51 protein-coding genes (2 of these 51 cut by a window edge) are annotated in these 57,671 nt (G+C 50.0%); 32 read left to right on the top strand and 19 right to left on the bottom strand.

Features of this window, described 5'->3' with window-relative positions; genetic code table 11:
• Together EKM73_RS05410 and EKM73_RS05405 are read right to left on the bottom strand one after the other, a co-directional pair.
• Window positions 1–209, bottom strand: partial view of an ABC transporter permease gene (locus EKM73_RS05410; RefSeq protein WP_125700960.1) — the beginning only. The gene continues 418 nt to the left of window position 1, outside the view; 209 of the gene's 627 nt are visible here — the first part of the coding sequence; it begins with the start codon at window positions 207–209; its stop codon lies off the left edge, out of view.
• Complete coding sequence (locus EKM73_RS05405) at window positions 206–1,411, bottom strand: betaine/proline/choline family ABC transporter ATP-binding protein (protein ID WP_125700959.1); 1,206 nt, start codon at window positions 1,409–1,411, stop codon at window positions 206–208. The genes EKM73_RS05410 and EKM73_RS05405 overlap by 4 nt, the downstream gene beginning before the upstream one ends.
• Before the next feature lie 448 nt (window positions 1,412–1,859).
• On the opposite strand from EKM73_RS05405, the gene EKM73_RS05400 reads away from it, so the two are divergent.
• Window positions 1,860–2,330, top strand: coding sequence for a Rossmann-fold NAD(P)-binding domain-containing protein (locus tag EKM73_RS05400; protein ID WP_125700958.1), 471 nt, complete (start codon window positions 1,860–1,862; stop codon window positions 2,328–2,330).
• A gap of 249 nt (window positions 2,331–2,579) precedes the next feature.
• Here the strand turns inward: EKM73_RS05400 and EKM73_RS05395 are convergent, their stop codons facing one another.
• The 8 genes from EKM73_RS05395 to purH form a co-directional block, all read right to left on the bottom strand.
• On the bottom strand, window positions 2,580–3,815 hold the full coding sequence (locus tag EKM73_RS05395) for an MFS transporter (protein ID WP_125700957.1): 1,236 nt from the start codon (window positions 3,813–3,815) through the stop codon (window positions 2,580–2,582).
• A 200-nt stretch (window positions 3,816–4,015) separates the two neighbouring features.
• Window positions 4,016–5,251: an MFS transporter gene (locus tag EKM73_RS05390; RefSeq protein ID WP_125700956.1), complete on the bottom strand. Its 1,236-nt coding sequence runs from the start codon at window positions 5,249–5,251 to the stop codon at window positions 4,016–4,018.
• Between the two features lie 367 nt (window positions 5,252–5,618).
• A complete protein-coding gene (locus EKM73_RS05385; RefSeq protein ID WP_125700955.1) occupies window positions 5,619–6,575 on the bottom strand; it encodes a Dyp-type peroxidase in 957 nt (318 codons plus the stop codon).
• A 200-nt stretch (window positions 6,576–6,775) separates the two neighbouring features.
• Window positions 6,776–7,945 (bottom strand): MalY/PatB family protein, encoded by a 1,170-nt coding sequence (locus EKM73_RS05380; protein WP_125700954.1) that lies wholly within the window; start codon window positions 7,943–7,945, stop codon window positions 6,776–6,778.
• A complete protein-coding gene (locus tag EKM73_RS05375) occupies window positions 7,945–8,799 on the bottom strand; it encodes a DUF3737 family protein (RefSeq protein WP_125700953.1) in 855 nt (284 codons plus the stop codon). Before EKM73_RS05375 ends, EKM73_RS05380 begins: the two co-directional genes overlap by 1 nt.
• 110 nt (window positions 8,800–8,909) lie before the next feature.
• Window positions 8,910–10,979, bottom strand: a complete 2,070-nt coding sequence (locus EKM73_RS05370; RefSeq protein WP_125700952.1) for a hypothetical protein — start codon at window positions 10,977–10,979, stop codon at window positions 8,910–8,912.
• A gap of 16 nt (window positions 10,980–10,995) precedes the next feature.
• Window positions 10,996–12,012 (bottom strand): glycosyltransferase family 2 protein, encoded by a 1,017-nt coding sequence (locus tag EKM73_RS05365; protein WP_125700951.1) that lies wholly within the window; start codon window positions 12,010–12,012, stop codon window positions 10,996–10,998.
• 207 nt (window positions 12,013–12,219) lie between these two features.
• On the bottom strand, window positions 12,220–13,752 hold the full coding sequence (gene purH / locus EKM73_RS05360) for a bifunctional phosphoribosylaminoimidazolecarboxamide formyltransferase/IMP cyclohydrolase (RefSeq protein ID WP_125700950.1): 1,533 nt from the start codon (window positions 13,750–13,752) through the stop codon (window positions 12,220–12,222).
• A 599-nt stretch (window positions 13,753–14,351) separates the two neighbouring features.
• Between purH and EKM73_RS05355 the strand changes: the two genes are divergently transcribed.
• From EKM73_RS05355 to EKM73_RS05335, 5 genes are all read left to right on the top strand, one after another.
• Window positions 14,352–15,701, top strand: coding sequence for a GH25 family lysozyme (locus tag EKM73_RS05355; RefSeq protein ID WP_125700949.1), 1,350 nt, complete (start codon window positions 14,352–14,354; stop codon window positions 15,699–15,701).
• Window positions 15,702–15,724: 23 nt separating this feature from the next.
• Complete coding sequence (locus tag EKM73_RS05350; RefSeq protein WP_125700948.1) at window positions 15,725–16,372, top strand: hypothetical protein; 648 nt, start codon at window positions 15,725–15,727, stop codon at window positions 16,370–16,372.
• A 657-nt stretch (window positions 16,373–17,029) separates the two neighbouring features.
• Window positions 17,030–18,205, top strand: coding sequence for an AI-2E family transporter (locus EKM73_RS05345; protein WP_125700947.1), 1,176 nt, complete (start codon window positions 17,030–17,032; stop codon window positions 18,203–18,205).
• A 180-nt stretch (window positions 18,206–18,385) separates the two neighbouring features.
• Window positions 18,386–19,855 carry an ABC transporter permease gene (locus EKM73_RS05340; RefSeq protein WP_125700946.1) on the top strand — a complete coding sequence of 490 codons (1,470 nt, stop codon included), beginning with the start codon at window positions 18,386–18,388 and terminating at the stop codon, window positions 19,853–19,855.
• Window positions 19,856–19,867: 12 nt separating this feature from the next.
• Window positions 19,868–20,527, top strand: coding sequence for an ABC transporter ATP-binding protein (locus EKM73_RS05335; protein ID WP_125700945.1), 660 nt, complete (start codon window positions 19,868–19,870; stop codon window positions 20,525–20,527).
• Window positions 20,528–20,729: 202 nt separating this feature from the next.
• Here the strand turns inward: EKM73_RS05335 and EKM73_RS05330 are convergent, their stop codons facing one another.
• Together EKM73_RS05330 and EKM73_RS05325 are read right to left on the bottom strand one after the other, a co-directional pair.
• Window positions 20,730–21,224, bottom strand: coding sequence for a GNAT family N-acetyltransferase (locus EKM73_RS05330; RefSeq protein ID WP_125700944.1), 495 nt, complete (start codon window positions 21,222–21,224; stop codon window positions 20,730–20,732).
• Window positions 21,225–21,239: 15 nt separating this feature from the next.
• A complete protein-coding gene (locus EKM73_RS05325) occupies window positions 21,240–21,692 on the bottom strand; it encodes a MarR family winged helix-turn-helix transcriptional regulator (protein WP_125700943.1) in 453 nt (150 codons plus the stop codon).
• A 146-nt stretch (window positions 21,693–21,838) separates the two neighbouring features.
• On the opposite strand from EKM73_RS05325, the gene EKM73_RS05320 reads away from it, so the two are divergent.
• From EKM73_RS05320 to EKM73_RS05280, 9 genes are all read left to right on the top strand, one after another.
• Complete coding sequence (locus tag EKM73_RS05320; protein ID WP_125700942.1) at window positions 21,839–23,233, top strand: FAD-binding oxidoreductase; 1,395 nt, start codon at window positions 21,839–21,841, stop codon at window positions 23,231–23,233.
• Between the two features lie 167 nt (window positions 23,234–23,400).
• The gene (locus EKM73_RS05315; protein ID WP_225421304.1) at window positions 23,401–25,113 is read left to right on the top strand and encodes a glycoside hydrolase family 13 protein; all 1,713 of its coding nucleotides are present in this window, start codon (window positions 23,401–23,403) and stop codon (window positions 25,111–25,113) included.
• A gap of 327 nt (window positions 25,114–25,440) precedes the next feature.
• Entirely contained in the window at window positions 25,441–25,863 is a 423-nt protein-coding gene (locus tag EKM73_RS05310) for a MarR family winged helix-turn-helix transcriptional regulator (RefSeq protein ID WP_225421302.1), read from the top strand.
• Between the two features lie 326 nt (window positions 25,864–26,189).
• On the top strand, window positions 26,190–26,942 hold the full coding sequence (gene pnuC, locus EKM73_RS05305) for a nicotinamide riboside transporter PnuC (protein ID WP_164508869.1): 753 nt from the start codon (window positions 26,190–26,192) through the stop codon (window positions 26,940–26,942).
• Window positions 26,943–27,117: 175 nt separating this feature from the next.
• Window positions 27,118–28,038, top strand: a complete 921-nt coding sequence (locus tag EKM73_RS05300; RefSeq protein ID WP_125700939.1) for a magnesium transporter CorA family protein — start codon at window positions 27,118–27,120, stop codon at window positions 28,036–28,038.
• A gap of 473 nt (window positions 28,039–28,511) precedes the next feature.
• Window positions 28,512–30,272, top strand: a complete 1,761-nt coding sequence (gene spxB, locus EKM73_RS05295; protein ID WP_125700938.1) for a pyruvate oxidase — start codon at window positions 28,512–28,514, stop codon at window positions 30,270–30,272.
• A gap of 154 nt (window positions 30,273–30,426) precedes the next feature.
• A complete protein-coding gene (locus EKM73_RS05290; RefSeq protein WP_164508868.1) occupies window positions 30,427–30,870 on the top strand; it encodes a MarR family winged helix-turn-helix transcriptional regulator in 444 nt (147 codons plus the stop codon).
• Window positions 30,871–32,271, top strand: coding sequence for a DHA2 family efflux MFS transporter permease subunit (locus EKM73_RS05285; protein ID WP_125700936.1), 1,401 nt, complete (start codon window positions 30,871–30,873; stop codon window positions 32,269–32,271).
• A gap of 113 nt (window positions 32,272–32,384) precedes the next feature.
• Entirely contained in the window at window positions 32,385–32,804 is a 420-nt protein-coding gene (locus EKM73_RS05280) for a hypothetical protein (protein ID WP_125700935.1), read from the top strand.
• Between the two features lie 297 nt (window positions 32,805–33,101).
• On the opposite strand, the gene EKM73_RS05275 is transcribed toward EKM73_RS05280, so the two are convergent.
• From EKM73_RS05275 to EKM73_RS05265, 3 genes are all read right to left on the bottom strand, one after another.
• Window positions 33,102–33,353 carry a hypothetical protein gene (locus tag EKM73_RS05275; RefSeq protein ID WP_125700934.1) on the bottom strand — a complete coding sequence of 84 codons (252 nt, stop codon included), beginning with the start codon at window positions 33,351–33,353 and terminating at the stop codon, window positions 33,102–33,104.
• A 438-nt stretch (window positions 33,354–33,791) separates the two neighbouring features.
• Window positions 33,792–35,147, bottom strand: coding sequence for a sensor histidine kinase (locus tag EKM73_RS05270; RefSeq protein WP_125700933.1), 1,356 nt, complete (start codon window positions 35,145–35,147; stop codon window positions 33,792–33,794).
• Window positions 35,137–35,838: a response regulator transcription factor gene (locus tag EKM73_RS05265; protein ID WP_125700932.1), complete on the bottom strand. Its 702-nt coding sequence runs from the start codon at window positions 35,836–35,838 to the stop codon at window positions 35,137–35,139. Before EKM73_RS05265 ends, EKM73_RS05270 begins: the two co-directional genes overlap by 11 nt.
• A 181-nt stretch (window positions 35,839–36,019) precedes the next feature.
• On the opposite strand from EKM73_RS05265, the gene EKM73_RS05260 reads away from it, so the two are divergent.
• Entirely contained in the window at window positions 36,020–36,313 is a 294-nt protein-coding gene (locus EKM73_RS05260; RefSeq protein WP_125700931.1) for a hypothetical protein, read from the top strand.
• 261 nt (window positions 36,314–36,574) lie between these two features.
• On the opposite strand, the gene EKM73_RS05255 is transcribed toward EKM73_RS05260, so the two are convergent.
• Window positions 36,575–37,225, bottom strand: coding sequence for an SDR family oxidoreductase (locus EKM73_RS05255; RefSeq protein WP_125700930.1), 651 nt, complete (start codon window positions 37,223–37,225; stop codon window positions 36,575–36,577).
• A 373-nt stretch (window positions 37,226–37,598) separates the two neighbouring features.
• Between EKM73_RS05255 and EKM73_RS05250 the strand changes: the two genes are divergently transcribed.
• From EKM73_RS05250 to EKM73_RS05230, 5 genes are all read left to right on the top strand, one after another.
• Window positions 37,599–38,801 carry an NAD(P)/FAD-dependent oxidoreductase gene (locus EKM73_RS05250; protein WP_125700929.1) on the top strand — a complete coding sequence of 401 codons (1,203 nt, stop codon included), beginning with the start codon at window positions 37,599–37,601 and terminating at the stop codon, window positions 38,799–38,801.
• Window positions 38,802–38,887: 86 nt separating this feature from the next.
• Window positions 38,888–39,412, top strand: a complete 525-nt coding sequence (locus EKM73_RS05245) for a methylated-DNA--[protein]-cysteine S-methyltransferase (RefSeq protein WP_225421300.1) — start codon at window positions 38,888–38,890, stop codon at window positions 39,410–39,412.
• Between the two features lie 298 nt (window positions 39,413–39,710).
• Complete coding sequence (locus tag EKM73_RS05240) at window positions 39,711–40,277, top strand: TetR/AcrR family transcriptional regulator (RefSeq protein WP_125700927.1); 567 nt, start codon at window positions 39,711–39,713, stop codon at window positions 40,275–40,277.
• Window positions 40,278–40,569: 292 nt separating this feature from the next.
• Window positions 40,570–41,985, top strand: coding sequence for an NAD-dependent succinate-semialdehyde dehydrogenase (locus EKM73_RS05235; protein WP_125700926.1), 1,416 nt, complete (start codon window positions 40,570–40,572; stop codon window positions 41,983–41,985).
• A gap of 277 nt (window positions 41,986–42,262) precedes the next feature.
• Window positions 42,263–43,012, top strand: coding sequence for a glucose 1-dehydrogenase (locus EKM73_RS05230; protein ID WP_125700925.1), 750 nt, complete (start codon window positions 42,263–42,265; stop codon window positions 43,010–43,012).
• Between the two features lie 74 nt (window positions 43,013–43,086).
• Here EKM73_RS05230 and EKM73_RS05225 read toward each other — a convergent pair whose 3' ends face one another.
• Together EKM73_RS05225 and EKM73_RS05220 are read right to left on the bottom strand one after the other, a co-directional pair.
• Complete coding sequence (locus EKM73_RS05225; protein ID WP_225421299.1) at window positions 43,087–43,629, bottom strand: GNAT family N-acetyltransferase; 543 nt, start codon at window positions 43,627–43,629, stop codon at window positions 43,087–43,089.
• 140 nt (window positions 43,630–43,769) lie between these two features.
• Complete coding sequence (locus tag EKM73_RS05220) at window positions 43,770–45,149, bottom strand: Nramp family divalent metal transporter (RefSeq protein ID WP_125700924.1); 1,380 nt, start codon at window positions 45,147–45,149, stop codon at window positions 43,770–43,772.
• Between the two features lie 619 nt (window positions 45,150–45,768).
• On the opposite strand from EKM73_RS05220, the gene EKM73_RS05215 reads away from it, so the two are divergent.
• The 9 genes from EKM73_RS05215 to EKM73_RS05175 all read left to right on the top strand — a co-directional run bounded on the left by EKM73_RS05215 (window position 45,769) and on the right by EKM73_RS05175 (window position 54,328).
• Window positions 45,769–46,623, top strand: a complete 855-nt coding sequence (locus EKM73_RS05215) for a DegV family protein (RefSeq protein WP_125700923.1) — start codon at window positions 45,769–45,771, stop codon at window positions 46,621–46,623.
• 977 nt (window positions 46,624–47,600) lie between these two features.
• A complete protein-coding gene (locus EKM73_RS05210; RefSeq protein ID WP_125700922.1) occupies window positions 47,601–48,242 on the top strand; it encodes a VTT domain-containing protein in 642 nt (213 codons plus the stop codon).
• A 455-nt stretch (window positions 48,243–48,697) separates the two neighbouring features.
• The gene (locus tag EKM73_RS05205; RefSeq protein WP_125700921.1) at window positions 48,698–49,918 is read left to right on the top strand and encodes an RNA-guided endonuclease InsQ/TnpB family protein; all 1,221 of its coding nucleotides are present in this window, start codon (window positions 48,698–48,700) and stop codon (window positions 49,916–49,918) included.
• Window positions 49,919–50,430: 512 nt separating this feature from the next.
• Window positions 50,431–51,831, top strand: a complete 1,401-nt coding sequence (locus EKM73_RS05200) for an FAD-dependent oxidoreductase (RefSeq protein WP_125700920.1) — start codon at window positions 50,431–50,433, stop codon at window positions 51,829–51,831.
• A 171-nt stretch (window positions 51,832–52,002) separates the two neighbouring features.
• A complete protein-coding gene (gene trxA, locus EKM73_RS05195) occupies window positions 52,003–52,329 on the top strand; it encodes a thioredoxin (protein ID WP_020088913.1) in 327 nt (108 codons plus the stop codon).
• Complete coding sequence (locus tag EKM73_RS05190) at window positions 52,329–52,592, top strand: metal-sensitive transcriptional regulator (protein WP_125700919.1); 264 nt, start codon at window positions 52,329–52,331, stop codon at window positions 52,590–52,592. Before trxA ends, EKM73_RS05190 begins: the two co-directional genes overlap by 1 nt.
• A gap of 72 nt (window positions 52,593–52,664) precedes the next feature.
• Window positions 52,665–53,060, top strand: coding sequence for a fluoride efflux transporter FluC (locus tag EKM73_RS05185; RefSeq protein WP_125700918.1), 396 nt, complete (start codon window positions 52,665–52,667; stop codon window positions 53,058–53,060).
• A complete protein-coding gene (locus tag EKM73_RS05180) occupies window positions 53,057–53,416 on the top strand; it encodes a fluoride efflux transporter FluC (RefSeq protein ID WP_225421298.1) in 360 nt (119 codons plus the stop codon). The genes EKM73_RS05185 and EKM73_RS05180 overlap by 4 nt, the downstream gene beginning before the upstream one ends.
• A gap of 78 nt (window positions 53,417–53,494) precedes the next feature.
• A complete protein-coding gene (locus EKM73_RS05175; RefSeq protein WP_125700917.1) occupies window positions 53,495–54,328 on the top strand; it encodes a DUF1129 domain-containing protein in 834 nt (277 codons plus the stop codon).
• Between the two features lie 124 nt (window positions 54,329–54,452).
• Here the strand turns inward: EKM73_RS05175 and EKM73_RS05170 are convergent, their stop codons facing one another.
• Window positions 54,453–55,451 carry an LCP family glycopolymer transferase gene (locus EKM73_RS05170; RefSeq protein WP_125700916.1) on the bottom strand — a complete coding sequence of 333 codons (999 nt, stop codon included), beginning with the start codon at window positions 55,449–55,451 and terminating at the stop codon, window positions 54,453–54,455.
• A 541-nt stretch (window positions 55,452–55,992) separates the two neighbouring features.
• Here EKM73_RS05170 and EKM73_RS05160 point away from each other — a divergent pair.
• On the top strand, window positions 55,993–56,466 hold the full coding sequence (locus EKM73_RS05160) for an S-ribosylhomocysteine lyase (protein ID WP_020088907.1): 474 nt from the start codon (window positions 55,993–55,995) through the stop codon (window positions 56,464–56,466).
• 150 nt (window positions 56,467–56,616) lie between these two features.
• Window positions 56,617–57,671: the 5' portion of a hypothetical protein gene (locus tag EKM73_RS05155; protein WP_125700915.1), read on the top strand. The gene runs 46 nt beyond the window's last position; only the first 1,055 of its 1,101 coding nucleotides appear in the window; the start codon lies at window positions 56,617–56,619; the stop codon falls past the right edge of the window.

Raw genomic sequence — 57,671 nt, 5'->3', positions numbered from 1 at the left:
ATCATGGCTAGCAGCGCCATGGCGGGGATGGTTTGTAAGACCCCGGCCAGTGTGATGACCGCGTTGGCCCCGTGTTTCATGCGGGTCAGTAAGATCCCAAGTGGCACGGCAACGATGATCCCCAAGATGAGGGCGGCCGCAGAAATGTAAAGGTGTTGACCGGTCTTATCGATCAGTTGCATGCCATAAACCTGTAAGAAGTGAATCATTGTGATGATTCGCCTCCTTCGTGAGTAGCGGCAGCGTGGATGTCAGCGTTGATTGGTGATGCTGGCTGTTCATCGCTAGCTGGGGCCCCGCGCAAGGCATCATAAACGATGTCGACTAACGCGGTTCTAGTCACGATGCCGACTAAGTGTTTCTTGGCATCGACAACGGGAACGTTTTTAACCCCCTGTTTTAGAATCCGGTCAACGGTGTCTCCGATGAGGGCATTGGCCTGAACGTAGAAGACTTCCTTGTTGGTAAAGCGGCTAACGGGCGTGGTGGCATCGGTAATCCGGTTGATGTCGTCCAAGTCAACGTAGCCTTGGAGCACGCCGTCCGTATCGGTAACCAGTAGCGTATCAACCCGCCGTTCATGCATCAGGTCGATGGCGTCATCCAGCGTCTTCTCAGGCGTGATGGCGGCAGGGTTCTTCAACATAATTTGACTAACGGAAAGAATGTTCGGTTGCGCTCTGATCAGTCGTTCCTCACCGATTAAGTTGGTGACGAATTCGTCGGCTGGGTGCCGCAGGATATTTTCGGGGGTGTCGACCTGGACTTGTTTCCCGTGGCTCATGATGACCACGCGCGTCGACAGGTGGAGGGCTTCATCCATATCATGAGTCACGAAGATGAAGGTCTTCCCGAGGTCTTCTTGTAAATGTTTAACCAAGTCTTGCAGAGACTCCCGTGTAATGGGGTCCAAGGCCCCAAACGGTTCATCCATCAAGATGATTTCTTGGTCGGCGGCCAGGGCCCGAACGACCCCGATCCGTTGTTGCTGCCCACCGGAGAGTTCGCCAGGGTAGCGGTTTAACATTTCTGCTGGCAGTTGTGCCAGATCAATCATTTTTTTCGCTTGTTCGGCCCGTTTTTCTTTGGACCAGCCGAGTAATTTCGGGACGATTTCAATGTTTTCTTGAATCGTCATGTGCGGCATCAGGCCAATGTTTTGAATCACATAGCCGATGGAACGCCGTAGCTTGACTGGATCCATCTTCGAAATATCCTTGCCATCAATCTTGATGGTCCCCGAAGTCTGGTGCAACATGCGATTGATCATCCGCATGGTCGTGGTCTTCCCAGAACCAGACGTTCCGATGAACGAAATAAATTCACCACGGTCGACTTCAAGGTTGAAGTCGTCGACGGCAATTTTTCCGTTGGGATATTCCTTACGTAGATGTTCCATTGAAAGTAGCATAGATTAACCTCCTGTGTAATGATGTCACACTTCCGGTAAAAGAGCCGGAAACATAGAAATAACGATCGGTGCGTCCAGTGGTACGTGCAAAGCGAAGCAACCCCGGGACCGGTCGTATTTGAAACGATAGGCTCTTGTGAATATAGCCATTGTACACGAAACCTTAACGTTTTCCAAAAGATAACAATTTTTAGTGTTGATAATCGGCAGGTGTGAAACAGCTTACGTTAGCTCTATAGCGCATAAATGCCGCTGCTTCGGCTTTTTTTGCCACTACCCGCTCCAAGCATAACATACTTAGTACGCTTTTTTATAAGAGACGACTTATTGAACCGGTGGAAACGGGCCTAAAATCCGGCTAATTTTTTTGTGAAAAAGGCTTGCCTTAGACCTACTCTAACCCCTTATAATCTTACTTATCAGTTAAATTGGAAAGGGAGTTACGAACTTGAAACGAATCTTGATTGCTGGGCCCCTAGACACTACCAGTCAGGCGTTTGTCCGCCAACTCAGCAAAAATGCAATGCTTGACTTAACCGTTTATACCCCTAGTGACGTGGCCCTACCAGCAGGGATTACCGGCTTCACGGGAGAAAATCTGGATGAAGGTGGCTTGAGTGCCGCCATGCTCGATCAGGACATGGTCGTGGCGTTAGCGCCCACCATTCATTTGACGGAAATCGTCCAAACCGTAATCACGGCGGCCCAAGCGGTGGCAGTGCCTCGCGTATTGGTCAGCCGGACCGATGACATCGAAGATCTACCGGGCGAACTCCGCGCGGCCCAACGAACCTTAATGGCATCCGGTATCGTAGCCGACTTGCTCGAAGGCTTGGGTAGCGTGAGCGCCATGTTAGGTGTGGCGCCAGTTCCCGCCGAAGCAGTGCCACTTTTGGATGAACAACGCTTCGCTGGCTAGGTACTATCCATCCACCTGCGACGGCCAGAGATTCCGGCTGCTGTGGGGTCGCCTGCGGCCTGAAAAGCGGTCCTTCGGCTCGGTTTGAATCCTGACAAAAAGCGTCAGTCTCCAAACCGAGCCGAAAGCCCGCTCTTGGGCTGTAGGCGATCCCCACAACGGCAGAATCCTTGGCAGCCGCAGGCGACAATTTAAACGAATATCATAAACACAAAGAACTCCGTTCACCATAAAGTGGACGGGGTTTTACTATTCCATAGAAGCTTGCGATGAGTGGTGTCGAATCTCCGGCGCGAACCACCATAGCAGCGCCAGGTTAACCAGCATCAGTAAGGCGGTCGAGAAGAAGACGGCGTTGTAATTAAAGATCCCGGCGAGCCAGCCACCGAGGAGCGCCCCCAGCATGTTGCCGATCGATTGAAACGACTGATTCCAGCTGAAGACGGTCGAGGTTAGTGTGACGGGGGTATTTTTCGTCAAGAGAACCTGAATCTCGGGGAAGAGGGCCCCATCTGAAATGCCGATCATAAAGCGCAAAATTCCCAGCATCCAGACGCTGGTCACGAAGCCTTGCGGGAAATACATGAGCGTGGCAAAGATGTAGCCGAACAATAGAACTTTCCCGGACCCGTGGTGATCACCGTAACGGCCGAGTCGTGGGGCGGCAATGATATTTGAAATTCCGGGGAGCGCGGCAATAATGCCAGCGACCACGGTGATTGGACCCACGTTGTGCATGAGTTCCTTGACGTAGAGGCTGATGATCGGTGAGATTGAGGTATTGCCGAACTGAACGAACATGGTCGAGCAGAGTAACACGATGATTAATTTGAGGTTAGGCACCATAGCCAAGCGGCTGTGACGTTGCGCTTGCTTGGGTTGACGTGGTACTGGTTTGAAGTCTTCCTTGACCAATACCCAGCTCAAGACGAAGGTCACGAGGAGCAGGCTGGCCGTTACGAAGAAGGTCATGCGAATGGAAAAAATCTGTGCCAGGACGCCACCAATGATGGGGCCTAACAAATTGCCACTGGTCCCGCCAGTCGTGAGAGTGCTGAGCGCGGCCCCAGAGTATTTTCGTGGCGTCTGAGCGGCAATCAACGCTTGGGCGTTGGGGATGTAGCCGGCAAAGATGCCTTGCAGGGAACGCAGGGCGACCAGCTGCCAGACGTTGGTGGCCAAGCCCATGAGGCCCATGGCCACGGCGATCCCCAGAGAGGTTCGCAGCAACATGAGCTTGCGGCCTTTGCGGTCAGCGACCATGCCCCAGAGGGGAGCAGCGATGGCCCCAACGAAGAAGTCGGCGGCGTAAACCAGGCCACTGTACATGGTGACTTGGGCTTTGGTGTAGTTGCCCAGGCTACTAACGTATAACGATAAAAATGGCATAATTTCACTGAAAGCCATGCCAACGATGAACGAACAGAACCACAGAATGTGAAGGTTCCGCCGCCAAAGTTCATGGTCCGTATCAGTTTCACCCACAATGGGTCAGCTCCTTAACGCAAAATGTTGCGAACATGTCATTAACATACCGCGCAAACTGCGAATGGTCAATGGATGTGGGTAACTTTTTTGCGCGCGCACGGAATCGGGTGCTTATAGTAGACTGAAACAAATAAAAACGGCCAGAATCGAATTCTGGTCGTTTTGTGTGTCAGTATTTAAATATTGCTAGATTAGTTTTAATCGTTGGCCACTTGAATCTGGGGCTTCCGAATTTCCGGAACCAGCCACCAGACGAGCGCGAGGTTGATCAGCATGAGTGCCGCAGTGGAAATGAAGACAGCATTGTAGTTGAAGACCCCGGCGATCCAGCCGCCGAGTAGCGACCCCATCATGTTCCCAATCGACTGGAAGGATTGGTTCCAACTGAAGACGGTCGAGGTCAGCTCGACTGGTGAGTTCTTGGTCAGCAGTGTCTGAATTTCGGGGAAGAGGGCCCCATCGGAAATCCCGATCATGAACCGTAAAATTCCGAGCATCCACACGCTGGTGACAAAGCCTTGTGGGACGTACATGACTGTCGCGAAGATGTAGCCAAACAACAGGACTTTCCCGGACCCGTGTTGATCTCCGTAGCGTCCTAGCCGAGGGGCGGCGATAATGTTGGAAATCCCCGGTAGCGCGGCGATGATGCCGGCGACCACGGTAATCGGCCCGACGTTGTGCATGAGTTCCTTAACGTACAGACTAATAATAGGAGAAATCGAAATGTTCCCGAACTGTACGATCAACGTTGAGGACAGTAAAACCAGAATCAGCTTGGGATTAGGGAAGGCCGCCAGCGGATTGTGCAGCCGCTTTTGGTTGGGATCGCGAACGACCGGCTTGAACTGTTCTTCCACGAAGATCCAACTCATGAAGAAAGTCAGCAAGAGCAGGGCCCCGGTGATAAAGAAGGTCAGTCGAATCGAGAAGATCTGCGCCAAGACCCCACCAATGACGGGTCCCAGCAACATCCCACTGGTGACCCCGGTCATTAAGGTACTGAGGGAGGCCCCGGAATGTTTCCGCGGTGTCTGTGAAGCCACGAGGGCCTGGGCGTTGGAAATGAAACCGGCGAAGACCCCTTGCAGGGCACGCAGGGCGACTAACTGCCAAACGCTGGTGGCAAAGCCCATTAGGCTCATGGCCACCGCCATCCCGAGGGATGACCGAAGCAGCATCAATTTCCGCCCCTTGCGATCGGCGACCATGCCCCAGAGTGGAGAGGCAATCGCGCTGACAAAGAAGTCGGCGGCGTAGACGAGCCCACTATACATGGTGACCTGTGATTTGGTGTAATTCCCCAAACTGCTAATATATAACGATAAAAATGGCATGATCTCACTAAAAGCCATACCGGCAACGAACGTACAGAACCAGAGAACATGGAGATTACGACGCCATGGCCCCTGCGCTCTTTCAGCCTCGTCCAAGATGAGTCAACTCCTCAGTGTTTAGATTGATTGGTGAGATTACCCCAGGTAACGCAAACCAATCGACATTAAAATCTTGATGGCAACCCCACTAACATACCCTCTTAAAGCCGAAAGGTCAACGAAGATTGCTTATTTGTATGCGCTCGCAATGGTTTAGTAGCATGCGGTAGCCGGAATTTGAAATTATTTAGTGGCGTTTGAAATTGCGTGAGAAATTGACAGTGACTTGGTTTGACCGATGCAACTACGAAAAAATCTCCCGAGCCGGGAAGGGCCGCGAGAGATTTTTTTGCGATTATTAGCCTATTGGTGAAAAGTGGAATGGAGGTGGAACTTTCGAGAGTTATGGGCGACAATTTTCGTCTCATTCAACTGGGAACAAGTCACCTTCTGCGATGCGTTCCAGCAGTGGCCGTGAGGGAATGAAGAAGGCGTTACCCGTAATGGGCGTGCTGAAGTCGAGGAGCCGGTCACTCTGCGTGAACATATTTTCCAGCATTCGCTGGGTCACCGTGAAGTGGCGGGCATAGCCGATGAAGTAGGTGCCGGCGATACCTTCACCCGGCTTGGCATAGGGCACATTCATGCGGACAATCTTGTGCTCGATGCCATCCGTATTGTCTTGCGAGGCCAAGTTGTGGGCGTTGGTCAGCTTGTCGTCATCGTCGAGCTCCCGGTCGGAAAATTTATGCCGACCGATGGCTTTCTCCTGGTCCTCGGTGTGTAGCGCGTTCCAAGCATCCATGTTGTGCGTGTATTTCTGGGCAAAGGCGTAGGAACCGTTGGCAAACTCGGGGTCCTCGTCACCAATCAGGGCATATTCGGCAGCATCGGCTCCAGCCGGATTTTCCGTGCCATCGATGAAGCCGATAATTGCCCGGCCTTCAAAGTAGCGGAAGCCGTGAGTCTCGTCGACCACCGTCGTCCAGTCACGTAGAAATTCTCGGGCTTGGTCCATGACTTCGAAGACGACGGCCATCTCCTTAGCCCGGACGTGCATGAACAAATCGCCTGCGGTTGCCGGTGCTGTGTAGCGCGGCCCGTTGATCGGTGTGAAATCGACCAGTTCTTTAGGTTGACTCGCCGTGGGAAAGAGCAGGCGCCAAGCCGTGGCCCCGAGGCCAAAGGCGACTTTGAGCTGGGCATCCGGGTAACGAATGGCCATGCTACGCTCGATGGCTGCGAGTCGGTCGACGAATTCGGCCAGGGCATCGCGGTCTTTGGCGATATCCTCGCGGTCAATTAAGTAGGTCGTGAATTGAATGTTTTCACCGGCATCACGGTAGACATCTTGGGCGGCGCTGGGATTGATGGTTGTCATGGTTACGTCCTCCTCGTTGTGGTTGACATTGTTATTACAACCAGTATAGCAAGGATGACGGGAAAACCAGCAGGCGGGGTCTTGTGAAGCTTGGGGAAAGTTGCCTGGGATAAAAAACGCGCCTAGGAAAAATCCTAGACGCGCGGGCTGTATCGCCATGCTAAAGAGTGATGGACAACGCGAGACATCACCCATTTAGCTTAGTTAAATTTTTTAAAATCAGTTATCCCAGCGACTAACCGGTCCAAGCCGTCTTGGAGCCGTTCAGCTGGGCAGGCGACGTTGATGCGCACGAAGTCGTGACCATCGCCGCCGTAGACGGAACCAGCCGTGATGAAGAGACCGGTATTCTTACGGATGAAGTCACACAGGGCTGTCGAATCCGCGGTGACTTCGGAACAGTCAATCCACACGAGGTAGGTGGCGTGACCGGTGATGACGTGCAACTGTGGTAACTTTTTAGCAATCAGTTTTGTTAAGGCTTGCTTGTTCGCTGTAATTTGGGCGTTGAGTTCGTGCACCCATTCCGCGCCAGTGGTGTAGGCCGCAATACTCCCATCGATGGCAAAGGCGTTGGGTTCAGCCAGCTCGTCGGTGTTAATCCCCCGATCGACGATGTTCCGTAGATTTTCATTGGGGATGATTAGCGTGGCGGCGTGGAGGGCGGCCACATTGAAGGTCTTGCTGGGTGAAACGGCAGTGATGCTGTTATTCGCACAAACGTCGCCAGCGGCGGCAAATGGCGTGTAGCCGTAGCCTGTTTCGGTAATATCCCCGTGAATTTCATCGGCGAAGACGACCACATGATTGGCGTCGGCTAATTCCCCGATACGTTTTAACTCGTCGGCCGTCCAAATCTTGCCGACTGGGTTGTGCGGATTGCAAAGAATCATCATTGTAGTGACTGGTTCAGCCATCTTAGCGGCGAGGTCGTCCCAATCGATGTCGTACTGACCATCGTGATACTGCAGGTCACTTGAGAGAACGTGGCGGCCATTATTGACGATTGAATTATAGAAGATATTGTAGACCGGAGCCTGGACCAACACATTGTCGCCAACGTGACTGACGCGGCGCACAGCCGATGAAATGGCAGGAACCACGCCGGTCACGAAACGCATCCAATCGGTGTTGGGTGCCCAGTCGTGTTCGGTCGCGTACCAGTGCTGAACGGCTTCAAAGTAAGCGTCGGGTACTTCTTCGTAACCGAAGATGCCGGTGTCCGCCTTGCGTTTGATAGCGTCAACGATTCCGGGTGCGGTGCGGAAATCCATGTCCGCCACCCACATTGGCAGTTCGTTTGCGGCCACGTCCCATTTGACGGAATTCGTATGCCGCCGGTCAATCATTTCTGAAAAATTATAACTCATTATGCAGAAGCCTCCTGAGTAGTTGAAATAATGGTCTGCGTCGGGTCAATGGCGGGGTCATCAAAGATAACCTGACCGATGGCCGGTGCTGTAATTTTACCATTAATCGGGTTCTTCACGCTATCGATAGCCGTGTTGATTGTGGCATCGATGTCGGAACAGTACTCAAAGGAAAGATCCGTGTTGATCAATGAACAGTTACGTAAGGTCAAGTGGTCCACGTAACAGAGGCCCTGATCACTTTCCAGCCAACAGTTGACGAAGGTAATGTTCTTGGTGTTCCAAGCTAAATACTCGCCGATGATGGTGGAGTCGTAAACGGTCACGTTGTCGCAGTTCCAAAAGGCATCGTGAGTGATGAAGGTTGAGTTGTGGACTTCCACATTTTTACTGCCATCGAAGGCGTAATTACCGTTGATGGTCAGATTGTTAGCGACGACGTTTTCACTGTTCATGCCGAAGTAGTCGCCGGTTGCGGTCACGTTGTCGAGCGTGACGTCTTGGCACCACCAGAGCGTCTCGCCGGCGTTGGCAAAAGTCACGTCATCCAAGTGGATGTCTTGGGCGTGGCGGAAGGTCTTAGTGGCCCGAACGACACTGTGTTTCATGGTCAGATCCTTGGTGTACCAGATACCTGCGTGGGCATCTGGCTGCCAAGTCGTGTGGTCCAAGCTAGCGTGGTTGGTGTACCACAGTGGGTACTTCCATTTGAAAATAGTGTGGTCGATGGTCACGTTGTTGGCGTGCTTCAGGGGAGATTCGCCGTCGACGAAGGTACTGTTTGTAATATGGAGATCGTGTCCCTGAAACAGGGCCCGTTCACCAGTTAATGTTTGTTGGTTGATTTCTTTCAAGTTTTTGGCTCCTTTTAAAATACGTCTGCTGGAATTAAGTCGGGAATTTTACCCATGTTTCCATTCTAGTACCTTAGAGCCACTCGAAGGCAAGTTATTTGGTCATTTTTTTAAATATGGCGCCGATACCAGTAGAAACGGTCGATAATTACCAGGCCACCGAGCCACAGCGTCCCGATGATCAGCCAGAGCTTGCTGGGAGTCAGAATGGGACTTACGCTACGCTGGTCGATGAAGAAACGCAGGTATTGGTGGGGATGCGTGGTGAGTGGCTGGTCCAGCAGTGGATAGGATGCTGGGGCCGTGCCTACCTTTTGTGGCGTGAGACTTGTCGCCTTGAGGGTCAGGGTGTAACGACCAGCTGGTAAGGGGTGCGGTAGGTTCTGTGCCAGGCTGACCCGTGTACCACGTGTCTGCCAGACGAGATTACCGGTAGCCGTTCGAAGCGTGATGACACCAGTGAAGGGATCACCGTTATTGATTAACACGTGATTAAAAGGCAATGGGGCCGTGAAGGGCTGCGTCAGCTGTTGATTTTGTTGGAGCCGGACCTTGTGATTCTGGTAGTAGCGGCCCTCGTTTTGACTGACCACGCTGACGGGATGATTCCTGGGTTTGGTGACCAGGTCGTAGTTCTGCCAGGCACCGAGTCCCAGGGCTGCGGTGAATCCAATGGCTAAGCCGAGCGGTAACCAACGTGATCGTTGCGACCAGCGCAGGAGATTCAGTGGTTGCCGATAGCCCGCGGCGGTGCCGGCGATAAGCAGGGGTAGTAGTGGTAGGGCATACCGTTCCTCCGACTCCCAAAAAATTACGTGGAAGCAGGCCAGACCGATAATGAAGAGACCGCCTAGAAGGTAGCCCGTGCTGAATTTTCGCCGGCGAATCTGTTGAATCCCCCATCCACAGTTGACGATGAGCAGGGCTAGGTAGTTCATCTGACACCAGTTGGCAAGGAGCCAGTCGATGGTGTTGCGGTGCTGACGATACCAGTTGGGTGCACGATCATAGGCCGGGGAGATTTGGAAACTATCGAAGGTTCCCGTCGCCAGAAATAACTTGGCCTTGCGATAGAGGTGATGGATGATGCCGCTGGGCCCAAGCTGCTGCAGGTAAGCCTTAAAGTTAGTCTTCGCCTGAGTTTGCTTAGCAGTAGCTGTGGGTTGTCTCATGATCAGACCAACATCGTGGCGATTGTATTGCCCGTAATACGCTGGATTCCAGCTCATGGCGATCCAACTGGTGGCCGGTAGTGCTTGGTCAGGGTTGGCCTGATAGCCAGCGGCCTGCTGTGCGGTTCGATTGCCGACTGTACCACCAGCCAATAGTGCGAGTAACAGGAGCGTAACCCAACTGCGCGTTAGGAAGGAATGGGTCGTGGCGTTTGGCAACAGCCAGATAATCAAGATAGTTGCGATAATGAGGACAATAAAATTAGCTTTTAATAGGTAGGTTAGGGTCAGGATGATTCCTAGTCCCAGAGCCCGAGGCACGCTCTGACGCCAACTGGTGGTCCGTAGCAGGCCACGCACAAGGGCGATGGTGAGTAGTCCCATGGGTAGAACGTAAGTGTCGCTGTACGTGTTGAGGGCATAGGCATAGAGGGGAATTGTCCCCAGAACAATGCCTAAGAAGAGGTGGCCACGGGCCGGATTCTTCTTGGTTAGGACGTACCAGACCGCCAACAGGCCACAGTCGAGCCAGACAAACTGGACGAGGTTCAACCATATGCCGGAGTCGATACCCAGCCAGCAGCCGATTTTCAGGAGGCCACTCAGCAGTAGGGTGAAGCTCACATTGTTGGGATAGGTGTAGAAGTAGTTGGTCCAATGGGTACTACCCGCCAGCAACGAAACGGCCTGTTGATGAACGAAGTATAGGTCGGCTCGGGGGGCAGAAATCCAACTGATGGCGACCCAAAGTTGAATGGCCAACAACAGCGTCCAGAGGCCGAAATTGAGGTAGCGATGCTGCGTCTTGCTGAGTCGATGGAACCAGCGGAAGGCTAATCCCACGCCCCCTAAATAGATCCCGGCGCCTAGGATAATAATCAGCGGAGAGAGCCAGTCGTGGTCGATCCGAAAGGTCACAGGCACCAGGCCAGCCAGGACGCCAGTCAATAGGAACATTAAACTGATGAGACCGCTGAGACCAGTGGTAAGATGCCGTCGGATTGCCATAGTAAGACTTCCTTAGTTAATGAGATGAGTGGTCGCGAGTCAACGGGACCACAGGTTGTGCGGGCGTAAATGCTGAAGAATAAGTGTCGGATTGAATAATGAAACGGGGCCGGTGCTTAACCTCGGTGAAGGTTCGGCCGACGTATTCCCCAATGATGCTGATAGCGACCAGTTGAAAGCCGCCGAGAAACCACAGGGAAGCCATGATGGAACTCCACCCGGTGACGACGGCTCCGCGAATATGCTGAATTAAGATCCAGAGCAGCACCAGAAATGCTCCGCCACAGATAAGCAATCCCGCATAGAGTACCGCACGAATGGGCGCAACGGAGAAGGATAGAATCCCATCGAGGGCGAAACGAATCATTTTACGCAAAGGATATTTGGAAACGCCGGCCTGACGCGGTTGGCGCTTGTAATACAGCTTGGTCGCGGGAAAGCCTAGTTGTGGAATGATGCCGCGAATAAAGGGATGAGATTCCTGACAGCTCATAAGAGCGGCCACGGCGCGTTGGCTCATGAGTCGAAAGTCGGAGTGATTGGGGATGAGATCGACGCCTAACTTTCCCATGAACCAGTAGAAGCCTTGGGCTGTCGTGCGCTTGAACCAAGTGTCGGTCGACCGGTCATTGCGGACGCCGTACACGATATCAAAGCCCTCGCGTGCCTGTTCAATCATCCCAAAAATCAGTTGGGGATCATCCTGTAGGTCGGCATCGATCGTGACGATGAGGTCGGCGTGATGCTGTGCGGCCTGCATGCCGGCCATGAGGGCCGCCTCTTGCCCGTAGTTGCGACTGAACTTCAAGCCCGTGTAGCAGGTGTCCTGTTGCCGTAAGTCGGTAATCAAAGCCCAAGTGCGATCCTGACTGCCATCGTCAACGAAAAGAATTTTACTGTCAGTGGTCACTTGCTGATGGTCCGTTAGTCGTTGCAGAATGCGCCGCAGAACGGGCGCACTGGTCGGCAGAACAGGTTCCTCGTTGTAGCACGGCACAACGATGGTGAGACGTGGAATCACGGAACTTTTCATAAACAATCACTCCCCCAGAGATTGATAGTTATTTCTGAGTTTGATGATAGACCGGATAACTCCATTATGGGGCTATTGGTGTTTAAATCAAACGACTTTTTTCGGGTGATTAACTATAACGCAGGCCGTAAAATGGCCGCCGCAGGAAACCAATTGGTGGCTGCGACGACCATTTTGATGGTGTCGGAATTTAATTTTTACGTCAGGTTAGTGTCGGAAGTGGCGATTGCCAGTGAAGACGAGCGCCACGCCTAAGGAATCAGCCATCGCGATGGAGTCCTTGTCGCGAATGCTACCACCGGGTTCGGCGATGACTTTAATCCCGTGTTCGGCGGCGTATTTGACGCAGTCATCCATTGGGAAGAAGGCATCAGAGACTAAGACGGCTTGGTCAAAATTCGGCTTGACTTCGGCCTTGCCGACCGCAATCTTCACGGCGTCGATCCGATTCATTTGCCCGGGCCCAACGCCCAACGTCTGGTCGCTAGTATTGACCAGAATAGCGTTACTCTTCACGAACTTAATGGCTTTGAGGCCAAAGGCGATTGCGTCGAGTTGTTCCGACGTCGGCTGCGCATGACTGACGGTTTGAAAATTAGCTGGGTCGTCGCGCACGTCATCGCGTTCCTGACGCAGCAGGCCACCACGGATACTGATGATTTCATCGGCTTCTGGTGCCTGGGCGGTCGTAAAGTCGACGGTCATTAGACGCAGATTCTTCTTTTTGGCCAACAGATCATATGCGTCGTCGTCAAAAGCGGGGGCGATGATGATTTCTAAGAAGAGTTGATGCATTTTGGTAGCGGTGGCGAAGTTGACCGGGCGATTCAAAACGATGATGCCGCCAAAGATCGACATAGAGTCGGCCGCGTAACATTTATCCCAAGCGCGTTCAAGAATGGTGTCGGAGCCAATACCGCATGGATTCATGTGTTTGAGGGCGACCACGGTTGGCTGGGTAGAAAATTCGCGAATCAAGCCCAGTGCGGCGTCAGCGTCCTTGATGTTATTGAAGGAGAGCGGCTTGCCGTGTAGTTGTTTGGCTGCGGCAATTGAAAATGGCGCCGGTTGACAGTCGGCGTAAAAGGTCGCCGTCTGCTGGGGATTTTCGCCATAGCGGAGGGCTTGCTTGCGTTGGTAGGTCAGCGTCAGGGTATCTGGCTTAGCCTCATCCGTCAGGTAATTGGCAATGACGGCATCGTAGTGGGCAGTGTGGTGGAAGACTTTAGCTGCCAGGTGTTTGCGAAAACGCATGTCGTCACTGTGCCCATCAAGCGCCAAAACAACTTGATCGTAATCGGCCACATCACAGACGACTAAGACATCGCGGTAGTTCTTGGCTGCTGCCCGAATTAACGAGGGGCCGCCAATGTCAATCTGTTCAACGGCGGCCGCCAATGTGACTTCGGGGTCACTTATCGTCTCCGCAAAGGGATAGAGGTTCACGCAGACGAGGTCGATCGGCGTGATATCGTGATCGGCGAGCGTTTGCAAGTGGTCTGGGTCTTCGCGCCGCGCAAGGATACCGCCGAAGACCCGGGGGTTCAACGTCTTGACCCGGCCATCTAGCATTTCGGGAAAGTGCGTCACGTCCTCAATCGGTGTGACGGCGATGCCAGCGGCATTGAGCGCCGTTTGGGTGCCACCGGTTGAGACAATTTCAAAGTGATGAGCAATCAGGTCTTGGGCAAATTCAACAATCCCAGTTTTATCGGAAACACTAAGCAAAGCACGGCGCATAAGCGAGACCTCCTAGAGTAATTTATGTTAGTCCCATCATACGTGATTTTACATGAACAATCAACGGGAACAAAATATAAATATTCGCATATTAGAGAAAGAAAACAAGAGCTGATTTTACATACAATAGTCACTAGTAACCATATATGTCACGGTAAAGCATTAAGCATAAACAGCTATTGGACTGATTGCTTGTGAGTCGGCATAATATCAAATGGCTTATAAAAGACGAACTTTACCCAAATGCAATCACCACGCGAAAGTACCGAGTCACTTTCCAGCTTTAGAAGCTTTCGGCATCCTTCACAAACTAAGTATTCGTTAGATTTTAACGGTTGAGAATGCCAACGATTTTGCTACAAATAAATGTCGACTGTCGTTGGTTTAACGGCGTTCCTGTAATAAATATAATTGTAAAGTCAGGTAATGAAACTGCAATCCCCTTGTTATCGAACGCACATTTTTTTCAGTTACTGTTAGTAAGAGCTTAAAAAATGAGGTGGTGAGCAGCAAGCAAAGGGGAGTTGTGGCGCGGGGAGTTAAACGCCGATTTCTAAAGGAGTAGGGCACACCAAATTTTAAGTAGGGAAGTGCCAAGTATGTCGAACAAGCATCGTTGGGCCAAGCGGTTAGCGCAGTTGGTCGTGGCCACTAGTGCCTTGATTGGGATTGCGTGGGGCGAGCAGACCGTTGCCAATGCCAGTACGTTAGCCATTCCGGATATTTCCGAGTGGCAGGGAAAATTAACGGCGAGTCAGGTTTCAAATTTGAAGAGTCAGGTTTCCTTTGTGATTAACCGACGGCAATACGGGTCGTCCTACCAAGACCTGTATGCCACCAATAACACGGCGCTGTACGTGAAGTATGGCATTCCATTTGGGGAATACGACTACGCTCGGTTTACCAGTGCGGCCAGTGCCAAGCAAGAAGCCAAGGATTTCTATAATCGTTCGAATAAGAACGCGTCATTCTATGCTTTAGACTTTGAAGAAAATGATGTGACCTCGGGAACCACGAATGCTGCGGTCAAGGCGTGGTACGATGAGATGCGGTCGCTGACAGGTAAGAACTTAGTTTTCTATTCGTATCAATCGTTTGCGACCTCATATGCTAACACGGCGCGGCAGAGCTTTGATGCGCAGTGGATCGCCAACTATTCTTATACGCCAACGATTTCATATGCTTTGTGGCAGTATACCGATCACAATTACTTGTCGGCGTTGAGTGAATACACCGATAACAGCAAGGCGGTTACGTCGGTTCACCCCATCAATTGGTGGACGGATAGTGTGTCGACAGCGTTATCGAGCGTGACCTACGCGTACAGTGGGTATAAAGCGGGTCAGCATATTTATCTACATAACAATGCCTCTAAATATGCAGATGGCACTAAGATTGCTCAGGCCGACCGGCAGAAATTCTACAAGATCTCTAAGGTCAAGAGCCTGACTCAGTCGAAATCCAAACAAGCCCTATACATCAGTGATCTAGGCAAGTGGGTCCTTTCACAGGACGGTACGGGTTATTTTGTAGGGCAACACGGCTCCTATACGTTAAAGCACAAGTTGAATCTTTATTCAGATTCTGGTCTCACCAAGAAGACGGGAAGCTACTACGTATCCGGTGACACGGTGGCCGGTAAGCTGGTCAAGGCGCCGAGTGGTAAGTCCTATCGGGTCAAGACAAGTCTCGGGTATTTATCCGCTAACGTGCAGTTTATGACGCCGGCCTACTATGAATCCCTGAGCTCTACCAAGACGATTAAGACCAAGAAGAAAGTCTACGAATACAAGAAGTCTTCGTTTGCCAAGTCTAGTCGGTCAACGGCCGTCTCTAAGGGAACCAAGCTGAAGGTGACTGCCGTTAAGAAGCGGTCTACCGGGTCACGGTACTTCGTCCTGAGCAATGGCAAATACGTCACGGCTTTGAAGAGTTACGTTACGGAATAAATCACGAAAGAAGCTGAATAAATATGCAACGGAAAACAAAGATCATTACCGCAGTTACGGTAGCCATAGCAGCCATCACGTTGGGATCCGGGACGGTTATCGAGATGCACGCTGCCAATGACGTCGGCAGTGTGAGTCAGACAACTGCGCCTAGCACGGTGACCGCCGACAGTACAAAATTAACCGCCGATAGTACCAGCGGCACGAAACAGAATTACACAGTCAAATACGCTGATAAAGGCACGGGTGACCAATCCGCGACCCTGCAAAAGAAGACGTACGGGTCCGCCAATAGCGCAGAGAATCAAGTGGATTATGTGGGTACCAATACCGAGGGTGCTAGGGTCAAACTGAACGGGAGCACGACCGCAGTGGTTCAAGGTGTCATGGGTCACACCTACGTGCACTGGAACAAGGGCGACTGGTCGGTCACGGCGGTTGCCAGCAACGCCGACGAGACCGGAACGCCAACGCAGTTTGCCAAGCAAGTCAACAAGCAGATCACGTCGTCCAGCCTACCCAAATCAGCCGATACCGGGGCTATTACGGTCTACAGTGGTACTGAAAAGGACGAGGCCAATTCGGTCAGCTGGCAGAACGGTAAGCAACTCTACACGGTCAGTGGCAAGACAGCGGCCAGCACGGTTAAATTAGCCCAAGACGCAGATTAGCATCGATCAATTTAATCTCTACAGCGCCTCCAGACTGGTGAAAATGGACTGGAACGCTGTGGGCGGGCGCTGAAAGTCACAGAGCGGTCTTTCGACTTGACCCTGAGCCTATGAACCAAGTCTCAGGGTCACCAATTCTCTAAGCGGCCAAGGTCGCCGCAAAGAGAATTCCCACGGCTGAGCCCATTTTCACCAGTCCTGCGGCTGAGATAGATTAAATGATCCATGCTGTTGGTCAAATTTAACAAACGAACGGGCTATTACAAACGGTTGTCTGAACCTCACAGTAGGGGAGACAACCGTTTTAGTTTGCAATCAATCAGGAAGTAGCTAGATGTGGTGAAAATCATGGCGTGTATCATTTTATAGCCGGAGGCAGTCAGGGATGTAGCCGGCCGTGACGATGACCTTAGCTGACGAGTTTTGTCAGGTTAGGTCATAGGACGAGCTTGGAGACGCTGGTCTTTGCGGCTTCAAGTCGAGGTCCAAGACCACTTCTCAGGCTTGGACCGGTCCACAGCAGGCGAAATTCCTGACTGCCGCAGGCGAATGGAAAACACCGAGCGATGATTTTTACCAAAACCCAAGCGTCTGGACTAGTCAACGGTGCCGTTCCGCCGTACACTAGGAGAGAAAACACAGCAGGGAGGGGTCAGCTTGAAGAATTTGCGTCAACCGGAATCGGGATTTTCCTGGTTCTACCAGCGTTTCTTGAATAATCACATCACGATTTTGCTATTAAATATTTTTCTTTTATTGTTAGTTGTTAACGAAATTGTTCAAAACGCTGGGCTTTTGGATCCGATTTGGAAGTTTGCCAGCATTACCATGCCAGCCATCGTGGTGGCGGGGATTCTGTTCTATGTGTTAGATCCGTTCGTTCACTTGATGGAACGGCGACTACATATTCGCCAGGGATTGGCGATCACGATTGCCATGTTGGTGGCCGTTGGGGCCATCGTCCTGATTTTTCTCAATTTGATTCCGTTTCTCGCTAAGCAAGCGGCTGGGGCCGTGAGCACGTTACCTCAGTTTGCCAACGATATGCTAGTGAAGTTGAATCATCTCAATCAGGTTCACCACTGGATATCCACTGATAATCTGGATCAAGTCAACCAGCGAGTGACCACGTACTTTTCTAAGCGGGGCTTGAACCTGTTGACCGGGACGCTGACCTCGATTGGGAATGTCGTGACGACCGTCAGTGATTGGGTCATCACGATTATTACGGCGCCATTGGTCCTGTTCTTCATGCTGAAGGACGGCTCGCGCTTCCCCCATTACGTGAGTCAGGTCGTGCCCACAGCCTACCGGGAGCGTTTTATAGTTATGTTAGACCAGATGAACGTCAAGGTTAGTTCCTACGTTCGTGGGCAATTGACCGTGGCACTGTGCGTGCTGATCATCTTTACCACGGGTTATTCCATCATTGGCTTGCGTTACGCCCTGTTGATCGGGCTATTGGCGGGGCCCCTCAACCTAATCCCTTACTTTGGGTCGGCCATCGCTTTGATTCCGGCACTGATTATCGGGGCCATCACGAGTCCGTCAATGTTGCTAGGGGTCGTCATCGTCTACCTGATTGAATGGGTCCTGGAAACGCAGGTTCTGTCGCCCCTCATCATGGGGAACAGCTTGGCCATGCATCCGATCACCATCGTCTTCGTGCTGTTAGCGGCCGGGAAGATGTTTGGTTTAGTCGGTGTGATCTTTGGGGTGCCAGGATTCGCCGTGCTAAAGGTACTGGTGACCACCGCCTTTCAATGGTATCAGGAATACTCAGCGCTTTACCCGGACGTCTTCCCACCGGAAGATAAGCTGGGTGAGCCTTAACAGTTTATTAACACCATGATTAACAAATAAATTAGTCACAAACGGCGGTGTCCTGCGGGATGCCGCCGTTTTGGGGTGGACTGAGTGCTATCAGTTAATACTGTAAACCCCAGCACTTTAGGTTTGCGATAAGCCAGCTTTGCCATAATCAGGACATGTTATGAAATGGAGGCGACTCGAATGAATTTTTTCAAACGGGCCTGGTTAAATGTGTGGGCGAAGAAGGGCCGGTCAGTCTTACTGATCCTGGTCTCGTCCGCCATTCTCATGTTTGTGTTAGCAGGTCTACTGATTAGAAGTGCGGCGGTCAAGGCAACGGAGACCGCCAAGACGGATGCTGGTGCAACGATGACGCTGTCGGCCAACCGGCAGGCGGCATTTAAGAAGATGCAGAGCAGTAGTTCCAGTAGCTCTTCGAAGTCCAGTCGGCCCAAGCTGACACTGACGCCGGTTAAGTTGAGTGATGCCAAGAGTATCGCGAAGCTCAGCAACATCAAGAACTACAATGTGACCAGCAGTACTACGGCGAATGCGAAATCCTACGATACGGTCTCGACCAGTACGGGGATGGGCGGTAACAGCAGTGGCGGTCCTGGCGGCATGAAGTCCACGAGCAGTTCATCCGGCGATACCCAGATTGATGGGGTCACGTCGACGGCATTGACGACGGACTTTACTGACAGCCAGAGCAAGATTACCAAAGGGCGCGGTATCAAGGCGTCTGACAAGGGAACCAACAATGTCGTGATCGAAAAGGAACTGGCGAGTCAAAATAATCTGACGGTTGGCGATACCATGACCATCAAGGAGACGACGGGGTCCAAGAGCACCCTCAAGGTGAAGGTTGTCGGAATTTACAAGGCCAGTTCGACCAGCTCGGCCAGCGCGGGGCCAATGAGCACCGATCCTGCCAATACGATCTATGCATCATACACCCTGGCCAACACGATTAAGGGTAGCAAGTATGCGGGAACGGCCGATTCAGTGACGTTTAACGTGACGAACCCTGCCAAGGCGAGTGCGACCAAGAAGGCCGGTAATAAGTTGATCAGCAGTAAGTATTCTCTGAGTACCGATGATTCTAGCTACCAATCGATTAAGGCCTCGATGAACAACGTGGAAGGCTTTGCCAACAAGATCGTTTGGTTGGTGGCGATTGCCGGTACGATTATTCTGGCCCTAATTGTTATCCTGATGATTCGCGAACGGCGATTTGAAATCGGTGTGCTGCTGTCTCTGGGTGAAGCGCGCTGGAAGATCGTCGCCCAATTCTTTACGGAAATGTTGATGGTCATCGTGATTGCCCTAGCAATTGCCGGTGTTGGTGGCAAATTTGTGGGGAATCAATTGGGATCACAACTGGTCTCACAGAGTACTACAACGCAGACGACCAGTAGCGGTACGTCTAGCCAACCTGGTGGCGGTGGTCAACCTGGCGGTAGCGGCGGTAGTGGCATGCGTGGCGGGGCCGGTGGTCCTGGCAGCACGACCAGCAGTGCTAAGACGAAGAACCCTGATCTGGAAATTGCCGTGAGCGCCGTCGACCTGGCAGAACTAGGTGGCTTTGGTTTGGCCATTACGTTCCTGTCAATCATGATTGCCTCCGGTGGCATTCTCAGACTGGAACCGAAGAAGATACTGATTTCCTAAGGAGGGACGCAGATGTTAAGAACTGAAGGCCTGGGTTATTGGTACCAGGATAAAGAACAACCCCTGTTTCAAGATATCAATCTCGAATTCGAAGAGGGCCAATCCTACGCGATTCTTGGCCACAGTGGGACCGGGAAGACGACGTTCCTCTCGTTGATTGCTGGGCTAGATAAGCCACGCGAAGGCGATATTTTTCTCAATGACCGGTCGCTGAAACAGATTGGTCTGACCAACTATCGGCGCCATGACGTTGCCATTGTGTTTCAGGCATACAACCTGTTTAATTACATGTCCCCGTTGAACAATCTCCTGACAGCGATGGCCATCACGGATGCCAGTCATGCCGGGGATCGGGGCTATGCGCAGCGGGTACTCAACGATCTGGGGATTGGGGATGACCTCATCACGAGAAACGTTCAGCGGCTCTCCGGCGGGCAGCAGCAACGGGTGGCCATTGCCCGGACCATGTGTTGCGATGCCAAGCTTGTCGTGGCCGATGAGCCGACTGGAAATCTGGATGAGGATAATACGAAAGAAGTCATCGATCAGTTCCAACGCATCGCGCACGAGCAGCAAAAATGTGTGATCATCGTGACCCACGAACCTGATGTGGCGGCCCGTTGTGACCACCAGTACCGGTTGGAAAATAAGCAGTTTGTGCGGCTGGCCTAAACGTAGGAAAGAGTGGGACAAAAGGTGGTTAGCCAGCGAGCATTAAGGCTGATAACCGAATAATCCCGGGCTTGGATTGTTTGGTTATCAGTTTTAAGCGGAACTGTCTGCCTTTTGGCGCACGTTTCGATCATATAAAGTGGCACAATAAAAGGCCTGGAATTTTTCCAGGCCTTTTCGTATGTTCCAGGTTGAAACAAGCTTACAGGGATTTTTCCATCAGGTAGTCGGTCTGAGGATCATCACCCAGCTTGAATGTGTGGGCGCCGTAACGGTGATAGCCCATGAATTTGTAGAAGGCTAAAGCGTTGTCGTTGTGTTCCCAGACCCCTAGGATCACCTTGGGCAGGCCGGCATCGCGAGCCACCTGTTCGGTGAACTCGAGAAATTGGCGACCGAGGCCGTGGTGCTGGAAGCCTTCGCGCACGTAGACCCGTTGAATTTCAATATCGGTTGCGTGGTGGAGGAGCTTGCCGTAGCCGGCGAGTTCGCCATCGACTTGAAGAAAGTAGAAGGCGGCGGTTGGGTCGACGAGCTCTTGACTGAGTTGTTCGCGGCTGAGGTCGTGTTCCAGATAAGCATTGAGGTTCTCAGGGGTATTGACGGCCCCAAAGGTTGCGGTAAAGGTTTCAATGCTGACGTTCCGGAGTTGTTCTAGGTCGGCGGGGGTTACGGGAGTGATGGTGGTATTTTTCATTGATCGACAATCCTTTCAGTAGTCACGGTGTTCGCCGTGTTTCACTTTAATCCAGTCGGAATTAATATTGGCTTCCACCCGTTTCAGATAAGTGGCGAGTTGGTCGCGTTCAGCTGGTGTGAATCCTTTGAGTGCGGTGGCGTTGGAATAGGCATTCTCGCGTTTGATGATGGGGTAGAGGGCCTGGCCCTTTGCTGTGAGAAAAATCTGTTTCTGTTTCTTATCAGTCGGGCTAGGGCGGCGTTCCAAGATACCGTTCTTCTCCAGCTTCTGAATGGCACGGGCCGCGGTGGTCTTGTCGACCCGGACAATCACGGCGAGTCGTTCCAGAATAATTCCCGGCGATTCGGCCACCCGAACCAGGTATAGATACTGGCCGCGATTCAGGTCGAGCGCCTTGAACTCAATGTTACTGATGCTATCGAGTGCCCGGGCGACAGTGCCAATCGGACGTAAAACCTCTGCCAAGCTGATGCACCTCATTTCATGATAAAAATGAGTATACGACGATTTAGTTGTAATTGCAACAAAATTCAAGATGTTGGTGAGGTAATTGGATGGATATACTGTTAAAATGACCAATGAGTAATTCAAAAATAAAAGAGGTCTTTGTGATGACAGTGTTTAGTGCCTATTCTGACGATGAGATTTTGGCCTATTTAAAGTCTCAGGTAAAGACGGGAACGGTTGCCACGGATGAAGCCACGTTGCGCAAGCAATCCTTCAATCCCAATGCAACTGGTGGTGAAACGGGCTTAGCGCGGGCGTTTGTCGAGGTTGCCAACGTTGAAGATATTCAAGGTGTCTTGCGGACAGCGCGGAAGTTCCATATCGCCGTGATTCCGCAAACCACCTTTAGTAGCACGGTGATTGGGTCCGACGGTCTGACGGGGGCAATTATCTTGTCCACGCGCAAGATGAATCAGATTCTGGAAATCAGTAAGGAAGATTCCGTGGCCGTTGTTGAACCCGGGGTCGTCAATGGCGATTTGGACAAGGAGGCCCGTAAGCAGGGACTGTTCTACGCCCCAGATCCTGGTTCTAAGCCATTCTCATCAATTGGTGGGAATGTCTCCACTAATGCCGGTGGGATGAGCACCGTGCGCTATGGTGCAACCAAGGATAATGTGCTGGGCTTGAAGGCCGTACTGGCCGATGGTCGGGTCGTTAAGCTTGGTGGCCGGACGTTGAAGCAGGCCTTTGGGTATGATCTGACCCAGCTCTTCGTCGGTTCCGAGGGAACCTTGGGCATCATTTACGAAATCACTGTAAAATTAATGCCGATTCCGCTGGGCCAATCCGTCATGGGCGTGGCCTTCTTCGACGATATGACGGCGTTGGCACAAGGTGTCACGGCTATCCGAATGTCCGGGGTCTATCCAACGATGCTGGAAGCTTTGGACGGCAATACCGTGGTGGCACTGGATAAATACGAAAAAACCCACTATGCCGACAACAGTGGCGCTATGCTAATTTTCCGGCTAGAAGGTGGCAGTCCCGAGAATGTTCAGGTCGTCCGTGACTTGCTGGATAAGTATCACGGGCAGAACGTGACCGTTACTACGGATGAAACAGAAGAAGCTGATTTGGAACAGTTGCGTCGGGATATGTTACCCGCCGTCTTTGCCGGTCGGAATCACCTGATGGAAGATATGGCAATGCCCCTGTCCAAGCTGGCCCCAATGATGGATTATCTGCAGGACCTCGGGAAGAAATTGGGCATTACGATCTACACGGCTGGTCATGCCGGAGATGGTAACGTGCACCCAACCTTCGTGTGGGACAAGGACGTTGATGAAGTCCCAGAAGTCATTATTGAAGCGTTACGACAGACCTTCTGGAAGACATTGGAACTCGGGGGAACGATCTCCGGAGAACACGCCGTGGGAATGCTGAAAAACCAATGGAACAATCCCGAGTTGGGTGAAACCGTCGATCAGCTGCAACATCAGATCAAGACGCTCTTTGATCCGATGAACCTGTTGAATCCTAAACGTAAGATTGATTAAGGTAGCTTGAACGCCCGAAACATGGGGTGAAAATGCTTCTGATTATCCAATAATCAAATTTGAAAATTGTGTCCGGTCACCGACAGAAATGTTCGGGGGCCGGACTTTTTTTAAGATAGGCATAAAACTTGCAAAAGAGGCCGACAAACCGGATAATTATTGTTACAATGAAAGCGAATGCAGGATTGGTATTTACCAATAACAATCGGTTGCACAAGTTTGGTTACGGAAGGAAGAGAGTCATGGGCGACGCACAGTGGTGGCAACACGCAGTCGGATATCAGATTTATCCGCAGAGTTTCTTAGATACGAATAACGATGGTATCGGAGATCTTGCTGGTATTCAGCAGCAGATCGACTACCTGAAAACCTTGCGAGTCGACTTTGTCTGGGTCTCTTCGTTCTATCCGTCAGGCGACGTGGATAATGGCTATGACGTGATGAAATATCGCGGCGTGGCCCCACAGTTCGGGACATTGGCTGATTTTGACCGACTCGTTGCGGCACTCCATGCGGCCGATATTAAGATCGTAATCGACCTGGCGCTTAACCATACGTCGAGCGACCACCCGTGGTTCAAGGCGGCTTTAGCCGACCCGACCAGTACCTATCACGATTACTATATTTGGCAACCGACCACGCTGGACGTGGCACCGAACAATTGGGAATCGGTCTTTGGTGGCTCGGCGTGGACCTACCACGCCGCAAGTCAAGCGGCGTACTTGCATACCTTTGCTCGGAAGCAACCGGATCTGAACTGGGAGAATCCAGCTGTGCGCCGCGAGATGAGTGACATTATCCAATGGTGGGCCGACCGCGGTGTCGATGGTTTCCGGTTAGATGGGGTCACCCACCTGAAGAAACAAGCCGATTTCGCCGATGTGGCCGCGCCCCGGACGGACTATTACCGGGACTTTACGGGGGTCACCACCTACTTGGCCGATCTGAAGCCAGTCCTGCAGCGCAATCATTTATTTACCATTGGTGAGGCGGGTGGCATCGATATGCCGACGGCGCAACGCTGGCTGGATCCTGACACGGGGTTCTTTGACCTTCTGTTGGAATTCGACCACGTGCATTACTGGGAGAATGCGGAGCCCAAGCTACCGATTGCAGCCTTGCGCCAGAACCTGACGCGCTGGCAGTTAGCACTGGCCGACAAGGGCTGGAACGCGCTGTTTATTGAGAATCATGATTTACCGCGTGCCGTTTCATATTATGGGAACCCGGTGGATTATCGCCGTCGTTCTGCCAAGGCTTTGGGATTGTGGTACTTGTTGATGAAAGGTACGCCGTTTATCTATCAGGGCCAAGAGTTGGGACTACCCAACGCTCGGTTCGACAGCATTGATGATTATCGTGACTTAGACAGTCGCCTCTATTATCGGAGTCAGCGTGCCAAGGGTGTTTCAGAGTCAAAGATTTTGGAACAATTGGCTGCCAAGAGCCGGGACAATGCGCGGACACCGTTTCCCTGGAATGATGAACCCAACGGTGGTTTCTCCGAGCATCAGCCGTGGATTCAACCAACGCAAGTCGTGGAACGAATCAACGTGGAACGTGAAAGTCATGATCCTTACTCGGTCTTCACGTTCTATCGCCAGTTGATTCAGCTGAAAAAGACGGTACCGACGTTACAAAAGGGCCGTTATGAATTGATTGATACTAAAGATGACCAATTATATGTTTATCGCCGAACCTATAATGGTGATAATTGGTTGATTGTTGTGAATATGAGCAATGAAGCTGCAACTACTCAAGAGTTTGATTTAAATCCGAGCGAGATGATCGTTACCAATATGCGGGTCGATGCCGCTTCGGATGAGACGCAGATCCAACCTTGGGAAGCCCGGCTATACCATTTACGAAAACTAGAGTGAGATTGAAAGCGGGGCGGTCCGGGTGAAAACGCGGCCGCCTTTTGTATACAATCAATTGCATAGAGTGCTTTAGCTGTTAATCATTAGTCGAAATCGTTGTTAGAGTAGTTTAAACCATAAACTTTTCGACAAATTAGTGAAAGCCACTTGCATTTCATGAGATTGTTCTTTATTATTAAATGTATAGATATTTCTATGGGGTCAACCATTTTGCGTATTGCTAATCGTGTTAATTATCTTAGCGGTTAGTAAGTAAAAGATAAGGATATGATGAATACTATGGGAAAGAGTAAGGTCGTACATGCGGAAAGTTTTTTCGAATCTTACATGGAATTAAAGCGAGAATTGGAGAAATCAGCAACGCGGTTCCAACGAGCCATGGGGATTTCGGTGGATCAGTATGCGATTCTGCACCATATTTTAGAGAATCCTGGTAAGCTGACGTCAGCCACGGTTGCTGACAGTCGGGGGATCTCTCGGGCAGCTGTTTCGCGTGGAATCTCACAGCTGATTCGGCGCGGTTACGTGCTACAGAGTTATCAATCTTCTGATCGTCGGGTACGGCCGTTGTCGTTAACGACGAGTGGTGAAGAGCTGGAGATGATGTGCCATGATTTGCTGGTAAAATCAGCAAAAATCATGAGTGAGACGCCCCTTTCTACAGAGGGTAGTCAATTGACGGTAGGCGAGCTGACTCAGATGTTAGCGTCGGCTACGGCACAGTTAACACCGGAAACACCAGAAGAGTAAAGACCTTTAAATTTTTCTTTAAACGGATCAGTCGTTCACGACTGATCTTTTTTATTTGGCCTTTTTCCCTCAAACTGTAAAAAGTGTGCAATGCCGATATGTTATAGAATCTTGTTTCACAGGACGCCTGACGGGCATGTAACCGTTTTCCGACAGCTGTAATGTCATGAAACAAATTTGAAATTCTAGCCGTTACAGAGAAAATTGCGTGCTATAATCAAACCTGTTGTTCAAAACGAGCAACACAATATATTGTGTGATGCAGCCACCTCGTCGGCGAGAAAGATACTATATGTGGTTAATAAAACATGAGGGAGCGCATTAACATGAAGCACTATATTCAATTTTTATCTCACCAACTGAAGGGCTGGCCCCAACAGAATTATTATTTATTTTTCTTTAGCCTTGGGTGCCAAGTCATGACCTTGGTCGGCCAGCAGATAACGCTACTGACGGTACTGACATTTATCGGGACCACGCTGGGTGTGCTGTGTGTTCTGGCAATCAACGCGGCAAAGTCAGTTAATGGGTGGCTAGGTGTGTTGTCTGCGATTTGCTTCATCGTTACGGGTTTCGCTGCTAAGAACTATTTAAGTATTTTTGAGCAGCTATCGTACGTGCTCACTTTAGATATTCCGGTTCTGCTGAGCGCAAGCTGGAACGTTAATATGGCTTCTAAGATTCGAAGATTCAACGGTAAGAGTTGGGCAATTGCCTTAGTTTCCACGGTTGCTGTTTATTTGATCTCCGGATGGGCCATTGGTGCCTTTACGGACGATCCGCGGCCATGGATCGATGCTATCAGTTTTGCTATTAGCTTAACGGCCGGTATCATCTGTTTCTTACGGTTCAACAACCAGTACATCTGGTGGATCGCATCGGGTCTGGCTCAGATGGTTCTGTGGTTCATCTCGTTTCGGCAAGGGTCCGCAACGCTGGCAATGTTTATCAACAGTTCCGTTTACCTGATCAACGACGTGTTGGCTTTCACTGTTTCACCTTGGTACAACAAGAAGGAACGTGCACGGGTCATCAAGCAAGAGACGGCATATGCTGCCAGTCTAGAGAGTACCAACTAAGTTATGGTTTAGTGATTGGGGCCGTTGTTCCGGGCGTGGGGTCTGGAACGACGGCTTTTATGGCGGACTGCTGTTTGGCGGATGAACTGGTACCTTTTCAAAAATGACTTTTTTCAGCGCGGGTAAAGGCGACGTGGTACACTAGGGGCATTGCTTGTATGAGGGAGCGGAGACCATGATAGTTGAAAAGAAGATTGGGGCGAAGGATCAGGACCTGGTATGGGTCATGACCATGGTTGAGGAAGAAGCCGACCGAGAGACCCTGAAGGTTAAATATGGCCTAACCGATGAAATTTTAACGTATGTGACCGATGAAAACGAACGGTCTCACTATGACCGTGATGACTTTTTAAATTCACAATTGTTTGTTTTGCATGTGCCAGTGGTCGTTGATCAGGTATCCCAGCGCTACATTACCCGGCCGGTGACATTCCTATTGAAAGGAAATTATATTTTTTCCATCACCACGAAGAATACCCACTGGGCCAATACACTGCTGGAGGAGCGGCTAAAGCTGGACCAGACTTACGATACAAATGAATTGTTGTTAGTTGGGATGTTTATCCTATTCGACCAATTTTTAGCGCCGATTCGCAAGATCAATGCGGAACAGAATCGTCTGGATAAGCAGCTTAACAAGTCGCCAGATAACAAGGACCTGATTGCGTTGTCTAACCTGCAGCAGAGCCTGGCTTACTTTGTCAGTGCCACGCGCAACAACGCCATGATGGCGGTCAATTTAAGCAATACACCATTTGGCCGGCAACTTTCCGACACCAACCAGGAACGGCTGGATGATGCCGTGATCGAAGCGCGCCAGACCTCTGAAATGACATCGATTGAAGCTGATGTTGTCGATCGCATCTCAAGCACATTTAATAACGTGCTGAATAACAACCTGAACGATACGATGAAGTTCTTAACGATTTGGTCACTGGTCCTCACGATTCCAACGATTGTGACCGGTTTTTACGGGATGAACGTGAAGTTGCCGCTGGCCAATCAGGGGAGCATCTCGTGGCTAATCACCGTGGCAATTATGCTCGGGGTTATGGTATGGGTTGCACTGATGCTGAAACACCGGCATTTCTGGTAAACATAATGATGGCATATGGAGAGTGGGACAAAAGGCGGTTAGCTGGCGAGCATTAAGGCTGCTAACCGAATAATCCCGAACTTGGATTGTTTGGTTAGGAGTTTTAAGCGGAACCGGCTGTCTTTTGGCGCACGTTTCAGCCATATATGATTGAGTAGCACAAGAGCCTGGGATTTTCCTAGGCTCTTTCTTTGCCTAAAATTTGCGGAAAATACTGAAAGATAAGCTGGCGCTAATTGGCTTGTTCCTTTTCATGGTATCTCATGAGTTTGTAATCTTTTGAATGCGCTTTATTTACCGTCAGTCCGGGAAACTAAGGCGTTTGTTCGGTCAGCAGCCTAAGTGATTATTTTCACTAACAAAAAGTAAGCAGAAATACTGGTATTTCCTCCTGAAACGGACTATGATGTTACCAATCAATGATTTCGGGGTGCTTTTCTTTGGCGACACCTCATCAAAGGAGCGCGATTCAAATGACAAAAATGATTGCGGGTCAAGCATTGGTAAAGGTTTTGGAAGCATGGGGTGTCGATCACCTGTATGGGATTCCTGGGGGATCGATTAATCATACCGTTGAAGGCTTGTATCTGGAAAAGGATAAGATTCAATATATTCAGGTACGGCACGAAGAGGTTGGGGCATTAGCAGCAGCTGCCGATGCTAAGTACACTGGGAAAGTCGGTGTAGCCTTTGGTTCCGCCGGACCCGGCGCCACCCACCTGTTCAACGGACTTTACGATGCCAAGATGGATCACGTGCCAATGTTGGCGCTGGTTGGGCAAGTCCCAACAGCGACGATGAACACGAATTACTTCCAGGAAATGGATGAAACGCCGATGTTTGCCGACGTTGCCGTTTACAATCGGACAGCGACGACCGCGGAACAACTGCCTTATGTGGTTAACCAAGCGATTCGAGAAGCCTACCGGCAAAAGGGCCCAGCCGTGGTCATTATTCCTGAAGATTTGTCATCGACCGAAATCGACTACGAACCAGTGAAGACGCCAAACACCGTCTCCAACACGTTTACGCAAACGATCGATCCTAAGGCGGTAACGGCGACCTTAGAACTGCTGAAGGCCGCTAAGCATCCTCTGATCTATGCTGGCCGAGGCTTGTTAGGCGCTCGTGATGAGCTGGTTAAATTTAGCGAGCAGTTCAGCGTGCCCGTTATCAATACTGTACCAGCCACGGGTGTGATTCCAACCGACCATCCGAATGCCATTGGGACGTTTGGCCGTTTGGGTTCTAAGTCTGGCTTTGAAGCGCTCCAACACACCGACTTGATTCTGTTCTTAGGGTCCGAGTTCCCATTTGCCCAGTTCTGGCCAAAGAATATCAAGATTATCCAAGTTAACGACAATTCCTTTGATATTGGGAAGATGGTACCCGTTGACTACGCCGTGATCAGTGATGCCAAGAGTTACCTGCAAGCCATGATTGCCACGGGCGAAACGTTGCCTAAAACAGAGTGGCTCAAGGCCAACCGCCTTAACAAGCAGAACTGGAACAAGTGGTTGTCTCAGTTAGCCGATGATGACAGCAATGGCCTAGCACCTGAAGCCGTCACGAAGAAGGTTGCTTCCATGGTAGGCCCTAAGGATACTTACGGGGTCGACACCGGGAACGTTTCGGAGTGGTCCGTTCGGGGCTTACCAATGAACAAGCAGCAACGGTTCGTCTTATCCGGACTGTTTGCCACGATGGGCTACGGGTTACCAGCCGGAATGGCCGGGGCCTTGAGTGTTCCAGAGGGGCAAGCGTGGTCGTTCTCCGGCGATGGTGGTTTTGCGATGGTCGCTCCTGATATTATCACGGAAGCGCGTTACGAATTGCCCGTCATCAACGTCGTCTTCAGTAACCGGCGTTTCGGGTTCATTTACCGCGAACAGGTCGACACGAAACAACACCTGTATGGGGTTGATTTGACCGATGCCGACTGGGCAAAGGTCGCCGAAGGCTTAGGTGGTATCGGCTTTACCGTTACTAACAATGCCGAAGTCGAAAAGGTCTTCGATCAGATCAAGGATCTTCAGGCTAAGGGTAACAAGAAGCCAATCGTGGTCAACGCCGTGATCAAGGACGATGACCCAATTGGGACGGCCTTCATGCCACTTGATGCCAAGCTCTACGGCCAAGAGACTGTCGATGCTTACGCCAAGGAAAACCATATTGATGTTCAGCAGCAACCCGCTTTAGGTGAACTGTTACGTGCCAAGGGCGATAACCTTTAATTTAAGACTTTAGAAAACGAGAGTCGTTCCAAGTCAGTTGTTGATTTGGAACGACTTTTTTTGGCCGTTCAAGTTTTTTCCTGAAATGACACTTGAAATTGCCGGTTAATCAGCCTAAAATTGTTAGCTGACTAACAAAGAAGGGATGATTCCATTGCCTGAAAGAAGATTGGGCGCTTGGCTCCGAGATGCCGAGCACCAGATGAACCTTGAAATGAACGAATTCGCCCGGTCATATGGGTTGACGGGGATGCAGATGTCGGTGATCGACTTCCTCGGTCGTCGCGGAGGCGTTGATACCTTCCAGGTTGACGTGGAACGGGAATTTCACGTTCAGCGCTCCACGGCCTCAGTCCTAATCAAGCGGATGGTGGAACATGGACTGGTGACGCGGGTCGTGGCAACCAGCGATAGTCGTAAGCGGCAACTCAAGCTAACGGCGCAAGGACAGCAATTGGTCCCCATTGTGACGGCGCATCTGGAACAACAGGATGCCCTCATGGTGGCTGGCTTAACGACACAGGAGGCCGTGGCATTTCGTCATGCGCTAGAGAACGTGACGCGGTGGGGCAAGGCCCCAGAGAAAGGGAGTAAGTAAATGGCAACTGAAAAAATTGAACCACGGGTAATCGGGGCCGTCCTGGCGACGGGGCTGATGTCTCTGAGTGGGGTCATCATTGAAACGGCGATGAATATCACTTTTCCCACTTTAATGAAACAATTCGGTGTGACTACTGGAACGGTCCAGTGGATGACAACGTTGTACCTGTTGATTGTGGCTTGCATCGTGCCTGTTTCATCATTTCTGAAACGACGCTTTAAAATGAAACAACTCTTCGTGGCAGCAAACCTGCTTTTCATTACAGGGTTGTTAGTTGATGCTCTAGCACCAGCGTTTGTTTGGCTGCTAGTTGGGCGGGCAATCCAAGCGTTGGGAACCGGGATTGCGTTACCCTTGATGTTTAATATTATCTTGGAACAGGTCCCATTGAGTCGAATCGGTATGATGACGGGGGTTGGAACGCTGATTACTGCCATTGGGCCGGCAATCGGCCCGACGTATGGGGGAATCCTCGTGACCAATCTGAATTGGCGGTATATTTTCTGGATCTTGCTGCCGTTTCTGATTGTGTCGTTTTTCGTAGGACTCAAAACCATTCAACAAGTTTCACCCATCGTTCACGAAAAATTTGATGGGTTGAGTATGTTGACGGTCATTGCAACCTTTGGTGGCCTGATCTATGGGTTCAGTTCACTGGGCAGTCAACCGCTGTTGAGTTGGTCTGTTCTGGGGGCCTGGATCGTTGGGATTGTGGGCCTCCTAGGATTTGTGTTCCGTTCCAACCACGTGGAACATCCGCTGATTAATCTAGATACGGTGAAAAATTCTGCATTTGCCTGGCACTTAGCGGCGTTCTTTCTCTTACAAACGACAGCGTTGGGCCTATCCTTCATCTTGCCAAATTACCTACAATTGGTTGATAAACAAACCGCTTTCATCGCCGGTTTAGTCGTCTTGCCGGGTGCCGTAATTGGAGCTGCATTTTCACCGATCGGGGGGCAGATTCTCGACCGATTTGGTGCAAAGAAACCGATTATTTTGGGCCTGAGCATTGTGACGGTCACGTTGCTTGTGATGACTGTGTTTGCCCGTCAGTTGCCAGTCTGGGCCGTCCTGAGTCTTTACATTGCCTACATGGTCGGTATCGGAATGGGATTTGGGAACATCATGACGGCAGGTTTGAAGCAATTGCGTGGTGACTTGAAGGCCGATGGAAATGCGCTCATGAACGCCATGCAACAGTTTGCTGGCGCCCTCGGGACCGCCATTGTTTCCATGATTATCTCCACCAGTCAGGCGAGCGGTCAGGGCAGTACAGCCGTGAAGACGGCGATGGGGTCGCAGTGGGCCCTGCTGGTGCTGGTCGTTACGGGCACGTTGGCACTGTTGAGTATGCTAATGGCTTTCAAGCTGTCCCGTCCAACGAGCACGCGTTAGTATTGCTATTGGCTTTACCATAGCGACCGCGAGTTAACCTAATTTTATTAACCCCATGCTACACTTCACTTAACGAAGATGCGATTGTGTAGATTGAAAGTGAGGCGACCGGAATGCGGTATGACTGGCGGTATGGTTTTCATTCATTTTGGTTTTTAATGATGTTGATGCTGATGATGAGTCCCGTGATTTTTATCGATCAAGTGTCCGTTAAACACATTGCAATGGGCACGATGGTTGCGATTCTACTTGTCGACTATCTGTTTACTCGGCAATATCCATATTTTAATCGGTTTGGGCGCCAAGGATTTGGCGGTTTGATCAGCATCGGTTTCTTCGTCATGATGGCGGCGGTAGCACCCTACTTTGGGTACTGGTCACCGTCAGCCTGGGGATTCGTTAGTTTCTGTGTGGCAAGTTTTGGGGGTTCTCTGGACGGTCGCATCGCCCACCCAACCGACATTTTGGTCAGCCAGACACGTGCTCAGTTACGGAAAAAAGCTGAGATTCTTCGTAAGCCAATGCCACGGTAAGCTTATGGTGTTTCTCTGGAAAATTTAACAGTTGTGCTTGAATCGGAAGCGGTCTTCCGATTCTGACAGATAAATAACCCCAGGTCAACGAATGGACGTTCGACTTGGGGTTGTTTTTTGTGTCATTTAAGGCTGAAAGACAGGTATATCAAGCAATTGAGGGCGGACATCCTGGTCGTTAATTATCAGAAATAAAAAACGGCTGGTTCCGTTCTCACTGGAACGGTTAAACGCAGTCGTATCATGCTATATTATTTTTAGGATTAAATAGTTGTGTCTAAACCTGACAAAATGGGCTTAGTAGGCTGCTGAGTACGTCCAGTCGTAGGCCAGCAACTGGTGGAATTTTTCGCCAATTGGGACCCATAGCTTGGCCTTCGCAATGTTGGCAATCGATTCCCAAAAGAGGGGATCCTTGCGCTCCTGGTCGCTTAACTTAATGTTGACGTAACTCCCGGCTTCCGTCTTGGCGATGACGTAAGGGTAGAACACCTTCGTAATCTGGGCGGGAGTAATCGTTTTAATCTTTGGGTTGTCATCTATCAGCATAATTCTCCGCTTCCTTTCACTTGATGAACCCAGTATACCTGGAGAAGGTAGCGGAAGTCCTTGATTTAAGTTAAGTTTTGTCTGAGAATTTCTTAGTTTTCTAGTTAGTGGATTTTTGTCGCCTGCGGCTGTCAGAGATTCTGTCTGCCATGGGGACCGCCTGCAGCCTGAGAAGCGGGCTTCCGGTTCGGTTTGAAACCTCGCTAAGTTCGTGCGAGTTTCCAAACGCGTCCCGCGCTGTAGGACCGGGAAAAATCTCCCGGTCTAACACCGCCGTCACGGCAGACGCCATCTCTGACCTCCTCCGGCTAAGCTAATTATTCACCACTAAGAAAACTAAATCTTGGAATTGTATTCTTGATTGATTTTAATATCTAACAGTGGGTCAATCTGTGGCAGTCGCAATTTCTGTCAATCACAGCTGCCTGTTTAAACCAATTAGTCAGAGGTCTGTAAGGTCACAGTGAACTTGGTACCGTGCGGGGCGTTATCGTTCACTGAGATAGACCCTTTATTCAGCTGGACCAGCTGTGACACGATGGCTAGTCCTAGACCACTGCCTTCAATTTTACTGGAACGGGAGGCATCGACGCGATAGAAGCGTTCGAAGATATGCTCGCGGTCGGTCACAGGGATTCCGGTTCCTTGATCGGCCACAGTCAGTGTGACCTGACCGTTAGCTTGTGCGACGGTCACGGCTATGGGCTGATCCGCGGGTGAATACTTGTGGGCGTTATCCAAGAGTGCCGTTAATATCTGATGAAGCATGTCGGTGTCGCCTAACGCCATTGCCGGTTCGTCAGGGCCAGTGAAGGTCAGTGGTTGGGTGATGAGGGGCTGGTAGTGGGTGACGACACCCTGCGTCAGCTGAGCGATGTCCAGCGGTTGTAAGGCCACCTCAGCGCGATCGGCTCGTGACAGATGCAGGAGATTTTCAATCAGATGCTGCATCCGTAATGATTCCTGGTCAATGAAGCCCAGTGACTCGGGGATGACCTCGGGGTGCTTGTCTCCGCGACGCTCGATTAACTTGAGGTTCCCTCGAATCGTCGCGATGGGGGTTCGTAGCTCATGGGAAGCATCGGAAATAAACTGCCGTTCACGTTGCAAGCGCCCGTTTTGTGCGGCCAACAGTTGGTTAAAGTCCTTGGCCAGCTGAGAAATTTCAACGGGTTCCTGTGGTTGGGGCAGTTCCGTCTGCGTCACCTCGGGATTGGCTGCGGCCTGTTGCGCTGCCTGAGCTAGCTGAATCGTGGGTGCACTGATTCGTTTGGCCAGACGTCGTACGAAGAAGAGCCCAATCAGGAGGCTAAAGCCGATGGCGATGATCAGCACGGCAATCAAGACGTGAAGGTTGCCGACTAATACGTGCATGCCAATGTAGAGGTGATACGTGTGCCCGCCCGCTTTCAGCGTTTCCGCGAAGAAGAGTCCTAGACCCTTAAAGTAGGTCAGATGGGTAAATGGAACGGACCAAGTGCTGGCGTTGGCCAGCGTGTTGCCGTGAGGGAGCAGTGAGGTGGTCGAGCCGTTTGCGTTTTTGATGAAGACAAATGTGTTATGGGAGTTAAGTCCACTCGAGCGATTGATGGCCAGCCAGTCTTGAAAGTTCGTGACCTGTGAGGTTTGAAGGCTGGCACTCAGTTGCTCGGCTTGGTTCTGTGCCCGCAGCAATTGATCCACGGCTAGGGTTACGCTGACGGTTAGCACAATGACGATGCCAATCGTGAGGAGCAGGCTGGTAAATGAATGGCGGATAATATCCGCGTAAGTCCGGGGTTGCTTAGCCGTCATTGTCATCCTCCTCTTTAAGACTGTAGCCGACGCCCCGAATGGTATGGAAAAGGTGGGGGGCGTCGCCAACGTCAATTTTATTCCGCAAATAACCGATGTAGACATCGACCACGTTCTGTTGGCCGAGAAAGTCGACGCCCCAGACGTTGTCGAGGAGTTCATCGCGGGTAAAGACTTGGCCCGGGTGCTGTAGTAGGAAGAGTAGCAAATCGTATTCGCGTTGAGTCAACTGAATCGTTTGGCCACCGCGGTCGACTTGCCGGGTCTTGGTGACCAGCGTCAGGTCTTGCAGGTGATAGGTCTGGTCGAGGCCACTCTGGTGAGCTGTTCGCCGCTGAATCACCCGAATGCGGGCCAACAGTTCTTCTATCTCAAACGGTTTCGTAATGTAATCGTCGGCACCGGTGTCGAGGCCGGTGACCTTATCGCCGAGGTAATCGCGAGCCGTCATCATGATTACGGGAAGGTTGTCGTGCTTGCGAATGCGACGGAGCACCTGCATACCATCCATCTTCGGTAGCATCCAGTCCAGTAGAACTAAGAGGAGGTCATCCTTCTCTTCTTGATAAATTTCCCAGGCGGCTTCCCCGTCGGCAGCGGTCAGGACGTCGAAATCTTCAAAGGTCAGTTCCTTGGCAACATAACTAGCGAGGCCTTCTTCATCCTCGACTAGTAAAATCTTATTTTTCATATTTAAGCGATACTCCTTGCTGTGACGTGGTTTATAGGCATGATACCACACGATGCCGTGGCAAAAATAAGAAATTCATATTTTAACCTTAACGAAGCTTAAAGATTAATGACCTGACCGGATGGTATAACTAATACATCGAAAGCGATAAGCCAAAACAACTAACTGAGGAGTGGTTAAAATGACTAAAATTAAATCAATGATGACTAAAGTAATGCTGGGTGCCATGACTGTAACGACTTTATTAGCAACATCCGCAGGTGCTTCCGCCGCCACGGTGACAACGACCAATACGACGGCCCCAGCCGTTCGGACGACAGTGCAGTTGGACTCACGGCCGGTTGCGACGATTCAACCCATGAAGATCCACTTAAAGCGGGCCACCACGAAACAAGTTGCCAGCCAAGTCCAAACGGTGGTTGATGCCAGTGCCCTAAACTTGGACCAGAAGCACACCGACAGCCAATTAAAGTAAATTGAAAAGTGATGGCTTAAATTCGGCTAAACACAATTGAACCAATCACTTGGACAGAGCGTCCCAATATAAATCAGCAAAATAGAAGCTAAGTTGTCAGTGGTGCCAGTGAGCGCTGCTGGCTTTTTAGGTGTGATTGTGAATTTCACGATTAAAAAAGGTCGTCGCTGTGTTTACAATGACGTAAACGTACAGTGACGACCTGAACTGTCTAGATTTTGTATATTTTAAATACGTTTGAAACCTACAGTCACGCTGGAATTATTTCACAGCTGCCACAGCATCAGCAATCGCGGTGTCGCCGTTAACCAACTCGAACGTTTGCTTAGGCAGGGGATGCTTAACCACAGCAACGACCGCCGCAGCCACGTCTTCGCGGCTGATGGATTTGACATCACTATTAGCCGTATCCAAGGTAATCTTACCCGTTGGCGCATCGTTGGTTAAGATTCCTGGCCGGACAATCGTGTAGTCCAGATCAGTCCGATGGCGTAACCACTGGTCGGCATAGTATTTAGCAACGTAGTAAGGCCGAATACCCGACTTGTCCCAGAAAGTTCGATCGTCGGTCCCCATGGCACTGACGATGATGAAACGCTTGATACCAGCCTTTTCCGTAGCAATCATGGACTTGATAGCACCGTCGAGGTCGATATTCAGCGTCATATCGTCGCCCGTACTGCCACCAGAACCGGCCGAGAAGACTACCTTGTCAACGCCAGCCATTGCGGGAACCATGGCCTCGGCGGTGCCCATCAGATCGACAATCCGTGGTTGCCCACCTAATGCTGTGATGCTGTCGGCTTGGGTGGCAGAACGAATCCCGGCGTATACCGTTTCACCTGTTGCTGCGAGTTGCTTGACGATGTGCTGGCCCACGTGACCGTGAGCGCCAATAATCAATGTTGTCATTCTAAAAACCTCCTAAGTCTCGTTCACTTAACTAACCTCTACCATAAAGGTTTTGACGGAAAGTTTCAGCTATAACGACTCGTTAATCGGTTATACTAGTCACAAATTATGGTGGTGATTAACAGTTCCGAAAATATATTTTAACTATGGTGGCTGGATGAAAGATTGTGAATAAAATTGCTAACCGTTATCAATAGCTTTTCACTTGATAACTCGTATAATAGAGGTAAATCATCCCTAATTGGTTAGTTCACCCACCGATTCCTCCGGGGGGAGTGAATGGTTGATTGAAAATGTAACCGGTTTAATCAACGGAAGTGTTAACGAGCTAATCGTGAATTGGGAAACTACAGTAGAAAAGGGGTCGTTTACAATGGCAACGGTTTTAGTTCTAGGCGGTGGCTATGCAGGCATGCGGGCTATCAAGTTTTTACAACGTGAGGTTCCAAGCGACGATGAGATTATTTTGGTCGACAAGACGGGGACTCATGCAGAAAAAACCAATCTTCACGAGGTAGCGGCTGGAACAATTGCTCCGGAACGGATCACTTATGAGATCAACGATGTGATCGGTAGTCGGGTGGACTTCATTCAAGACAGTGTGACCAACGTTGATGTGGATCAGAAGCAAGTCACCCTGAAAAACCATGCGCCAATCACGTATGACTATTTAGTCTTGGCATTAGGGTTTCAGACCGAAACCTTTGGACTCAAGGGTGCTGAAGAGAATGCGCTACCGATGGATGACCTGAAGACTTCTGAGGCCGTCTACCGGCATATTGAGGATAAGGTCAAAGGGTACGCTCAGACGCAGGATCCTAACGACCTGACAGTGGCCGTCTGTGGGGCTGGTTTCACCGGAATCGAACTGTTAGGGGAGTTGACGCAGTCCCTGCCAAAACTCCAGACACGTTACAATACGCCAGAAATTAAGTTGGTCTGCCTGGAACGGTCGCCAGCCATTCTGCCGATGTTTGATAAATCATTGGCGGAATACGCGATGCGCTTCATGGCCAAGCACAATGTGGAAATGAAACTGGGATCGAATATCAAGGAAATCAAACCGGGCATCGTGGTTTATAGTGACAGTAACGATGAAGAACACGAACAGCCAGCTAACACCGTCGTTTGGACGGTCGGGGTCAGTGGCTCGCACGTCATTGCCGACTCGGGCTTTGAACAACGGCGGAACCGAATCGTCGTTCAGGATGATCTCTCACTTGAAGGCCATCCTGAAGTTTACGTAGTTGGGGACGTTGCAGCCGTCATGGATGCTGAAAGTAACCGGCCTTACCCAACGACCGCACAGATTGCGTTGGCCGCTGGTGCTCAGGCAGCTAAGAACATCGGTCTGCAACTGCGCGGCCACGAGACGCGACCGTTCGTCTACAAGTCAGTCGGCACAGTTGCTTCACTGAGTGACCGGGACGGTATTGGTGAAATCTTTAGCAATAAGCGGAAGGTTAAGGGCTATCCGGCATCTGCACTGAAGAAGGTTATTACTGACCGTTCCATCTTGGAGAGTGCCCACTTGAGCACCGTCTTCAGTAAGGGCCGGTTCGACCTATACCACTAAAAATTGGACAACTTGTAAAAAGCGAGTAGGCAATATTAGCCTACCCGCTTTTTTAATGCTAAAATAAGCAAAAAGGGTGATAAATGATGCGACAGAAGCAACTTATGACGCCATTGGGAGCGATTACAGTTGCCAGTGATGGCGATGCCCTTACTGGCCTGTGGTTTACCGACCAGCGTTATTACGGAAGCACGCTATCAACCGGCACGTCACTGGGAGATGCCCCAGTCTTTAGCGCGTTGGCAGATTGGCTGACGGCTTACTTTGACGGACAGCGGCCGACGGTGGATTTCCCGGTCCGACCGACTGGAACGGTGCTTCGTCAGGCTGTCTGGTCAGTGTTACGAACAATTCCATATGGCGAAGTTCGAACCTATAGTGAATTGGCAACATTGGTGACCCCGATGATCGGTCACAATCCTGGAGCCCGTGCCATGGGCAATGCGGTCGGTCATAACCCGATTAGTCTGGTGATTCCGTGTCATCGAATTGTGGGGCAAACGGGTGATTTAGTTGGTTACGCCGGTGGACTGACTCGGAAGAAATCACTGTTACGGCTCGAGGGAAGTCTGACAATGACGTCTGAGCGGGTAGTTCTCGAAAAAAATTAGGCATTTTTCAAAAAATTTACGGATTTCTTACCTATTGTGCACAAAAGTATCGTACAATGTATCGGTAGATATGCTATAATCAGTTTTGTCTAAAAACTAAATTGATAGTATTGTTGATAGGTGTAACTACATTAACAATGTACTGACATTTTTTCGCGAAAAGGGTTTCTTCTCACTAGAAGACGCGTATAATTTTAGTCAGCTTGGGATGTTAGTTAAGGTTACTAGCTTCCAGGGGGGATGCTAGTAACGCACAAAACATAAATAAAATGTTGTGTGAATGATTGGAGGTATCACGATGGCTGCATCGGAAACTAAGGAGCGAATTGCGGAGGCCTTGGCTTCGTTGTTGAACCACAATACGTTTGATAAGATTACAGTCCGTGAGATTGCGGACGAAGCGGAAGTTCACCGAAAGACGTTCTATTACTACTTTGCCGATAAATATGAATTGTTGAACTTTGTCTATCAACACTTTATCGTTGAAGCACCACGTCATGAACAACCCGTAGCTTTGACCTTAGAGAACTGGCGACCAGCAACGATTCAATTGTTGGAACGGATCGCTGATAATTCTAAGATTTTCCTGAATGCTTATCCCTATGACGATGGCGTTTGGCGTCAATCAATGAATGAATTTGTGGCTTCACGATTGTCAATTTTGCTCCACGCAATGCCCGAGTACCGTTACTTAAAGGAAGACGTGATCGACACGTCGGCAGAATTCATTGCTGCTGGCGCGTTGGGAATTATTAATAAGTGGGCGAGCGATAACTTTACCGCAAGTCCCCGGACGGTCCTCGATCAAATAACGACGGCTAACCGTCTGTTCAACGGGATTCTAGACCGTTGGAAGTTAAGTTAAAGTGTAAGGCCAAAATGGATGATGCAGACTGGGTTCGGCCAGTCTGGGTCATCCGTTTTTTTGCGACCAAACTGGGATTGGGTTTACATATTTTTTAATGCACAAGGTGAGGAACGATCGTGATGGAAACTGTCAATTGTGAAGTGACAAAATAAATGTGGATATTCACAAGCGAATCATGTCGAAATTATCACAATCCAAATGCTGGTATTTAGCCATTTGTGCGGGTATAGTATCTTTTGTAAAGGGCTACATTGTGAATGTGAAGAATTCCGACAGGAGGACGAACATTATGGCTTATCAAACGACCAATCCTTATACCAACGAGGTTGTCAAAACGTATGATGATGCAACGCCAGAGTACGTTGAGGAGAGCCTTGCTAAGGCGCAGGCTCTGTATAAAAAGTGGCGGAATGATCCGGTAGCCACCCGAATTCCCGTGTTACGTAGGCTCGCGCAACTCTTCAAAGACGAGACAGATAGTTTAGCCAAGGTATTGACCGTCGATATGGGTAAACTCTTTGTGGAAGCTCAAGGGGAAGTGTTGTTGTGTGCGGAAATCGCAGAATATTATGCGGACCACGCCGAGGAACTTCTGAAGCCGCGGGCCATCGACACGATTGCTGGTGACGCGCAACTGGAAAATCATCCACTAGGTGTCTTGATGGCAGTGGAACCGTGGAACTTCCCATATTACCAAATGATGCGGATTTTTGCCCCCAACTTTGCTGTTGGTGATCCGATCGTCTTCAAGCACGCAGCCATCACACCAGCTTCTGCACTAGCCTTTGAGGATGCTGTGCGGCGCGCCGGGGCTCCTGATGGGGCGTTGACCAATCTCTTCCTGTCCTATGATCAAGTCTCACAGGTAGTTGCCGACAAACGGGTCCAAGGGGTTGCCCTGACTGGTTCGGAACGTGGTGGGGTTGCGGTCGCCGAAGTTGCCGGCAAGTATTTGAAGAAGAATACGATGGAACTCGGTGGAACCGATGCGTTTATCGTGGCCCATGATGCCAATATGGCTGATGTAACGGCGATTGCACCGCGGGCACGGCTCTACAATGCGGGGCAAGTCTGCACGTCTTCCAAGCGGTTTATCGTCACCGAAAACAATTACGATGAGCTTCTAGCGGCGTTGAAGGATGCCTTCTCTAGTGTGAAGATGGGTGATCCCATGGACCCAGAAACCACGCTGGCACCGGTGAACTCAAAAAAAGCTAAGGAACATCTTCAGGCGCAAGTTGATATGGCCTTGGCTGGTGGCGCCACGGCTTACTACGTCCATGAATCGATTGACGACGAGGGTCAGTTCTTTATGCCAACCATCTTGACGGATATCTCCAAGGATAATCCGGCATACGGTAAGGAAATGTTTGGTCCCGTAGCTCAGGTCTACAAGGTTAAGGATGACGCCGAAGCCGTAGCGCTAGCCAACGACTCCGATTACGGCTTGGGTGGTATCGTCTTTGCCGGTAGTGCCGAATACGGAGCAGAATTGGCTTCTCAGATTGAGACCGGGATGGTCTTCGTCAACACCTTCTTCAGTTCTCTGCCAGAGTTGGAATTTGGTGGGGTGAAGAAATCTGGATTTGGTCGGGAACTTGGACAGACCGGGATTTCGAGCTTTGTTAATCAAGAGTTAGTGGTTAAGCGTGAACGGCCAAACGAAAATGAGTTTGGTGGGTTAGTCTTACCGCATAAATTTTAAATGAGTTTAGGGTCCGGGACAAAACCCCAGGCCCTTTTTTGTGCCATTTTATATGGTCGAAACGTGCGCCAAAAGGCAGCCGGCTCCGCTTAAAACTGATAACCAAACAATCCAAAATCGGGATTATTCGGTTATCAGCCTTAATGCTCGCCGGCTAAACACCTTTTGTCCCACTCTTTAGCAAATGCAGGGCCGCAATTATTCAGGCAAATAATTTTCTTCCGTTTACGTAATGTGATATTCTGAACAATAGTAAATGGTGAAAGGATGATTTAAGATGTCAGATCGTTTAAAGGGTAAAGTTGCGATTATTACCGGCGGGGTCGCTGGTATCGGATTAGGTATCGCTGAATGCTACGTTCGAGAGGGTGCCAAGGTCGTGGTTACCGCTAACCATAACGTTGATGGTGGTCACGCCGCCGTTGAAAAGTTTGGGGACGACGTGAGTCTCTTCGTCCAACAAGATGTTGCCAAGGAAGCGGATTGGCAGAAGGTTATCGACGCCACGATCGCCAAGTTTGGCAAGCTGGATATCTTAGTCAATAACGCTGGTATTGGTGGCGTCAATAGTGCCATTGAAGACCTCTCACTGGAAGACTGGCAGAAGGTCATCGATATTAACTTGACGGCCAACTTCTTGGGTGAAAAGGCCGGAATCAAAGCCATGCAAAAGACTAACGACGCCAAGGGGTCTATCATCAACGTGTCCTCCGTTGCCGGTCTGGTTGGGTTACCACTGGCGCCAGCCTACTCCGCAAGTAAGGGTGGGAGTCGACTATTAAGCCACGCCACGGCGCTGAACCTTGCCCAACGTGGGATCGACATCCGGGTCAACTCCGTTCATCCTGGCTGGATTGATACGGCGATCATTCCCGAAGCTGCTCGCGATGCCATCGTGAAGACGGTGCCGGTTGGTCATTTAGGCAAGCCACAAGATATTGGTGAAATCTGTGTCTACCTGGGGAGCGACGAATCTAGCTTCGCTAACGGGGCAGAATTCACGGTCGACGGTGGTCAACGCGCTTAAAGTATAAATTGAAATAGATTTGAAAAAGGGGAACCACGGCTTCGTGCGCAGTTCCCTTTTAAAATGCAATGAAATTAAGCCTCGAATTCGTCAACTAATTTTGAGTAAAACACGGCGTCATCATAGTTGCCGCTGGCTGTTAACAGGTGTTCTCGCAGAATACCGTCTTGATGGAACCCGCGGCGTTGGGCAACGGCGCGGCTGGCCGTATTGGCCGTGGCGATGATCAATTCTAGCTGGTGAAGGCCCAGTTGACTAAAAGCCACATCCTCGACAATGCCCAAGACGTGCGTCATAATCCCGCGGCCGCGGAAGTCTCGGCCCAGCCAGTAACCAATCTCAGCATGGCCGTCCTGAAAGTTATGGAGATCGATGGTTCCGGCCGGTCGATTGCCGACCCAGATGACCGCTAACCAGAATTGGTTGCTGGCGATACGTTCTTGGGAACGGAACAGGTAGGCCGCTTCATCTTCCACCGATTTGAGGCTGGCCGTGCGGGGCATCCACCGTGCCAAATTTTCACGGTCTGCATCGATTAGATCGAATAGGGCCGGGGCATCGGCGACCGCAGGGGTCATGAGATGGGTCCGCAGGGTTGTTAGAAAATTGGCTTTCACGGGAAACACCTCGCGATTCAAGAGATTAGGTGACTACGCGGATTGACTGAGTCACTGGAGCATAGATATAGATTTAGTTATACCCGCTGATTTCCCAAAAGTCAAAAAAACACCCGACCTTTGCAAGTCGAGTGTCAGTTCTAGGCGGTAATGCCCAGTGTATTTAGGATCAAGTAAATGTTTAGGATGATTAGGATGACGGCGATGATCCATCCCACGACCTTAGACCAGGTCTTGTTGACGAATTCACCCATCAGGTCCTTGTTACTGGTGAACAGCACCAGCGGAATCATGGCAAATGGTAACGCGATACTCAGGAAGACCTGCGATGATGTCAGCAACTCTTCAATCTTCGCTTCATTACCATGGTAGATGATGGCGAAGATGATAACTGGCGTCACGGAGAGTAACCGAGTCAGTAACCGTTGTGCCCAGAGTGGCATCTTCAGGTTGATGAACCCTTCCATGATGATCTGTCCAGCCAACGTCCCGGTAATGGTTGAACTTTGCCCGGAAGCTAACAGGGCTAACGCGAACAACATACTGAGAATTGGACTGGCGATGGCACCGACAACTTGGTTGTCACTCAAGGCGTTGAACAAGTCAACGAAGTGTCCCAGGTTACTGTTGGTACCGAAGAACAAGGCGGCCCCTAAGATCAGTAAGAGACTGTTGACGACAAACGCAATTGTTAACTGAATGTTGGAGTCAATCGTAGTGAACTTGATGGCCTTGGCAACACTTTTACGGTCGCTCCGGTCGAAGTTCCGCGTTTGTGAGATTGATGACCCCAGGTACAAATCATGGGGCATGACCGTCGCACCGACGATTCCTAAGGTCAGGTAGAGCATGCCGTGATTCGTCACGATGGCGCTGGAAGGGATGTACCCCTCTAACATCTGAGTGACTTCTGGCTTGGCGAGCACCACTTCGTATAAGAACACGAAGAGGATGACGGCAACCAGTGTGGCCACAATGGCCTCAATCTTACGGAAGCCCAACTTCATCAGAACCAACAAAATCAAAACGTCAGCGGCGGTGATAATCAGACCCACAATCAATGGGAAACCGAATAATAATTTTAAGGCAATCGCGGACCCGATAATTTCGGCAACATCCGTGGCCATAATGGCTAATTCAGTGATGATCCAGAGGAACAGTCCGGTCTTCTTACCGGTACGTTCTCGCGTCAATTGCGCGAGATCCTTACCCGTAACAATCCCCAACCGTGCCGACATGGCTTGTAGCAACATGGCAACCAGACTGGATAACAGAACAACGGTCAGCAGCGCGTATTTGTACTGCGCACCACCGGCGATTGACGTGATCCAGTTCCCGGGGTCCATATACCCCACGGCGATTAACGCACCGGGGCCTGTATAGGCCATTAAGGTTCTCCAGAATCCTGCGTTTTGCGGCACTTCAACGGTACCGTTGACTTCGTCGAGACTCTTCTGGTTAGAACCAGTGGATCCAATCATATGGTGCTTAGACTTTGGGTCGGTTTCATGATTTTTCATAAAATCCCTCTTTTCTATTGGCTTAGAAATTCAGGTAGTCAAGTGACTTCTGTCTTTCCTGGTAAGTACGTGGTCGGAACCAGTAATAGATGGTGCAAATAAGAGCAAAATCGGAAAACTGATGTCGATCACTCACTTCATTTCCAAACGTAAGTATAGGCTATCTGACCGCAATGTCAACCTTACCGGGCTGAAGTTTTGGTTCTCCAAAAAAATATTTGTATAAGTAGAAGGCTTTTTCTTGTCAGAGTAAAAATGGCGTAAAAGCACGTGCTTTGCAGGAACTGTAACAGCGTGGTGCCGGTTTCATGGTTGCAGTGATTGACTGTGTGAAGTGTTATTCAAAGTGTTCGTGTCTCTCGAAACCAAGAGAGGCTGCGAGCGTTGGCCTAATGACAGAATTAGTTTGAGCTTAATTTTAACAGAAAAAAATTTTTTTCAGCTACGTTTAAGTTACACGCAAAATAACTTTTCTGCTGGCTTAACGGATGCAAGTTTAGGGCTTAGTAAGGGTACATATGGAACTAACAGCAGATGACCTAGTTTCCAAAACTAGATAATTGCGTTATAATAACGAATATTATCCAAGAACGATACTAGGAGAAACGAGGTAACACCCATGCCACAAGAGAAAATTGCAATTTTAGTGGACTCATGTTCTGACGTTCCGGCGGCTGTTCTGGAAGCGGCAGACATGGCCCTGATGCCAATGAACGTTATTTTTCGGGACCGCGCTTACGAGGATCGGGTGACGATTACGCCAGCCGAATTCTACCGGCGGCAGGCGACTGAGAAGGCGACGACGGCGAGTCCCACGGGGAAGCATATTATGGAAGCTCTGGAGCGGATTCAGGCGTCCGGCTATACCCACGTCATCGCCGTCTGCATTTCGGCAGGCCTTTCTGGAACGTATCAGGAGACACAACTGCTGGCCGCTGACACGGAGTTGACGGTCCATGTGGTCAATACCCGAAGTGTGGGGATTGGCAGTGGTTTTGCGGCCATTTACGCCGCATCTCTGCGATCTGCTGGGAAGTCGTTTCAGGAGATCGTAGATGAGGTGGAACGGGTGACAGCGCAGACGAAGGTCTTCTTCTATGTGCCATCCCTGAAATACCTGCAGGCGGGTGGTCGGATCGGTAAGGTTGCCGGGATGGCCGGAACATTACTAAATGTGAAGCCCATTATTTCTTGTGATGAAGAGGGGATCTACTACCCAATCGCCAAGGTTCGCGGTGAAAAGCGAACGATTACGAAGTTGCTGGCGTTGGTCAATGATGCCATTGGCGATGCTAAGCGGGTTAACGTCGCCGTCTGTGACGGCGTGAACCCGGAGCTGCGGGCATCAGTCCTTGAAAAATTAAAAGCCGCCCATCCCAACGTTCTGGAATGGTATGCCGGTGACGTGTCACCAGCACTAGGTGTCCATACTGGTCCAGGCTTGATTGGCGTCGGCGTGCAGGTGCTGGATTAGGCGGTCCCCACAGCGGCAGAATTCCTGGCAGCCGCAGGCGACAAGGCGCGAACATTGTGCACCGCACCGCACAAAAAAAGCCACGATATTAAGGCTATCGCGGCTTGAGGGGGGATACGAGCAGAATATAGATACTTTGGGGGAGTGCTACTTGCTGCTCGTAAAAAGAGTAATAAGAATTTGGTACAACCCAGCTAGTAACATCCGTAGTTACTAACTTGCTTGTAGTGTAACGCCTTGACCTCTCAGGTGCAATTGATTGGTTCCATAAATTTACTAATAATAGGGTTATCCCTTGTGCCATAACACTTTTGGGCGTTTATTGGTCAGCGGCCGAAAAATTAAATAACTGAAATAATCGTCTTACACAAAAATAATTTCATGCTGTTAAAGATGGTAATGACAACGTTTTGCGACCCTAATGACTGAGTGGGTCGTTTTTTATTTCGGGCGAAAGTGCCTGACTTTCTGCAAATAATCCGTATAATAGAGAGACGAATAGTAATGACGACAGATGGCGACACTTTTACTGGTTTGAGGGGACCACGTAACTAAGTGGCCGGCTAACTGGAGATCAATAAGCAAGCAGTACGGTTAGTGTAAGTGGTCTATACTTTTGACATTTTGTTGGATAGATAAGCGATAGCCACCTGTTAATTGTTTATACGGCACATACGGCAATCGTAATAGTAGCGGCAACGGTTTGTCATTTGCGGGCAGTTATTAAAGTCGCTAGCTATTTTGACTGGGACGGTCACGATGGCAATTGACTCGTAATTTTTCTGACTTTCCGTTGCTTTTAGAGTCAATCTGGCTGTTAAATGTACGGATGATGTAGGACGTCCTTACCGCATAAGGTGATGGTAATCCGATTGTTCGTCTGATAAATGGCAACTCCAAAGGACTTAAATCTTGTAAAATCATGGGTCATGAGTCGTTTCATGGCCAAGCATCAGTAAGACAAAGGGAGCTTCCGTATGACGTTTTTATTGGAAATTTGGGATATGATTTGGCATCCATTGAGTGTGTTGGTACCTCTGACCAATCAGTTGGGCACAGGTATCTATCCGGTATTATTCTTCTTGATCTTCTTGGAATCAGGAATGCTGATCTTCTCCTTCATTCCGGGACAATCGCTATTGTTTATGGTGGGGTCGATCTCAGCTGATCCAGGGTCCCGGCTGAATATTTGGCTGCTGGTGTTGATGTTTACGATGGCGGCAACTTTGGGTTCGGCGATTAAGTATCTGACGACGTTACGTTGGCACAATACCCAGGATAAATTGATTGAACGGCTACCGGGAGAAAAGGTTGCAGAGGCAACAGCGGCTTTCAACCGTAATCAGGATCAAACCATGCTGGTTGGGCGGTTTATCCCCTTCGTCGGCTTGTTTGTACCGATCATGGCCGGTACGGCAGAGATGACTTGGCGGCAATTTCGATTCTATAACTTGCTGGGGAGTCTCCTGTGGGTCGGTAGCTGTTGTGCAGTCGGTTACTTTTTTGGGAATACGCCATTCGTTAGAGATAATTTTACTTGGTTGTTCATTGCCCTACTGGCGATTCCATTCTTAGGACAGCGGGCCTTACAATATATTAAAGCAAAACGCGCGAGCTAAGAGCTCACGCGTTTTTTTGCATAGAAAAAGTCCCGAGTAACATGCGGATTACTCGGGACCTTATTTAGGAATCTGTTAATAAATCACTTGTTTTGGGGGGAGTGCATCTATAGACAGTGATTCCTATCATCTATCACAGTGCTTAAGGTCAGAACGTATCACGAACTAACTGTAGTCATGATAAGCGCTGGGTAGGTTGTTCGCAAGCAAAATGTGACGATTACAATAAAGTGGTTAGAAAAGTACAACAACCATTAGTAGGGTGTCTTAAATATGGGAGAAACTCGTCATCGTATCAGTTCATGCCAATCCCCTATTTATAATAAACTAAGCAGAAAACCGGCGATTTTAATCGCGGGATGAATGCCAGAATTTAATAATCTTTTTTCAAACGTACGTTCCCCTAAAAAGGCTAAACATGGTATACTTAATCCAATTTACAGGGGAGGTATCCATTGGTTAAATTAGGGCGAACAATTAAACTGAGACTCTATCCGGACACTGATCAAGCAGAACAATTTCTAGCGATGAGCAAGGAGTACCAACGATTAGCTAATATTGTCAGTCAATGGATTTTTGACCATGAGTTTCAGTTAAGTTGGTTAAAAATCAATCACCATCTGTACAAAACTTTTAGACAAGAATCGGAGCTCAATAGCCAGATGATTCAGTCTGTTTTTCGGACAGTCTCAGCTCGCTACAAGACTGTTCAAGAGCAAATGAGACAACATCCTTACCGCTACAAGAACGAAGAAAATAGATGGATTCAAGTTCCTAGAGATCTGACCTGGTTGGTAAAACCAATCCATTTTCGTCGGCCACAAGCAGACTTGGTTCGTCAGAGTAACTATTCTTTTGCAGATGGATTGAGAAGAGTTTCGATAACCACTCTGGGCAAACGGACTAAGTTGAATTTCACCGACAAAGGGTTCGAAAAATACTTCATTGACGACTGGAAACTCGGTACCGCCAAGTTGGTCCGCAATCGGGGGAAGTGGTTTTTGCACATTGGCATCACGAAAGAAGTTAGTGATTTCGATACTAAGGATAATCCTCAAATTGTAGGTATTGACCGCGGATTACGCTTCCTAGCAACTGCCTTTGATAGTAAGGGAAAGACCCTATTCTTTAACGGTCAAAAAATATTACGCAGGCGGAAGAAGTTCCTAGAAATCCGGCGACAACTACAAAGTAAAGGCACCAAGTCTGCTAAGAGAAAACTGAAACGACTAGCTCAACGAGAGAACCGCTGGATGTCCGATGTGAATCACCGGATAGCTAAGACACTTGTTGTACTATACGGCTCGCATACGGTTTTTGTTTTGGAAGACTTGACCAATGTGACGTTCAACACGGATGACCTACCTAAGTCTTTACGTAATAGTCATCGTTCTTGGTCCTTTTTCCAGCTAGAATTGTTCCTAACATACAAGGCTCAGGCTATTCAAAGTGTTGTTGTGAAAGTCAATCCGGCTTTTACCTCACAGCGCTGTCCCAAATGTGGACTGGTTGAGAAAGCCAACCGGCATCACGATACTCACCAGTATTGGTGTACCCAATGCCAGTATCGTTGCAATGATGACCGATTAGGAGCCATGAATATTAAAATACTTGGCCAAGATTGGTTGAGCGGTGTCAAACACCCAAAGATTAAGAAGCTAACAACTGCTGGGTAAACCTGGTAGTTAAACGGGTAGCCGTCAATTACCCGATGGATGTTGCCACTTATGAGTAGGAGTGCCTTAACGGGCGTGATGGACTACTGTGTCGTAAGACACGTGAGCGACAAGCCCCTGAATTTATTCAGGGACAATTGACAGCGTGATAAAGGTTCTAGAGTTGCTACTGAATTTTAATGGTAAGCGGTTTAGACTGCTTATTTTAAAAAGGGATAATATGAGTTACGATATCGATGATTGGGAAAACCCGAACAAACTAGTAAAATTAACGAAATGGCGAATAAGCCCACATATCGTTGTGAAACAGCGCTTACTTGTGTAGATAATTATGATGATTATATAAGTAAAACGGTAGGAAAATAAGTGCAAATTGCACTTTACCCCGTCATTTATCCTGAAATGTGAGACTTTAAGCTATTATCCTCTGTTTTCCGAGACGAAGTCATTTATCTTTCGCTAACTTTCAAGTAGACTGTCGGTAGAATCGTTTTTCATGTAGGAGGGTAAACATGAAAGTCATCATTGTTGGTAGTACACATGCTGGCACAAATGCAGCATTACAAATTTTACGGGATCATCCGGAAACTGAAGTGACTATTTACGAACGGCATACGACTGTTTCGTTCCTGTCTTGCGGGATTTCTTTGTTCCTTGACGGTCAAGTTAAGCACCTTGAAGATATGTTCTATTCTTCACCTGAAGCGTTAGTTAAGGCTGGCGCAAAGGTCTTGACGCGCCGCAATGTTATTAAGATCGATTCAGAAACCAAGTCCCTTGAAATTGTGGACATGGATACTGGGGACGTGTCCACTGATACTTATGATAAGTTAATCATGGCGACCGGGTCGACTGTGACCGTGCCACCAATCTTCGGGATCGACGAAGAAAAGGTTTTAATGTGTAAGAATTATGATCAAGCCATTGCTATTGATAAAGCAGCCAAAGGTAACAAGCGAATCGCAATCATTGGGGCCGGCTATATTGGGACGGAGCTTGCTGAAAGTTACGCGCGGACTGGTCACGATGTTCAGTTGATTCAGTCACGGGATATTATTTTAAATCACTACGTCGACAAGGAATTCTCCGATCATGTCGTTAGCATCTTGGAAGACCATGGTGTTAAGGTCATGCTGAATAGCCGGGTCACGTCGTTTACCGGTGATGAAAATGGCCAACTGGTGATTGAATCCACGAATGGTGATTTCACGGCCGACTTAGCCGTTGTCTGCACTGGGTTCGTACCTAACACTGAGTTGTTACGGGGCCAGGTCGATATGGACCGTCATGGTGCCATTATCATTAACGATTACATTCAGACGTCCAATCCAGACATCTTTGCTTGTGGGGATGCCAGTGTAGTTAACTTCAACCCAACAGGCAAGCCAGCTTACACGCCACTCGCCACAAACGCCGTTCGGCAAGGGATGCTGGCCGGAATCAATATCTTCGGTAACATCCAGAAATACATGGGGACGCAAGCCACGTCAGCCATGAACATCTTCGGTCGGACCTTAGCTTCAACCGGTCTGACGATTGATCACGCTTTGCGGGCGGGGATGGACGCCGATCAAGTAACCTTCCAAGGCACTTGGCGGCCAGATTACATGCCATCGACTGATGATTTGACGATTAACTTGGTCTACAACCGGGAGAATCGGCGGGTCTTAGGTGCCCAGTTTATTAGTAAGCATGAAGTTGCGCAGTCGGCTAATGCCATTTCAATTGCGATTCAAAATCGCAACACGATTGATGATTTGGCCTTCATCGACATGCTGTTCAATCCGAACTTTGACGCCCCATTTAACTACTTGAACATTGTGGCTCAGATGGCGGTTGAAAAGGAAACGAAACGCGGGAATAACCATCCACGGTTGACGGCCGGGATGAGTGAAGATTCAGAGAACGTTTAATTAAAAAACGATTCTAGCAAGGCTTGGCGCGAGGGCGCTGAGCCTTGTTTGTGTCTACGAGACGGTACCGATCTTTGGAAATTAGACAACTGACAAGCAAAAGACTAGTCAAAAGATACCTATGGGGGTATACTAAGACCACTAATTAATTTTGAAGAGGAGTTGCTAAGCATGCAAGCCATTACAAGTAAGGATTTTGAACATATTGGTGATGATACTGCCGTGACGGTCGTTGATTTTTGGGCCGACTGGTGTGGGCCATGTAAGATGCAGACGCCAGTTCTTGAGGACCTCGATAAGGATTATGGTGATCAAGTGAAATTTGCCTCGCTCGATGTCGATAAGAACCAGGACCTTGCACAATCCCTTGGGATCATGAGCATTCCGTCATTGGTCATCTTCAAGAATGGGATGCCAACGGAAAAGGTTGTCGGTTTTCATCCCAAGTCAGCTTTGAAGAAGTACATCGATGAAAAGCTCACTGAGGTGACGGCCTAATGGTACAAACGACGTCGAACCAACTCAAAAACCGGCTGCGGCGCGCTGACGGACAACTCCAAGGGATTCTAAAGATGGTCGATGAGGGGCGTGAATGCAAGGATATTCTGACCCAATTGGCCGCCGTTCGTTCTGGTGTGGAACGGATGATGGGAGTGGTTGTCGCCGAAAACGTCAAGCAATGTATTGTTGAAGAACAACTCGATGAGACGCAACAAGCCGAGTTGCAGGATGCCTTAGATTTAGTTGTTAAAACGCATTGATCCGGAAGTCGCCAATTATGGCGGCTTTTTTGGTATAATCGGAAGATACTATTTGAGAGGTGGCCCGGAGCAATGGCCAATATTTTTGCAATTGTCTTGTGTGCGTTTATCGGTGGCGGTGGGCGCTACCTGCTAGGGGCCGTACTTCCCGTGACCGCTGGCTTTCCCTGGGCCACAGTCCTGGTTAACCTGTTGGGGAGTGGTCTGTTGGCTTGGTTATCTCACGCGGAAACGGTGACGGTCAAATGGCCCAGCGCGGTGACCGTTGGGGTAGGTATCGGCGGTCTTGGCGCGTTCACAACCTTCTCCACGTTTAGTCTGGATCTAGAACGACTCCTGATTCAGCAAGCGTGGGGAATTGCGGGGCTCTATGTGGGGATTACCCTGATTGGTGGTTTGCTACTTAGCTGGCTCGGTGTCTGGAGTGCGCGGCGTTGGTGGGCCTTTCCTGTGGTGGAAGAATTATGATGGCCGCAGTGGCCGGCGTCGGTGCGGCGATTGGCGCACTGGGGCGGTACGGCACAACGCGGTTGATTCAGCGGTGGCTGGGGAACCATTGGCCGGTAGCGACCATAGCCATTAACTGGCTCGGAAGCTTTCTACTCGGCGGTCTGACCGGCTGGCAATTTGATCGGCCACTGACCGTGTTACTGGGAACCGGCATCCTCGGTGGCTTCACAACCTTCTCTACCTTCAGCCATGAGGTGGTCATGTTAGCCGACCAGCGGCGTTTTGGTACTGCATTAGGGTATTTAGTCCTGAGTGTCGGTGGTGGGCTGTTACTGGCTGCCAGTGGGCTCTGGTGTGGCCTGCATTTCCGCTAAACGGTAGAAATCAGTGGCGTTTTACTGGAAACTTCCCTATTATGGAAACAGAATGTTTTTTCGAAGGGAGTGGCAATCGTGGCGCGAATCGCAACGATTATTAAACGAAATGCCGCGATGCGGGAGCAACTCAACACGGTCAATCAGGCCTACTGGAGTCAACTGGTCAGGCATTTACGGGAACAATCAAAGTATGCGGCGGATGAAACGTTACTTCAACGGGATTTGGCGGACCTTTTAACGGAGATCTTGGCCGCCCAGAAAAATGGGCAATCGGCCGAAGATTATCTTAGTGGCGGTCCGGCAACGGTGGCGATCGCGATGGGCAAGTTGGTCAAGCAACGTCCGTGGTGGAAAACCTGGGATGCCCTGGTGCCACTACTGGTCTTCACTCTGGGCACGATTCTACCAACCGTGATTCTACCGGCGGTACCGCTACAAATGCTGTTAGTGGCCGTGCAGTATGGCCTCTTTATCCTCGCGATGGGCCTGGGCCTCTGGCTGACACAACGGTTTACGGCTCGGGGACGGTTGATTGGCTGGTTAGTCATTATTGTGGGCTTACTAGCTGCTATGGGCATCGCTGCCCGAACGGTTCCGGTGCACGGCCTGGTCTACCTGACGCGGGTTGGTGGGAGTATTACCCTATTAATCTTCGCCATAGCCATCACTGGTCTGGCTTGGTGGCAGAATCGGCAGCATCCCAACTCTTGGTTGCCTGCTGTTTTGGGTAGCCTGTGGATCACCACGCTGCTGGCTTTGCTCGCGCGGATGCCGGCAACGTCTGGACTAATGGTTACCGGTGCTGGTAACTTCCTGATTGGTCTAGGAACCTTACTGGGAGATGCCAGCGTGCTGATTATTGGCTGGCGCATCTGGCAGGCTCGACAACAAAAGTCAGACGAATCTTAGGCTACGCTTAGTGAGGATTCAAAAATTGAAGAGAATTTGAAAATACGCTTCTGAAGGAATTGGCGACAACCTCTTCAGAAGCGTATTTTACATGCATGAAATCAGTTATGAGTGGCGTACGCTTTTAGAATCCAAGCGGATCAAGAGCGTCCGTTTGAAAGCTGGTGGTTGCGGGTAGGTCTAACGCCCGTCGCAAGTTCGTTGAGACCTTAGCGACCTCACTCTGCGGGGCAATCTGGTAATCGATACCGTTGAGTGTGGCGTTTTCGCCCTGAAGCGTTTGGGATTTGATGTGTCGGCTAGTGTGACCGTCCTTGGCTCGGAGCCACATGAGGTCGTTGAAGGTCAGATTGGTTTGGAGATTGCTGCTCAGTGAGTCTAGGACAGACTGGTAGCGGGTCAATGAGCTGATACTGGCTTCCTTGAGGACCAAGGCCTTAATGATCTGCCGTTGCCGGGCCTGGCGACCGTAGTCACCAAGAGGGTCCTGGTCACGCATCCGTGAGTAGGCGAGGGCGCTGGCACCATTCAGATGAATCTTATGACCCTTGACCACGTTAGCCTGCTCGTAGTGAAAGGTCAGTAGGGGATCGACGGTGACACCACCGACTGCGTTAATCATTTTCTTCAGGCCACCCATGTTCAGCAGGACGTAATAGCTGATGGGAATATTGACGAGGTGCTCCACAGTTTTGATAGTCGTCTTGGCGCCATAGAGGGGATAGGCGGCGTTGATTTTTTCCTCATCCTGTTGACTCCCGTAGATATCGACCAGGGTGTCGCGGGGGATGCTGGTCAGTTTGGCTGTCTGCTTTTTAGGATTGATGGTCGCGACAATCATAGTGTCGGTCCGACCCACGTCATGCCGTCCCAGAGCGCCGGTATCGGTGCCCAACAGCAAGATGGCAAAGGGTTTGCCGCTGGTCAGAGCGGTATTCGTTGGTTTGAGACCATCGGCACGGTAGGTCTGCGAAAAGGTGGCTTGAGCCGCGTGCCAAGCGCGCCAGCCATAGATGCCGCCACCGAAGGCCAGGAGGCTACAAAGTGCTAGTAGCCACCGTCGTAAGCGATGGTGACGAGACGTGAAGGTCCGACGACGTGGTGGTAAAGGTGTATTTTCCATGATGATTCCTCCCCTGAATCTCTTAATCCGCAACCCAGTATAGCTAGGTTTGGCAACGATGGCGAAGGGAACGCCCAGTTTTGATATTTTCTTAGGTAACTTTAGAAAACTGAAAGGGAAACTTAATCAGGGTGTGGTGCTACGGGGTGAGAAAAAGCAGAGAGTGTGATGATAGGAGAGCTTCTTTGAGCGATGTTATTTCGCGAATGTTAGTGGTACTGGGAGAATACAGGCAGCTTTTCAATAATGAAAGTTATCTAAGCCGGAGGAGGTCGGAAATGTAGCCAGCCGTGACGATGACCTTAGCTGACGGTTTTGGTCAGGTTAGGTCATGGGACGAGCTTGGAGCCGTCTGAATTTTGACGGCTTCAAGTCGAGGTTCAAGACCGCTCCTCAGGCTTGGACCGGTCCCCACAGCAGGCGGAATTTCTGACAGCCGCAGGCGACAAGTTTTGTTATTAGTAAATTAGTAGCAACTGTCGGGGCGGTTGGTGTACAGTAAGGAAGTACACATATTTTTAACAAGGGAGTTGGCACAATAATGGCAAAAGTTGAAAGTTTTACGTTAGATCACACCGCTGTTAAAGCACCTTACGTTCGTTTGATTACCCGTGAAACGGGGACGAAGGGTGACGTTATCTCGAATTTTGATTTACGGTTAGTTCAACCCAACACCAATGCAATTCCGACGGCCGGGTTACATACGATTGAACACTTGTTAGCGGGCTACCTCCGCGACGAAATGGACGGCGTCATTGACTGTTCACCATTCGGTTGCCGGACTGGGTTCCACTTGATTACCTGGGGTGAACAATCCACCGAAGAAGTTGCCAAGGCTTTGAAGGCTGCCCTTCACCGAATCGCATTTGATACGGAATGGAAGGATGTTCAAGGGACTGACAAATACAGTTGTGGGAACTACCGCGACCACAGCCTCTTCTCCGCTAAGGAATGGAGCAAGGATATCCTCGACAAGGGGATTTCTAAGGACCCATTCAAGCGCGAAGTTATTTAGGTTAACTAAGTTTGATATTGACAGGCACGTGACCATTTTAGATGGGCACGTGTTTTTTTCGGGGTAAATACTGAAATTCTGGGGGAGAACGGCTTATACTTAAGGTGGTTGATTGTTTTTGAAGTCTTATTTTGGGGAAAAGAGATTTTTATGCTTAATTGGAAACATATTACTTTGTTCTTTGTCATTGGTCTTTTCTTAGGGGCGTTGGGCTTATTACCAAGCACTTCCGCAGCGGCCTATCACGTCGTTCATCAGCACTCTAGCGCGTTAAGCGTCGGTCGACTCCGAGCCATTAATGATAGTGCCGTGCATTATGTGAAGGTGCCTAAGAGCTATCGACATGCCCCCAACCTCCATCGTGGAAATGTGATCAGGCAAGCGCGGGGGGCCAGCATCACCTTTAAGACGCGTTATCTGTTGCCGTATCCTGGCTATCGTCATCAGGCTTGGGGTAATCCGCAGAGTGTCGCGGCAACTGGTCGCTATCTTTACGTGGTGTATTGCCCAACAGCTTGGCATAATCGTGGCCGTATTGTCCGGTATGACGTGTCGGTTTTACAGAAGCTTCACGTGACGCCGCAGCAAGTCCAGCGAACCTATCAGTCGGGGACAGGTCAATCACGTGCCATTCGACACGCCATCAAGGTTGGTCCAGCATTTGTAACGGGACACGGGCAGTCCTTGGCCTATAACTGGCACGATCATCAGCTCTATATGTGGTGTGACAAGGAAAAGGCGCCCCGGGTGCCGGCCAATAAGGATGGTTACATTAGTCAGATTAGTGGTAGCCAGCTGAAGCCCGTTCACCAGGTGCGGTTCCGGTTGAAGCACGGGCACTTCGCGGTGGCGGGCGGCCACGTCTTAACGTTTGATAAATACGGGAATGCCTACTTCTGGACGCGGCCGACTACGCATCATGTTTATATTTATAAGGGGCGGGTCTCGAGTCGTCATGTGAAGTTTCGGTTGACCCGTCAGGTCTTGCAACACGGTCCTGGGACGCGGGTCCAGAGTATGGGGTATAATCCGCGCACGGGCCAGCTCTATCTGGTGGCCGACGACTCCATCGCTAAGTTACCGGCTAAAAAGTTAAATGGCAAGGGTCACCTTACCAAGCACAATGTGACCTGGAATAAATTCTCTTCGCGGCGGGAGTTTGAGGGCCTGGCGTTTGCGCACAATGGCCAGGCCTATCTGCTCAC

The sequence above is a fragment of the Levilactobacillus fuyuanensis genome, from assembly GCF_003946395.1.
Taxonomy (GTDB): domain Bacteria; phylum Bacillota; class Bacilli; order Lactobacillales; family Lactobacillaceae; genus Levilactobacillus; species Levilactobacillus fuyuanensis.
The sequence above is the reverse complement of the archived record's forward strand: the minus strand, read 5'-3'. Positions and strand labels throughout refer to the sequence as shown.

What these genes read in the sequence shown, in the direction of transcription:
- EKM73_RS05405 (WP_125700959.1), bottom strand. Translation starts at nt 1,411, where the DNA reads ATGCTACTTTCAATGGAACATCTACGTAAGGAATATCCCAACGGAAAA.
- EKM73_RS05385 (WP_125700955.1), bottom strand. Translation starts at nt 6,575, where the DNA reads ATGACAACCATCAATCCCAGCGCCGCCCAAGATGTCTACCGTGATGCC.
- EKM73_RS05380 (WP_125700954.1), bottom strand. Translation starts at nt 7,945, where the DNA reads ATGAGTTATAATTTTTCAGAAATGATTGACCGGCGGCATACGAATTCC.
- EKM73_RS05370 (WP_125700952.1), bottom strand. Translation starts at nt 10,979, where the DNA reads ATGGCAATCCGACGGCATCTTACCACTGGTCTCAGCGGTCTCATCAGT.
- EKM73_RS05365 (WP_125700951.1), bottom strand. Translation starts at nt 12,012, where the DNA reads ATGAAAAGTTCCGTGATTCCACGTCTCACCATCGTTGTGCCGTGCTAC.
- purH (WP_125700950.1), bottom strand. Translation starts at nt 13,752, where the DNA reads ATGCGCCGTGCTTTGCTTAGTGTTTCCGATAAAACTGGGATTGTTGAA.
- EKM73_RS05355 (WP_125700949.1), top strand. Translation starts at nt 14,352, where the DNA reads ATGTCGAACAAGCATCGTTGGGCCAAGCGGTTAGCGCAGTTGGTCGTG.
- EKM73_RS05350 (WP_125700948.1), top strand. Translation starts at nt 15,725, where the DNA reads ATGCAACGGAAAACAAAGATCATTACCGCAGTTACGGTAGCCATAGCA.
- EKM73_RS05340 (WP_125700946.1), top strand. Translation starts at nt 18,386, where the DNA reads ATGAATTTTTTCAAACGGGCCTGGTTAAATGTGTGGGCGAAGAAGGGC.
- EKM73_RS05335 (WP_125700945.1), top strand. Translation starts at nt 19,868, where the DNA reads ATGTTAAGAACTGAAGGCCTGGGTTATTGGTACCAGGATAAAGAACAA.
- EKM73_RS05330 (WP_125700944.1), bottom strand. Translation starts at nt 21,224, where the DNA reads ATGAAAAATACCACCATCACTCCCGTAACCCCCGCCGACCTAGAACAA.
- EKM73_RS05320 (WP_125700942.1), top strand. Translation starts at nt 21,839, where the DNA reads ATGACAGTGTTTAGTGCCTATTCTGACGATGAGATTTTGGCCTATTTA.
- EKM73_RS05315 (WP_225421304.1), top strand. Translation starts at nt 23,401, where the DNA reads ATGAAAGCGAATGCAGGATTGGTATTTACCAATAACAATCGGTTGCAC.
- EKM73_RS05310 (WP_225421302.1), top strand. Translation starts at nt 25,441, where the DNA reads ATGGAATTAAAGCGAGAATTGGAGAAATCAGCAACGCGGTTCCAACGA.
- pnuC (WP_164508869.1), top strand. Translation starts at nt 26,190, where the DNA reads ATGAAGCACTATATTCAATTTTTATCTCACCAACTGAAGGGCTGGCCC.
- EKM73_RS05300 (WP_125700939.1), top strand. Translation starts at nt 27,118, where the DNA reads ATGATAGTTGAAAAGAAGATTGGGGCGAAGGATCAGGACCTGGTATGG.
- spxB (WP_125700938.1), top strand. Translation starts at nt 28,512, where the DNA reads ATGACAAAAATGATTGCGGGTCAAGCATTGGTAAAGGTTTTGGAAGCA.
- EKM73_RS05285 (WP_125700936.1), top strand. Translation starts at nt 30,871, where the DNA reads ATGGCAACTGAAAAAATTGAACCACGGGTAATCGGGGCCGTCCTGGCG.
- EKM73_RS05280 (WP_125700935.1), top strand. Translation starts at nt 32,385, where the DNA reads ATGCGGTATGACTGGCGGTATGGTTTTCATTCATTTTGGTTTTTAATG.
- EKM73_RS05275 (WP_125700934.1), bottom strand. Translation starts at nt 33,353, where the DNA reads ATGCTGATAGATGACAACCCAAAGATTAAAACGATTACTCCCGCCCAG.
- EKM73_RS05270 (WP_125700933.1), bottom strand. Translation starts at nt 35,147, where the DNA reads ATGACGGCTAAGCAACCCCGGACTTACGCGGATATTATCCGCCATTCA.
- EKM73_RS05265 (WP_125700932.1), bottom strand. Translation starts at nt 35,838, where the DNA reads ATGAAAAATAAGATTTTACTAGTCGAGGATGAAGAAGGCCTCGCTAGT.
- EKM73_RS05260 (WP_125700931.1), top strand. Translation starts at nt 36,020, where the DNA reads ATGACTAAAATTAAATCAATGATGACTAAAGTAATGCTGGGTGCCATG.
- EKM73_RS05255 (WP_125700930.1), bottom strand. Translation starts at nt 37,225, where the DNA reads ATGACAACATTGATTATTGGCGCTCACGGTCACGTGGGCCAGCACATC.
- EKM73_RS05250 (WP_125700929.1), top strand. Translation starts at nt 37,599, where the DNA reads ATGGCAACGGTTTTAGTTCTAGGCGGTGGCTATGCAGGCATGCGGGCT.
- EKM73_RS05245 (WP_225421300.1), top strand. Translation starts at nt 38,888, where the DNA reads ATGCGACAGAAGCAACTTATGACGCCATTGGGAGCGATTACAGTTGCC.
- EKM73_RS05240 (WP_125700927.1), top strand. Translation starts at nt 39,711, where the DNA reads ATGGCTGCATCGGAAACTAAGGAGCGAATTGCGGAGGCCTTGGCTTCG.
- EKM73_RS05235 (WP_125700926.1), top strand. Translation starts at nt 40,570, where the DNA reads ATGGCTTATCAAACGACCAATCCTTATACCAACGAGGTTGTCAAAACG.
- EKM73_RS05230 (WP_125700925.1), top strand. Translation starts at nt 42,263, where the DNA reads ATGTCAGATCGTTTAAAGGGTAAAGTTGCGATTATTACCGGCGGGGTC.
- EKM73_RS05220 (WP_125700924.1), bottom strand. Translation starts at nt 45,149, where the DNA reads ATGAAAAATCATGAAACCGACCCAAAGTCTAAGCACCATATGATTGGA.
- EKM73_RS05215 (WP_125700923.1), top strand. Translation starts at nt 45,769, where the DNA reads ATGCCACAAGAGAAAATTGCAATTTTAGTGGACTCATGTTCTGACGTT.
- EKM73_RS05210 (WP_125700922.1), top strand. Translation starts at nt 47,601, where the DNA reads ATGACGTTTTTATTGGAAATTTGGGATATGATTTGGCATCCATTGAGT.
- EKM73_RS05200 (WP_125700920.1), top strand. Translation starts at nt 50,431, where the DNA reads ATGAAAGTCATCATTGTTGGTAGTACACATGCTGGCACAAATGCAGCA.
- trxA (WP_020088913.1), top strand. Translation starts at nt 52,003, where the DNA reads ATGCAAGCCATTACAAGTAAGGATTTTGAACATATTGGTGATGATACT.
- EKM73_RS05190 (WP_125700919.1), top strand. Translation starts at nt 52,329, where the DNA reads ATGGTACAAACGACGTCGAACCAACTCAAAAACCGGCTGCGGCGCGCT.
- EKM73_RS05185 (WP_125700918.1), top strand. Translation starts at nt 52,665, where the DNA reads ATGGCCAATATTTTTGCAATTGTCTTGTGTGCGTTTATCGGTGGCGGT.
- EKM73_RS05180 (WP_225421298.1), top strand. Translation starts at nt 53,057, where the DNA reads ATGATGGCCGCAGTGGCCGGCGTCGGTGCGGCGATTGGCGCACTGGGG.
- EKM73_RS05170 (WP_125700916.1), bottom strand. Translation starts at nt 55,451, where the DNA reads ATGGAAAATACACCTTTACCACCACGTCGTCGGACCTTCACGTCTCGT.
- EKM73_RS05160 (WP_020088907.1), top strand. Translation starts at nt 55,993, where the DNA reads ATGGCAAAAGTTGAAAGTTTTACGTTAGATCACACCGCTGTTAAAGCA.